At 55.9% G+C, this 56,553-nt stretch carries 56 protein-coding genes, 1 tRNA gene, 1 pseudogene and 1 other annotated feature (1 of these 59 only partly in view); of the genes and pseudogenes, 24 read left to right on the forward strand and 34 right to left on the reverse strand.

Annotated features, from left to right (window positions below; translation table 11 throughout):
• Positions 1–416 precede the first annotated feature (416 nt).
• Genes PG722_RS00005 through PG722_RS00020 form a run of 4 tightly spaced genes read right to left on the reverse strand, consistent with a single transcriptional unit; the run spans position 417 to position 3,492 of the window.
• Positions 417–1,769: an AI-2E family transporter gene (locus PG722_RS00005; RefSeq protein WP_270579274.1), complete on the reverse strand. Its 1,353-nt coding sequence runs from the start codon at positions 1,767–1,769 to the stop codon at positions 417–419.
• A 54-nt stretch (positions 1,770–1,823) separates the two neighbouring features.
• Positions 1,824–2,129, reverse strand: a complete 306-nt coding sequence (locus PG722_RS00010; RefSeq protein ID WP_116705103.1) for a hypothetical protein — start codon at positions 2,127–2,129, stop codon at positions 1,824–1,826.
• The gene (locus tag PG722_RS00015) at positions 2,126–2,794 is read right to left on the reverse strand and encodes a 3'-5' exonuclease (protein WP_270579276.1); all 669 of its coding nucleotides are present in this window, start codon (positions 2,792–2,794) and stop codon (positions 2,126–2,128) included. Before PG722_RS00015 ends, PG722_RS00010 begins: the two co-directional genes overlap by 4 nt.
• On the reverse strand, positions 2,791–3,492 hold the full coding sequence (locus PG722_RS00020; RefSeq protein WP_116705105.1) for a DUF2461 domain-containing protein: 702 nt from the start codon (positions 3,490–3,492) through the stop codon (positions 2,791–2,793). The genes PG722_RS00015 and PG722_RS00020 overlap by 4 nt, the downstream gene beginning before the upstream one ends.
• A gap of 251 nt (positions 3,493–3,743) precedes the next feature.
• Here PG722_RS00020 and pyrE point away from each other — a divergent pair, with 251 nt between their 5' ends.
• Positions 3,744–4,406: an orotate phosphoribosyltransferase gene (pyrE, locus tag PG722_RS00025; RefSeq protein ID WP_116705106.1), complete on the forward strand. Its 663-nt coding sequence runs from the start codon at positions 3,744–3,746 to the stop codon at positions 4,404–4,406.
• A 197-nt stretch (positions 4,407–4,603) separates the two neighbouring features.
• Here the strand turns inward: pyrE and PG722_RS00030 are convergent, their stop codons facing one another.
• The 6 genes from PG722_RS00030 to ilvB form a co-directional block, all read right to left on the reverse strand.
• Positions 4,604–5,785, reverse strand: coding sequence for a pyridoxal phosphate-dependent aminotransferase (locus PG722_RS00030; protein ID WP_116705107.1), 1,182 nt, complete (start codon positions 5,783–5,785; stop codon positions 4,604–4,606).
• Entirely contained in the window at positions 5,779–6,267 is a 489-nt protein-coding gene (locus PG722_RS00035; RefSeq protein WP_118361494.1) for an Lrp/AsnC family transcriptional regulator, read from the reverse strand. The genes PG722_RS00030 and PG722_RS00035 overlap by 7 nt, the downstream gene beginning before the upstream one ends.
• A 155-nt stretch (positions 6,268–6,422) precedes the next feature.
• Positions 6,423–8,084 carry a dihydroxy-acid dehydratase gene (gene ilvD, locus PG722_RS00040; protein WP_270579278.1) on the reverse strand — a complete coding sequence of 554 codons (1,662 nt, stop codon included), beginning with the start codon at positions 8,082–8,084 and terminating at the stop codon, positions 6,423–6,425.
• 328 nt (positions 8,085–8,412) lie between these two features.
• A complete protein-coding gene (gene ilvC / locus PG722_RS00045) occupies positions 8,413–9,408 on the reverse strand; it encodes a ketol-acid reductoisomerase (RefSeq protein ID WP_118361496.1) in 996 nt (331 codons plus the stop codon).
• A 152-nt stretch (positions 9,409–9,560) separates the two neighbouring features.
• Positions 9,561–10,037, reverse strand: coding sequence for an acetolactate synthase small subunit (gene ilvN, locus PG722_RS00050; protein WP_270579279.1), 477 nt, complete (start codon positions 10,035–10,037; stop codon positions 9,561–9,563).
• A 13-nt stretch (positions 10,038–10,050) separates the two neighbouring features.
• Complete coding sequence (ilvB, locus tag PG722_RS00055) at positions 10,051–11,715, reverse strand: biosynthetic-type acetolactate synthase large subunit (RefSeq protein ID WP_270579280.1); 1,665 nt, start codon at positions 11,713–11,715, stop codon at positions 10,051–10,053.
• Positions 11,716–11,822: 107 nt separating this feature from the next.
• Positions 11,823–12,072 (reverse strand) — a binding site (T-box leader).
• A gap of 185 nt (positions 12,073–12,257) precedes the next feature.
• On the opposite strand from ilvB, the gene PG722_RS00060 reads away from it, so the two are divergent.
• Entirely contained in the window at positions 12,258–12,935 is a 678-nt protein-coding gene (locus PG722_RS00060; protein ID WP_270579281.1) for a DUF421 domain-containing protein, read from the forward strand.
• On the forward strand, positions 12,932–13,270 hold the full coding sequence (locus tag PG722_RS00065) for a DUF4363 family protein (RefSeq protein WP_270579282.1): 339 nt from the start codon (positions 12,932–12,934) through the stop codon (positions 13,268–13,270). Before PG722_RS00060 ends, PG722_RS00065 begins: the two co-directional genes overlap by 4 nt.
• On the opposite strand, the gene PG722_RS00070 is transcribed toward PG722_RS00065, so the two are convergent.
• Entirely contained in the window at positions 13,267–13,626 is a 360-nt protein-coding gene (locus PG722_RS00070) for a VOC family protein (protein ID WP_110437077.1), read from the reverse strand. The genes PG722_RS00065 and PG722_RS00070 overlap by 4 nt on opposite strands.
• Positions 13,627–14,634: 1,008 nt before the next feature.
• On the opposite strand from PG722_RS00070, the gene PG722_RS00075 reads away from it, so the two are divergent.
• Together PG722_RS00075 and PG722_RS00080 are read left to right on the forward strand one after the other, a co-directional pair.
• Positions 14,635–15,060, forward strand: coding sequence for a MarR family winged helix-turn-helix transcriptional regulator (locus PG722_RS00075; RefSeq protein ID WP_270579283.1), 426 nt, complete (start codon positions 14,635–14,637; stop codon positions 15,058–15,060).
• A 132-nt stretch (positions 15,061–15,192) separates the two neighbouring features.
• Entirely contained in the window at positions 15,193–16,476 is a 1,284-nt protein-coding gene (locus tag PG722_RS00080; RefSeq protein ID WP_270579284.1) for an MATE family efflux transporter, read from the forward strand.
• Between the two features lie 263 nt (positions 16,477–16,739).
• Here PG722_RS00080 and PG722_RS00085 read toward each other — a convergent pair whose 3' ends face one another.
• The gene (locus tag PG722_RS00085; protein ID WP_270579285.1) at positions 16,740–17,579 is read right to left on the reverse strand and encodes an undecaprenyl-diphosphate phosphatase; all 840 of its coding nucleotides are present in this window, start codon (positions 17,577–17,579) and stop codon (positions 16,740–16,742) included.
• Between the two features lie 195 nt (positions 17,580–17,774).
• Here PG722_RS00085 and tsaE point away from each other — a divergent pair, with 195 nt between their 5' ends.
• From tsaE to PG722_RS00110, 5 genes are all read left to right on the forward strand, one after another.
• Positions 17,775–18,200 carry a tRNA (adenosine(37)-N6)-threonylcarbamoyltransferase complex ATPase subunit type 1 TsaE gene (gene tsaE / locus PG722_RS00090; protein ID WP_270579287.1) on the forward strand — a complete coding sequence of 142 codons (426 nt, stop codon included), beginning with the start codon at positions 17,775–17,777 and terminating at the stop codon, positions 18,198–18,200.
• On the forward strand, positions 18,197–18,898 hold the full coding sequence (tsaB, locus tag PG722_RS00095) for a tRNA (adenosine(37)-N6)-threonylcarbamoyltransferase complex dimerization subunit type 1 TsaB (protein WP_270579288.1): 702 nt from the start codon (positions 18,197–18,199) through the stop codon (positions 18,896–18,898). Before tsaE ends, tsaB begins: the two co-directional genes overlap by 4 nt.
• Positions 18,899–19,132: 234 nt before the next feature.
• A complete protein-coding gene (upp, locus tag PG722_RS00100; protein WP_118479444.1) occupies positions 19,133–19,762 on the forward strand; it encodes a uracil phosphoribosyltransferase in 630 nt (209 codons plus the stop codon).
• A 75-nt stretch (positions 19,763–19,837) separates the two neighbouring features.
• Positions 19,838–20,203: a hypothetical protein gene (locus tag PG722_RS00105; protein WP_270579289.1), complete on the forward strand. Its 366-nt coding sequence runs from the start codon at positions 19,838–19,840 to the stop codon at positions 20,201–20,203.
• Positions 20,204–20,433: 230 nt separating this feature from the next.
• Positions 20,434–21,018: a GNAT family N-acetyltransferase gene (locus tag PG722_RS00110; protein ID WP_158581335.1), complete on the forward strand. Its 585-nt coding sequence runs from the start codon at positions 20,434–20,436 to the stop codon at positions 21,016–21,018.
• A gap of 275 nt (positions 21,019–21,293) precedes the next feature.
• Here PG722_RS00110 and nrdG read toward each other — a convergent pair whose 3' ends face one another.
• The 4 genes and pseudogenes from nrdG to fba all read right to left on the reverse strand — a co-directional run bounded on the left by nrdG (position 21,294) and on the right by fba (position 25,736).
• The gene (gene nrdG / locus PG722_RS00115) at positions 21,294–21,803 is read right to left on the reverse strand and encodes an anaerobic ribonucleoside-triphosphate reductase activating protein (RefSeq protein ID WP_118647091.1); all 510 of its coding nucleotides are present in this window, start codon (positions 21,801–21,803) and stop codon (positions 21,294–21,296) included.
• A pseudogene (gene nrdD, locus PG722_RS00120) lies at positions 21,803–21,943 on the reverse strand (anaerobic ribonucleoside-triphosphate reductase); the annotation flags it as partial. The pseudogene nrdD and the gene nrdG, both read right to left, overlap by 1 nt.
• 75 nt (positions 21,944–22,018) lie before the next feature.
• Positions 22,019–24,352 (reverse strand): anaerobic ribonucleoside triphosphate reductase, encoded by a 2,334-nt coding sequence (locus tag PG722_RS00125; protein WP_270579502.1) that lies wholly within the window; start codon positions 24,350–24,352, stop codon positions 22,019–22,021.
• Positions 24,353–24,767: 415 nt separating this feature from the next.
• Positions 24,768–25,736, reverse strand: a complete 969-nt coding sequence (gene fba / locus PG722_RS00130) for a class II fructose-1,6-bisphosphate aldolase (RefSeq protein ID WP_270579291.1) — start codon at positions 25,734–25,736, stop codon at positions 24,768–24,770.
• Between the two features lie 260 nt (positions 25,737–25,996).
• Here fba and PG722_RS00135 point away from each other — a divergent pair, with 260 nt between their 5' ends.
• The 3 genes from PG722_RS00135 to PG722_RS00145 all read left to right on the forward strand — a co-directional run bounded on the left by PG722_RS00135 (position 25,997) and on the right by PG722_RS00145 (position 28,696).
• Positions 25,997–27,238, forward strand: coding sequence for a 6-phosphofructokinase (locus tag PG722_RS00135; RefSeq protein WP_110437089.1), 1,242 nt, complete (start codon positions 25,997–25,999; stop codon positions 27,236–27,238).
• 100 nt (positions 27,239–27,338) lie between these two features.
• Positions 27,339–28,019 (forward strand): hypothetical protein, encoded by a 681-nt coding sequence (locus PG722_RS00140; protein ID WP_270579292.1) that lies wholly within the window; start codon positions 27,339–27,341, stop codon positions 28,017–28,019.
• 17 nt (positions 28,020–28,036) lie between these two features.
• The gene (locus PG722_RS00145) at positions 28,037–28,696 is read left to right on the forward strand and encodes a hypothetical protein (protein ID WP_270579293.1); all 660 of its coding nucleotides are present in this window, start codon (positions 28,037–28,039) and stop codon (positions 28,694–28,696) included.
• A 110-nt stretch (positions 28,697–28,806) separates the two neighbouring features.
• Here PG722_RS00145 and PG722_RS00150 read toward each other — a convergent pair whose 3' ends face one another.
• From PG722_RS00150 to PG722_RS00185, 8 genes are all read right to left on the reverse strand, one after another.
• On the reverse strand, positions 28,807–30,465 hold the full coding sequence (locus PG722_RS00150) for a glutamine--tRNA ligase/YqeY domain fusion protein (RefSeq protein ID WP_270579504.1): 1,659 nt from the start codon (positions 30,463–30,465) through the stop codon (positions 28,807–28,809).
• A 139-nt stretch (positions 30,466–30,604) separates the two neighbouring features.
• Complete coding sequence (gltX, locus tag PG722_RS00155) at positions 30,605–32,257, reverse strand: glutamate--tRNA ligase (RefSeq protein ID WP_270579294.1); 1,653 nt, start codon at positions 32,255–32,257, stop codon at positions 30,605–30,607.
• A 959-nt stretch (positions 32,258–33,216) separates the two neighbouring features.
• A complete protein-coding gene (locus tag PG722_RS00160) occupies positions 33,217–33,561 on the reverse strand; it encodes a hypothetical protein (protein ID WP_270579295.1) in 345 nt (114 codons plus the stop codon).
• A gap of 50 nt (positions 33,562–33,611) precedes the next feature.
• Entirely contained in the window at positions 33,612–34,127 is a 516-nt protein-coding gene (locus PG722_RS00165; protein ID WP_118479424.1) for a Gx transporter family protein, read from the reverse strand.
• A 12-nt stretch (positions 34,128–34,139) separates the two neighbouring features.
• Complete coding sequence (locus PG722_RS00170; protein WP_119191136.1) at positions 34,140–34,511, reverse strand: NusG domain II-containing protein; 372 nt, start codon at positions 34,509–34,511, stop codon at positions 34,140–34,142.
• Positions 34,501–35,550 carry an FAD:protein FMN transferase gene (locus PG722_RS00175; RefSeq protein ID WP_270579296.1) on the reverse strand — a complete coding sequence of 350 codons (1,050 nt, stop codon included), beginning with the start codon at positions 35,548–35,550 and terminating at the stop codon, positions 34,501–34,503. The genes PG722_RS00170 and PG722_RS00175 overlap by 11 nt, the downstream gene beginning before the upstream one ends.
• Positions 35,551–35,924: 374 nt before the next feature.
• Positions 35,925–36,365 (reverse strand): HIT family protein, encoded by a 441-nt coding sequence (locus tag PG722_RS00180; RefSeq protein ID WP_227108968.1) that lies wholly within the window; start codon positions 36,363–36,365, stop codon positions 35,925–35,927.
• Between the two features lie 80 nt (positions 36,366–36,445).
• Positions 36,446–37,510: an FkbM family methyltransferase gene (locus PG722_RS00185; protein ID WP_270579297.1), complete on the reverse strand. Its 1,065-nt coding sequence runs from the start codon at positions 37,508–37,510 to the stop codon at positions 36,446–36,448.
• Positions 37,511–37,825: 315 nt separating this feature from the next.
• On the opposite strand from PG722_RS00185, the gene PG722_RS00190 reads away from it, so the two are divergent.
• Entirely contained in the window at positions 37,826–38,299 is a 474-nt protein-coding gene (locus PG722_RS00190) for a hypothetical protein (RefSeq protein ID WP_118730382.1), read from the forward strand.
• The gene (locus tag PG722_RS00195) at positions 38,299–39,156 is read left to right on the forward strand and encodes a hypothetical protein (protein ID WP_118730383.1); all 858 of its coding nucleotides are present in this window, start codon (positions 38,299–38,301) and stop codon (positions 39,154–39,156) included. Before PG722_RS00190 ends, PG722_RS00195 begins: the two co-directional genes overlap by 1 nt.
• Before the next feature lie 82 nt (positions 39,157–39,238).
• On the opposite strand, the gene PG722_RS00200 is transcribed toward PG722_RS00195, so the two are convergent.
• The 3 genes from PG722_RS00200 to PG722_RS00210 form a co-directional block, all read right to left on the reverse strand.
• Positions 39,239–40,216: a TPM domain-containing protein gene (locus tag PG722_RS00200; protein ID WP_118730384.1), complete on the reverse strand. Its 978-nt coding sequence runs from the start codon at positions 40,214–40,216 to the stop codon at positions 39,239–39,241.
• Positions 40,217–40,229: 13 nt separating this feature from the next.
• Positions 40,230–41,336 (reverse strand): hypothetical protein, encoded by a 1,107-nt coding sequence (locus PG722_RS00205; RefSeq protein ID WP_270579299.1) that lies wholly within the window; start codon positions 41,334–41,336, stop codon positions 40,230–40,232.
• Between the two features lie 87 nt (positions 41,337–41,423).
• The gene (locus tag PG722_RS00210) at positions 41,424–42,689 is read right to left on the reverse strand and encodes an SPFH domain-containing protein (RefSeq protein WP_270579300.1); all 1,266 of its coding nucleotides are present in this window, start codon (positions 42,687–42,689) and stop codon (positions 41,424–41,426) included.
• Positions 42,690–42,944: 255 nt separating this feature from the next.
• Here PG722_RS00210 and PG722_RS00215 point away from each other — a divergent pair, with 255 nt between their 5' ends.
• The 7 genes from PG722_RS00215 (at position 42,945) to PG722_RS00245 (ending at position 48,381) form a co-directional block, all read left to right on the forward strand.
• Positions 42,945–43,658: a tetratricopeptide repeat protein gene (locus PG722_RS00215; protein WP_270417458.1), complete on the forward strand. Its 714-nt coding sequence runs from the start codon at positions 42,945–42,947 to the stop codon at positions 43,656–43,658.
• Positions 43,659–43,761: 103 nt separating this feature from the next.
• Positions 43,762–43,971 (forward strand): hypothetical protein, encoded by a 210-nt coding sequence (locus PG722_RS00220; RefSeq protein ID WP_270579301.1) that lies wholly within the window; start codon positions 43,762–43,764, stop codon positions 43,969–43,971.
• A 253-nt stretch (positions 43,972–44,224) separates the two neighbouring features.
• Positions 44,225–45,274, forward strand: a complete 1,050-nt coding sequence (locus tag PG722_RS00225) for an FUSC family protein (RefSeq protein WP_270579302.1) — start codon at positions 44,225–44,227, stop codon at positions 45,272–45,274.
• A 140-nt stretch (positions 45,275–45,414) separates the two neighbouring features.
• A complete protein-coding gene (locus tag PG722_RS00230; RefSeq protein ID WP_270579303.1) occupies positions 45,415–45,984 on the forward strand; it encodes a biotin transporter BioY in 570 nt (189 codons plus the stop codon).
• Positions 45,981–46,370 (forward strand): DUF1284 domain-containing protein, encoded by a 390-nt coding sequence (locus PG722_RS00235; RefSeq protein ID WP_270579304.1) that lies wholly within the window; start codon positions 45,981–45,983, stop codon positions 46,368–46,370. The genes PG722_RS00230 and PG722_RS00235 overlap by 4 nt, the downstream gene beginning before the upstream one ends.
• Positions 46,371–46,808: 438 nt before the next feature.
• Entirely contained in the window at positions 46,809–47,231 is a 423-nt protein-coding gene (locus PG722_RS00240; RefSeq protein WP_270579305.1) for a BlaI/MecI/CopY family transcriptional regulator, read from the forward strand.
• Between the two features lie 52 nt (positions 47,232–47,283).
• Complete coding sequence (locus PG722_RS00245) at positions 47,284–48,381, forward strand: M56 family metallopeptidase (RefSeq protein WP_270579307.1); 1,098 nt, start codon at positions 47,284–47,286, stop codon at positions 48,379–48,381.
• A 137-nt stretch (positions 48,382–48,518) separates the two neighbouring features.
• Here PG722_RS00245 and PG722_RS00250 read toward each other — a convergent pair.
• The 5 genes from PG722_RS00250 to mtaB form a co-directional block, all read right to left on the reverse strand.
• A tRNA-Val gene (locus tag PG722_RS00250) sits at positions 48,519–48,594 on the reverse strand.
• A gap of 42 nt (positions 48,595–48,636) precedes the next feature.
• Positions 48,637–49,203 (reverse strand): elongation factor P, encoded by a 567-nt coding sequence (efp, locus tag PG722_RS00255; protein WP_110437112.1) that lies wholly within the window; start codon positions 49,201–49,203, stop codon positions 48,637–48,639.
• 259 nt (positions 49,204–49,462) lie between these two features.
• A complete protein-coding gene (locus PG722_RS00260; protein WP_270579308.1) occupies positions 49,463–49,699 on the reverse strand; it encodes a hypothetical protein in 237 nt (78 codons plus the stop codon).
• Between the two features lie 872 nt (positions 49,700–50,571).
• Entirely contained in the window at positions 50,572–50,751 is a 180-nt protein-coding gene (locus tag PG722_RS00265) for a hypothetical protein (RefSeq protein ID WP_270579309.1), read from the reverse strand.
• Between the two features lie 83 nt (positions 50,752–50,834).
• Entirely contained in the window at positions 50,835–52,112 is a 1,278-nt protein-coding gene (gene mtaB / locus PG722_RS00270; RefSeq protein WP_270579310.1) for a tRNA (N(6)-L-threonylcarbamoyladenosine(37)-C(2))-methylthiotransferase MtaB, read from the reverse strand.
• Positions 52,113–52,598: 486 nt separating this feature from the next.
• Here mtaB and PG722_RS00275 point away from each other — a divergent pair, with 486 nt between their 5' ends.
• Positions 52,599–52,895, forward strand: coding sequence for a hypothetical protein (locus PG722_RS00275; protein ID WP_118564296.1), 297 nt, complete (start codon positions 52,599–52,601; stop codon positions 52,893–52,895).
• Between the two features lie 71 nt (positions 52,896–52,966).
• Entirely contained in the window at positions 52,967–54,325 is a 1,359-nt protein-coding gene (locus tag PG722_RS00280) for a C40 family peptidase (protein WP_270579311.1), read from the forward strand.
• A 63-nt stretch (positions 54,326–54,388) separates the two neighbouring features.
• On the opposite strand, the gene PG722_RS00285 is transcribed toward PG722_RS00280, so the two are convergent.
• Positions 54,389–54,940, reverse strand: a complete 552-nt coding sequence (locus PG722_RS00285; protein WP_270579312.1) for a hypothetical protein — start codon at positions 54,938–54,940, stop codon at positions 54,389–54,391.
• A 527-nt stretch (positions 54,941–55,467) separates the two neighbouring features.
• Positions 55,468–56,553, reverse strand: the 3' portion of a protein-coding gene (locus tag PG722_RS00290) for a sodium-dependent transporter (RefSeq protein ID WP_270579313.1). It continues 282 nt past the right edge of the window; 1,086 of the gene's 1,368 nt are visible here — the last part of the coding sequence; its start codon lies beyond the right edge, outside the window; its stop codon occupies positions 55,468–55,470.

Raw genomic sequence — 56,553 nt, forward strand, 5'->3', positions numbered from 1 at the left:
AATTGCACCGAACACCTAATCCGTAGGTGCTGTCCACAAACTCCAGACTTACGAGTTGCGCGGCACTGTCATGCCGCGCCTGCTGGAAGTAGCCGACCTGTGTAGCAGAACGGTATCTGACACTGCGAACAGGTTGCTCAAGAGGACGGACTCCGAAGGTAGTTCGTCCGCAGCAGAGAAAAAATCCTCTGCCGTTCCCCTATTTCGCAGCGGTCACATGTCGGCAATCTGCGCCAGACTATCCAAGGGAAAGGGGTGATTCACAAGAGGGTGGAAACCGCAGGTGTCTACCCTCTTGTGCGCCCGCGCGGCGTCAGCGCAGTTCCGTTCGCTTCGCAAGCGACACTCTGCCGTTCTGCATCAGAACACAAAAAAAGAGGAACACTTCTAACTCGCAGTGTCCCTCTTTGCGCATATTACTGGTTTTTGTTTTCCTGATTTTTCTGCTGTGCAGCATTTGCCGCACGGCGGCGCTCTTTTGCGCTCACCGGAGGCATTGTCTCCTGCGCTTCAACGAACGCGTGTGTCTCCGGGTCGATGCGCTTATGTCCGCGATAGTCGTTCGTATCCACGGACAGACCGCGCTTTTTCAGCAGATGATTGATCTTCTCGGTCAACATGCTGTACAGCACGGCAAACAGCGGCACGCCGATCACCATGCCCGCGAAGCCCATCACGCCGCCGAACAGCAGAATGGCGAACATGACCCAGAAGCTCGACAGTCCGGTGGCGTTGCCGAGGATTTTCGGTCCGAGGATATTGCCGTCAAACTGCTGCAGCAGCAGCACAAAAATGACGAAATACAGCGCCTGCACCGGACTGATGACCATGATCAGAATGGTGCTCGGAATCGCACCGATGAACGGCCCGAAAAACGGGATGATATTGGTCACGCCGATGATAACCGCAATCAGGAGCGCGTACGACGTCGGCATGGTCATCCAGCCGAACGAGATCATAAGACGCATACCGATAAAGCACAGCACACCGATGATCGACGAGTCCATCAGCTTACCGGTGATGAAGCCGCCGAACACGCGGTGAATATGCGCCACACGCGCCATGATGGCATTCGCCTTTTCAACCGCGAAAAGGCTGTACGTCATCTTTTTCGCCTGTGCACAGAAGGTGTCCTTGCTGTTGAGAATGTACAGCGCGATAATGACACCGATCAGCAGATTCATCAGCACGTTTACGGTCGTAACAACGCCGCTCATCATGTTGCCAAGCTGCGGCAGCAGGTCATTCTGCGCCCAGTTCATTATCTGTGCGGAGAACTGATCGTACAGGCGCATGAAGCTGTGCTCAATTTCCGGGTTGTTGTGCAGCAGCGACGCCACCCAGCCGGATATCTCGTTCATATACAGGTCCATCGAGTCCACCAGCGAGGTGATACTCGTGACCAGCTGCGGCAGCACCATCCACAGCAGCACGCCTACAACCGCCAGACCGAAGGTCAGCGTCAGCGCGCTGCACAAGCCTTTGGCAAGCCGTGTGCCGTTTTTGAATTTACGCGACATCGGCGGCTGCAGATTACGGTACAGCATGTTGAACACCGGCATGAGCAGGTACGCCATCACAAAGCCGTAGATAAACGGGCTGAGAATGCTGAAAAACTTCTTGATTATGCCCCAGATCATTGTCATGCGGAACAGCACGAACACGACCAGCACGCAGGCTACAATGACACCTAACGCAGTCAGTCCCCACTCGATATAGTGCGGCTGCAGGTCAAACCGGGACTTTTTTTCCTGATTGGGATCTTCCAACAATAAACTCCTTCCTGTCAGCTGTCAGAGGATGAAAACGAAGATTGAATACGCTTAGTCCTCATCCTCATCAAAGAACACGCGCCACAGCAGGTACAGCCACGTTGCGGCAAACGCTGCGAAGATGATCGCGCGGAACTTCTTGAAAAATTTAGAGAAGCAGGTGCCCAGCCACAGACCGAACGACAGCAGGCAGGTCTCGTAGATGAAGAACTCGATGAGCGAGAAGCCGCGGATCTTTTCGGTCGTGGTGTTCATGAAGCGTCCTGCCTGATCGCAAGCGTTTCCTGCGGTGTGCAGCATCTGCTCGGCACGGCTGCGCAGTGCATCGCGGTCAATACTATCCAGATAGTTTTTCATAGCTTGTTCTCTCCTTTTCGTTTTACCGTATTACGCGGACGCGCTGTCCGCCTGTGCTCCCTGGGTTTGGGGTCCCCGGCGATGCTGCACGGCGTTTTCCCCATCGAGGAAATACGGCCGAGCCGCATGCCGATTTTTTCTGCCAGTGCGTCGGCGTCCGCGCTGCCCGTCCTGCGCAGAGCCGCCTGCAGGATCAGTCCCGCAGCCCGCGCATCCGATCCGGCCTCGTGGTGGTTCAGGTCGATGTGCAGCGCGGCGGATACCGTATCCAGTTTATGATTTTCCAGCTCAGGCCATACCCGCTTGGACACCTTTACCGTGCATAAGTACCGGCATTCGGGCATTTTCAGTCCGTAATGCGCCAGACAGCTGCAAAGCACATTCGTATCGAACATAGCGTTGTGGCACACGATGACGCAGCCCTCCGCGATGTCGGCGAGCGGCTCCCACACCTCGGCGAACGACGGTGCGTCCGCGACCATCTTCTCTTTAATGTGGTTGACGCGGACATTGCCCCAGTGGAACCTGCCCACGCATTCCGGCGGACGGATGAGCGAGATTTTCTCATCCACCAGCTGATTATCCTCAAACACGCTTGCGCCGAGTGCGCACGCGCTCAGCGGCGAGGCGTTTCCGGTCTCGAAATCCAGTGCAAGATATCTCATTGCAGCGCCTCCCGTCCGGCCGCGTCTGCGCGTTCCTTCGCCGCGAGCAGCAGTCTGTACAGCGGCGCAAGCTGCCGCATGGTCTTCAGCATGAACGGAACAAACGTGCCGTCCAGCACCGGAGCAAAGTCCTCACTGTTTGTGTAATCCACGCCGATCTCCTTGCGGTTCAGCCAGTCCTGATATTCCGGCTTTGCGTCCGGGAATTTCGGGCGCTTGTACATCTCGCCCGCAAGGTGCACCTGCGGACAGCTGTTCACCGCACGAAAGGCGTCAAGGAACAGCCTGTCTTCTGCGAGGATCATTTCGCGCAGCGCTTCCATTTCGCCTCTGCCCCACGCGCCCCAACAGCCGAAGGCCCAGTATTCGGGATGCAGTTCAAAATAGTATGCGGGAACGGATTCGCGTTCCCGTCGTGCTCTGCGGAAGAACAGCCACATGTTCGCCCGGTAGAGCGTTTTATCCTTGGTATATCGGGTATCACGCCGCACGCGGGATACCATGCGGGACGGCACGGTGACGAACTGCGGGTCAATCTTGACCATCTCCGGCGTCATTTCCGCGATCAGTTCGTGAAAGGGCCGGATGGATAACCGCTTGATCTCGTCCTTGTGTGCATCGTAAAATTCTTTGCTGTTTTGCAGGCGATTCAGTTGCAGAAGATCCACGCCTTCTGCGGAAAAACCGTGAAATGCCATTTGTGTTGTTAGCCACCTTTTTGTTTTTGACGATTGTAAATCGTCGTTCAGGCATAGAAATACCTAAGTATATTTTACCGCGTTTTTTCATTTTCTGCAACAGGAGTTTGACAGTTTTCCGTTCATAACACGTTAATCTCCCTGTGTATTTGTGCAATTTGTTGACCGCCGCTTGACAGAAAGGGTTGTTCCCTGCCGAAAATTCTGGTATACTGAAGATAAGTATATTGATAGAAAAAGGTGGAACGATCATGCTTACTGCTGCCAAAAAGGAATTTATCGAATTTATGATGAGTGCCGACGTACTGCGCTTCGGCGATTTTACAACCAAATCCGGCCGAAAGACCCCGTATTTCGTCAACACCGGCAACTACAAGACCGGTCTGCAGAACTCCCGTCTGGGTGAGTTTTACGCAGCTCTGGTCAAGGAAACCGTCGGTGATCAGTTCGACGCAATGTTCGGTCCGGCGTACAAGGGCATCCCGCTTGCTACCTCGGTTTCCGGTGCGCTGGCCCGCAATTACGGCATCGACAAGCCGTTCTTCTTCAACCGCAAGGAGGCCAAGGACCATGGCGAAGGCGGCAATATCGTCGGCTACAAGCCGCAGGACGGTGACCGCGTGATCATCATCGAGGATGTAATCACCGCAGGCACCGCTATCCGCGAGACCATGCCGGTGCTGCAGGCCTGCGCAGATGTGAAGGTTACCGATATGTTCATTTCGGTAAACCGCTGTGAGGTCGGCCAGAACCCGGGCAAGACCGCTGTTATGGAGGTCGGCGAGGAGTTCGGCATCAAGGTGCACGCACTTGTCACCGTGCAGGATATCCGCGAGTATCTTGCGGATAAGGAGGAGTATGCGCATCTGCTGCCGCTGATGGATGCTTATATGAAGCAGTATTGTGTATTTTAACTGTCGCGGCATAATCGCATAAGAAAGCAAAAAGAACGCTCGAGAGCGTTCTTTTTGTTTGCCTTTTTCCCACTGCTGTGATATATTAGAACCACAATGGAATACGCCCGTCTGCATAACATTTCTATCCGTGAAGCGCATGAAATCCTGCATAACGATTAAGCACCGCCCATTTCGGGCGGTGCTTTCATTTTATCTCACTTTTCCGCCTGCAAAGTCTGCAAAAACTTACGCATCCTGCGGCAAGCCTCGCGCAGATGGTTCATCGAGTACGAATACGAAATACGCACATGACCCTCACCGCTCTCACCAAAGGCGCTGCCCGGAATGACCGCGACCTCCTGCTCGTGCAGCAGTCTCTCGCAGAATTCGTCACTCGACAGGCCGGTAGACTCGATCGACGGGAACATATAGAACGCGCCCTGCGGCTCAAAGCACTCGAGGCCCATGCTCCGCAGTTCGCCGAGCAGGTAGCGGCGGCGCAGGTCATACTGCTCGCGCATGCGCTCGATATCGTCCTCACCGGTGCGGATAGCCTCAATGCCCGCGAACTGCGCGGTCGTCGGCGCGGACATAATACCGAACTGATGAATCTTGCAGATGTGGCGCATCAGCTCCTTCGGACCCATTGCCCAGCCGAGACGCCAGCCGGTCATCGCATAGGACTTGGAGAAACCGTCCACAACAATGGTGCGCTCCTTCATGCCGTCCAGCTCCGCAAAGCAGACGTGGCGATCCGGGCCGTAGGTCAGGCTGTTGTAAATCTCATCCGACAGCACGATGATGTTCGTGTCCTTGATGACCGTCGCAATCGCCTGCAGCTCATCGCGCGTCATGATCGCACCGGTCGGGTTGTTCGGGTACGGCAGGATGAGCAGCTTGGTGCGCGGCGTAATAGCAGCGCGCAGACTGTCCGCCGTCAGCTTGAACTGGTCCTCCGCGCGGGTCGGCAGCGGCACCGGAACGCCGCCTGCCATCTGCGTCAGCGGCTTGTAGCATACAAAACTCGGCTCCGGAATGAGCACCTCGTCACCCACGTTGACAATCGCACGGATGGTGTTGTCGATCGCCTCAGAGCCGCCGACCGTCACAAGGATCTCCTTGTCCGCATCGTAACACAGGCGGTACTTACGGCGCACGAGCGCAGCAATCTGATTGCGCAGCTCGGCAAGGCCCCAGTTGGAGGTATAGAAGGTTTGTCCTTTTTCCAGGGACTGAATGCCGGCGCGGCGAATCTGCCACGGCGTTTCAAAATCCGGCTCGCCCACACCGAGCGAGATCGCGTGCGGCATTTTAGCCGCCAGTTCAAAAAAGCGGCGAATGCCGGAAGGCTGTACCTCTTTTACACGCGCAGAGAGAATCTGCTCGTAGTTCACCATGCCATGACCTCTCTCTTATCGCTGTCTGCCGGATCGAATTCCACACTGTTGTCCTTGTATTTTTTGAGGATAAAATGCGTACCGGTGGACAGCACGTTCTCCATCGGCGCCAGCTGCTCGGAGACAAAGCGGGCAACCTCGCGCATGGTGCGTCCCTTGATGATAACGGTCAGATCGAAGCCGCCGCTCATCAGATACACGCTCTCCACCTGATGGTGCGAATAGATCTGACGGGCGATCTCATCAAAGCCCATACCCTTCTGCGGGGTGATCTTGACCTCGATGAGTGCGGTTACGCTCTCCTTGGATGTTTTATCCCAATCGACCACGGTCTTGTAGCCGAGGATCGTCGAATTCTTCTCATACGCGTTGATCGCAGCAGCCACGTCCTCCTCGGTCTCACCGAGCATCGCGGCCAGCTGTGCCGGAGTCAGACGCGCGTCCTGCGCCAGCAGATCAAGCAGCTTTTCAGGGTTTTTCATAATAAATGACCTCCCTTTTTCGTTTTTCAAGAATTACTTTATTATAGCACTGCGGTGCAGTTCTGTCTACGCTTGGAGCAGAAATTTTGCGATTGCGGAATGAAGAATTAAAAGAAGTCCGAAAAATTTTCGGACTTCTTTTCATTACGCAAAAATCAACGAACCACAGCGCCCTGATCTGCAGAGGTGACCAAACGCGAATAGCGGTATAGCCAGCCGGACTTGACATTCGGCTCACGCGGAACGTACTTGGCACGGCGTGCCTCAAGCTCCTCGTCGGAAACATTGACGTTTACCTTGCTGTTCGGGATATCGATGGAGATGATATCGCCTTCCTGCACCAGACCGATCTCGCCGCCGGAAGCAGCCTCTGGCGAAACATGGCCGATGGATGCGCCGCGGGACGCACCGGAGAAACGGCCGTCGGTGATGAGCGCAACCGTGGTATCCAGCTTCATGCCGGCCAGCGCAGAGGTCGGGTTGAGCATCTCGCGCATGCCCGGACCGCCCTTCGGGCCTTCGTAGCGGATGACAACAACGTCACCCGGCACGATCTTGCCGTTGTAGATAGCGGAAATTGCGTCCTCCTCGCAGTCGAACACGCGTGCCGGACCTTCGTGCACCATCATTTCCGGCGCAACTGCCGAACGCTTGACAACGCAGCCGTTCTTTGCGATGTTGCCCCACAGAACAGCGATGCCGCCGGTCTGCGAATACGGATTCTCGAGCGGGCGAACGACCTCCGGATTCTTGTTGACAACGCCCTCAAGGTTCTCGCTGACCGTCTTGCCGGTGCAGGTGATGAGCGACAGGTCGAGGAAATCACGCTTGGTCAGCTCCTTCATGATGGCCGGAACACCGCCCGCCATGTAAAGCTGCTCAATGTGGTGCGGGCCTGCCGGAGCCAGATGGCAGATGTTCGGCACCTTGCCGGACAGTTCGTTCAGGGTCTCAAGCTGCAGCGGAACGCCTGCTTCGTTTGCGATTGCCAGCAGGTGCAGAACCGAGTTGGTCGAGCAGCCGATCGCCATCTCACAGGTCAGCGCGTTGCGGAATGCTGCCGGCGTGAGGATGTCGCGCGGCTTGATGTCCTTCTCGATCAGCTCCATGATCTTCATGCCGGCGTGCTTTGCCAGATGAATACGGGCCGCCGAAACCGCCGGGGTCGTGCCGTTGCCCGGCAGCGCCATGCCGATGGCTTCAGACAGGCAGTTCATCGAGTTTGCTGTGTACATGCCTGCGCATGAGCCGCAGCCCGGACAGGAATTGCACTCGGCTTCGTAGAAGGTCTCCTCGTCCATCATGCCGGCCTTGTAGGCGCCAACCGCCTCGAAGGTCTTGGACAGGGATACCTCCTCACCGCCGAAATGGCCTGCAAGCATCGGGCCGCCGGAAACCAGGATGGATGGAATGTTCAGACGAGCGGCAGCCATCAGCATGCCGGGCACGATCTTGTCGCAGTTCGGGATGAGCACCAGACCGTCCAGCTGGTGCGCCTGCGCCAGCGTCTCTACGCTGTCCGCGATCAGCTCACGGCTTGCCAGCGAGTACTTCATGCCGATGTGACCCATGGCAATGCCGTCGCATACGCCGATGGCCGGAACGAGCACCGGCGTACCGCCAGCCATGCGAACGCCCGCCTTAACCGCATCCGCGATCTTATCGAGGTTGATGTGGCCCGGAATGATCTCGGAATACGCCGAAACCACGCCGATGATCGGCTGCCTGATCTCCTCATCGGTCATACCGCAGGCACGCAGCAGCGAACGGTTCGGCATGCGCTCGGGTCCTGCAGTGATGTTATCACTTCTTCTCACAGGGAATTCCTCCTTTGAAAGCAGTCCAGCAGACTGCCTGATAGAAAAAACGGGCGGACGGGATAGTCCGTCCGCCCGTTCGGGGTAGCAAGTTCACACTTCTGCACCAGTTTTCCCTTCTGGGAACCGCAGCGGACGCTGCGGCATAAAATCGGTACACGAAGTGTGCCGTAAAAAGTCAGGGCGTGTACCTGACTTTTTACACCCCGACCCAGCCGCCGTGGGCGGCGTCATTCGGGTATCAAATCATGGTTTCTACGGAACCATGATTTGTATATAGGGGGCTTTTGAAGCCCCCTATAAAAAGTAAGCACAAGCGCAGCTTTACTTACTTTTTGAGCCAGCTCATCATGCCGCGCAGCTTCTTGCCGGTCTCCTCAAGCTCGGTGTCTGCTTCCAGAGCACGGGTAGCGAGGAACTTGGCACGGCCGCCTGCACGGTTCTCCTGAATCCACTCGGATGCAAAGGTACCGTCCTGGATCTCGCGCAGGATCTTCTTCATCTCCTTGCGGGTCTCCTCGGTGATGATGCGCTTGCCGGTGCGGTAATCACCGTACTCAGCGGTGTCGGAGATGGAGTAACGCATCTTAGCGAAGCCGCCCTCGTTGATCAGGTCAACGATCAGCTTCATCTCGTGAACGCACTCGAAGTAAGCGTTCTCCGGAGCGTAGCCAGCCTCAACCAGGGTCTCAAAGCCAGCCTTCATCAGCTCGCAAACGCCGCCGCAGAGGACAGCCTGCTCACCGAACAGGTCGGTCTCGGTCTCGGTCTTGAAGGTGGACTCGAGGATGCCGGCACGGCCGCCGCCGATACCGCAGGCGTATGCCAGAGCGATATCCATAGCCTTGCCGGAAGCGTCCTGATATACGCAAGCCAGATCCGGAACACCCTGACCCTCCTCGTATGCACGACGAACGATGTGACCCGGGCCCTTCGGAGCAACCATGATAACGTCAACATCAGCCGGCGGAACGATCTGCTTGAAGTGGATGTTGAAGCCGTGCGCGAAAGCCAGTACGTTGCCCGGCTTCAGGTTCGGAGCGATAACGTCCTTATAGATGTCAGCCTGCTTCTCATCCGGGGTCAGCATCATGATGATGTCGCCTGCTGCTGCTGCCTCAGCCGGAGTCATAACCTCCAGACCGTAGTCCTTCGCCTTCTTCTCGTGCTTGGAGCCCGGGCGCAGACCAACTACAACATGTACACCGGAATCCTTCAGGTTCATTGCGTGAGCATGACCCTGGGAACCAAAGCCGATGATTGCAACGGTCTTGCCGTCGAGCAGAGACAGGTTGCAGTCTGCGTCATAAAACATCTTTACCATTTTTATTTCCTCCTAAAAATTTATAAAGAGTCAATTATATGAATCAGCAGTCAGTAATCAGTGATTGCAAGGGGCTTCCTCCCCGGTTATGAAACATTCTCCGGCGCGGCAGCGCTTTTCATCCCCAATTTCTAACTCCTAATTAACCAAGATTATTTTTCGATTGCCGTAACGCCCGAACGGCTCATCTCGAGAATCTTAAAGTTCGAGATGACGTCGAGGAAGGCATCGATGCGGCTCGGCACTTCGGACAGCTCGATGATGATCTCGCTCTCCTGTGTTTCTACGACCCGTGCGCCGTACAGGTCGCACAACTGGCGAATATCGCTGCGGACACTTACGTCCGGCGTATGCAGCTTAACGAACACCAGCTCACTGCAGCAGGAGCTGTCTTCTTCGAGGTGTACAACATGCATGACCTCTTCCAGCTTTGCCAGCTGCTTCATGATCTGCTCAAGCACCATATGGTCGCCCTGCACAATGATAGACATGCAGGAAACCTTCGGATTAGTCGTGGCCGAAACAGTCAGCGAGTCGATGTTGTAGCCGCGGCGGCCAAACAGGCTGGATACGCGTGCCAGAACACCGGCGTTGTTCTGTACGGTGACAGAAAGGATATACTTTTCCATGATTTCTCCTTCCTTATTCCGTTACAAGATCGTCAACCGTGCCGCCTGCCGGAATCATCGGCAGGACGCGCTCGTCCTTGTCGATCTGTGCGTCGATCAGCACAGGACCGGTTCGCTTCACCGCTTCCCGCAGCGCGTCGCGCAGCTCGGCGATATTGGTAACACGGACGCCGCGTGCGCCGAAGGCGTCGGCCAGTTTGACGTAATCTGTCTTGCGGTGCGGGTCGGTCTGCGAGTAACGGCTGCCATAGAACATGGTCTGCCACTGACGCACGTTGCCGAGCACGCGGTTATTCATAATGATCGTGATCACCGGCAGGTTATAGGAAACCGCGGTGCAGATCTCGTTAAGATTCATGTGGAACGAGCCGTCGCCCGTGATGTGGACAACCGTTCTGTCCGGGAAAGCCACCTGCGCGCCGATTGCCGCGCCGTAGCCGAAGCCCATCGTACCCAGACCGCCGGACGTCAAGAACTGACGAACGTGCTTGCGGCCGTTGTACTGTGCACTCCAAAGCTGGTGCTGACCAACGTCGGTTGCGATAATGGTGTCCTCCGGGGTCTCCTCCGCAACCGTGCGGAGCAGCTGGTGCGGATGGATAACGCTCTCGTCGTCCTTCGGCACATAGTCGAGCTTTGTCTGCCACTCGGCAATCTGCGCGCGCCATGCGTCGTGCTTTGCCTCCTTGATATACGGCATAACCTTTTCGAGGAAGGTCTCCGCATCGGAAACAATGGCATAGTCAACGCCAATGTTCTTATTGATCTCCGCGTTGTCAATGTCAACATGGATAACCTTCGCCGACGGTGCAAAACGCTTGGTGTTGGTCGCAACGCGGTCGGAGAAGCGGGCACCGATGCAGACCAGCAGGTCGCAGCGCTCAACCGCCCATGCGGCGGAAACCGTGCCGTGCATACCGATCATGCCGAGACTGAGCGGCTCGGTATCCGGGATGCAGCCGATGGCCATCATGGTGTGCGCCGACGGAATATCCGCCTTGCGCTGCAGCTGCAGCAGCATGTCGCCTGCGTCAGCGGTTTCAACACCGCCGCCGTAGTAGATCACCGGACGCTCGGAGGCGGCGATCATATCCGCTACGGTCTGCAGCTCCTCGTCCGAAATCTCGTAGGTCTCGTTGATCTCGACCTTGCCCTTCGGGATAAACTCGCACTGTGCCGAGGTGATATCCTTCGGGATGTCGATCAGCACCGGACCCGGACGTCCGGAAGCGGCAATGCGGAACGCATCGCGCACGGTGTCAGCGAGTTCGTCAACATCACGGACAACGAAATTGTGCTTGGTGATTGGCATGGTGATACCGGCAATGTAAACCTCCTGAAAGGAGTCGCGGCCGATGAGGCTGGTGCCGACGTTGCCGGTGATGGCAACCATCGGGATGGAATCCATATACGCGGTAGCAATACCGGTTACGAGGTTGGTCGCACCCGGTCCGCTCGTTGCCAGGCAGACGCCTACCTTGCCGGTCACACGGGCGTAGCCGTCCGCTGCGTGTGCCGCGCCCTGTTCGTGCGCGGTCAGGATATGTCGAATGCGGTCGCTGTTTTTGTAAAGTGCGTCATAGATGTTCAAAACCGCACCGCCGGGATAACCGAAAATGGTATCAACTCCCTGCTCTACAAGTGCGTCGATCAGAATCTCTGCGCCGTTCTTTACCATTGCGAATCCGCCTCCTTTCTCTCATTTCAACATAACATACATACTTATGCAGCAGCCGGATAACGATTGCCGCAAGATACCGTATAAACAAAAAAGCCCTTGTCTCACAAAGAGACAAAGACCAAAAACTCTGCGGTACCACTCTTTTTGCCACACTGCCCTATTCGGCGGCATGACCACTCACCCGATCATTTAACGCAGATCATGCGGGATAGCTTACACTGAACCCTGTTTCATTTCATTTCAGCAATCCGGCTCCCGGAGGACTTTCGCACTTTCCGTTTCCCACTGTCTTACACCAGCCGACAGCTCTCTATCATGGGTCCGGGACGCTACTTTTCCGTTCGCAGCCTGTATCTTTTTGAATGTTGTTTATATTATAAAGGCGTTTCCTCAGAATGTCAACGTCTTTCCGACTGCAAATATGCGAAAACTGTCGTGCATATTTCTTTGTTTTTTCGCCATACTACACAATGCCAAACATATACAGTTTTTACTCCGGTAAACTGTGCGATTTTCATAAGCGAAGGAGGTGCGGGCGTATGGCAGTGCCGCTGCTGCGCACGCTGATTTTATACTGCGCGGTCATCTGCGCCGTGCGGCTGATGGGTAAACGGCAGATCGGCGAGCTGGACCCGTCCGAGCTGGTCGTTACCATTCTGGTATCCGATCTGGCGGCTGTGCCCATGCAGGATTTAGGGATTCCGCTGCTCTCCGGTCTGGTGCCGATCGCCACGCTCGTGGTGCTCGAGATTTTTCTCAGCTTCGCCGCACTCAAAAGCCGCAGATTCCGGCGGCTGCTGAACGGTCAGCCGGCCATCATCATCCGCAAGGGACAGCTCGATATTGACAAGCTGCGGCAAATGCGGCTGACGACCGACGAGGTGATAGAGACACTCCGCAAGCAGAATGTTGCAGCCGTGTCCGATGTGAAATACGGCGTCATCGAGCCGGACGGCACGCTGACGGTTATCCTCAAGCAGCAGCAGCAGCCGGTCACGGCGGAAATGCTCGGCATTACGCCCAAGGATACCGGTCTGCCGCTTGTAGTCGTGTCGGACGGCAAGATGGTTCCGCGCTCGCTCGAGCTGCTGCACCTCTCCCCTGCGGATATCGAGCGGCGGCTGAAAAACCAGAGTATCGCGGTCGAGGATGTGTTCCTGATGACGCTCGACGACTGCGGCAACACGTTCCTGCAGAAAAAGGAGGGCCGCGCATGAAGCGATTGCTGACGGCTGCCGTGCTGTGTGCCGTACTCATCCTCGGCAGTGTGTGGAGCATAAGAGCCGTGGACAACACGGCACAGGCGGTCGCCCTCGACGTAGAGAACGACCGCCTGAACGAAGCGCGGGAGACATGGGACGCAGCACAGACTCTGCTCGGCGCTCTGCTGCTGCACAGCGAGATTGATCAGGCTGACCGGCTGTTTGACCGCATGCTTGCCGCGCAGCAAAACGGCTTGACGGACGAATTGGCGCTCGACCGTGCGGAGCTGCTCGCTCAACTGAGACATTTGCCGGAGGTGCAGCGTCCGACGCTTAAAAATCTGTTTTAACGGTATTCACGCACCTGCACGGACAGTCCGTCCGGATCGTAAACGTAGAAATAGCGCGCGTCCGGCTCCGGCTGACGGATATCGGACGGATTCATGCCGTGCAGGACAGCACGCTCATGTGCACTGGCGATATCCTCCGTACCGAAGCAGAGGAACATACCGGACGCCTTGACGGTCTCGCCCTCCGGCATGCCGATCAGCTCCAGCTGGGTTTCGCCGGAGGCGTTCTGCAGGTAGGCAATGCTGCCGCCGTTCGCGGAGAACTGCGTGTGGATCTTGAGCTCGGTGAGCGTCTGGTAAAAATGCAGCGATTTCTCGAAATCGCGCACGCGGAGCGCTAAATGGTGGATGTGCATAGCAGGCACCTCGTTTCGTTGTTTTGTTTTATTGTATAAAACTCTGCGACAGGCTGTCAATAGGAAAGTTTCTGCTGAAATGGTGATTTGTTGCTTACGAAGCAAGCGGAATCCTGCCTGCCCGGCAGGGGCACAAGAAGGAGAGAACCAAGGTTCCCTCCTTCTTGTGAATCATCCTTCTTCCTTAGAGGGTCTGACGCAGATTACCGACATGTGACCGCTGCGAAATAGAGGAACGGCAGAGGATTTTTTCTTCCGCAGAGACGCACTGCGTGCGCTCATGTATCCGCGTATTCGCAGCGTCAGATACCATTATTCTGCTACACAGGCGGGCAACTCTACGCTGGGTGCGGCATAACAGTGCCGCACGATTCGTAAGCGCGTTATGATAGACAGGGCCTGCGAGGATAGATTGTACCGAACGCCTAAATTCGCAGGTGTCATCCGTTATAACATGTTAAAGAGTTGCGCGACACGGGTATGTTGCGCCTGCAAAGATGAAACCGCAGGTGTAGCAGTAATGTATCTGACACTGCGAATAAGTCGAGAAAGACACGGAAGAAAAAATCCTCTGCCGTTCCCTTTTTCGAAGCGGTCACATGTAGGCAATCTGCGCCAGACTATCCAAGGGAAAGGTAGGAGTTCAAAGAGGAAGGAAAACCGCAGGTTGTCCTTCCTTTTTGCCCCCGCCGCGGGCGCGGCAACGCTCCCGCCGTCCGCAGACGGCGAATCCCCCGCTGAGGTTCAGCGGAAAACTCTCCGCCCGTTAGGGGCGAACACGCTCACGCAGTTCGCGCGCCCCGGTCAGCCGATGCAGGAAAAAGAGCCGCCCCGTCAGGGCGAACCCGCCTGCGGCAGTTCGTGTTCCCCAGTCATCCGGTGCAGGAAAAAGGAGCCGTCCGGACGGCTCCCATCTCCCCGGGCAAGCAGTAAAATTCCCTCTTGACATTCCGCAATCACCGACTACAATATTACTTAGGAAACGAAGTAATTAAACGAGGTGATTTCATGGATACCGGGCGGCTTATCAACAAGCTATCTAACTGCCTGCGCCGCCGATCAGCGGAAACGCAAAAACGCATTCATATCAGCGGCACCAAAGGTCAGATTCTCAACTACATTTTGATAGAAAGTCAAAAACACCCGCTCGTACAGCGCGACGTCGAGCAGGAATTCGGCCTGCGGCCTTCCACCGCAACCGAAATACTGCAGGCCCTGCAGGCTGCCGATCTCATCCGCCGCGAACCCGATCCCGCGGACGCACGGCGCAAATGCATTGTCTGCACTGAAAAAGCCGAAGCCTTCCGTCCTGCCTGCCTGCAGGAGATTACGGAGACCGAAGCCATGCTGCTCCGCGGCATCTCGCCCGAGGAGCGGGACACATTTATGCGGATCGGGCTGAAAATGCTTTCAAATTTTGAAAAAAACGATTAACCATTACCGCAGGGTCGGCTGCCCTGCCGCTTCGATGAAAGCAATCGTTAAATTTCCAAAGGAAGGAACGTGAACAATTTGGATAATGATACTCTCCTCGGCAAAGCGCCGATACCTCGTGCAGTAGCCGCAATGGCGATTCCGAGCGTCATCAGCAGCCTTGTCACCGTGGTGTACAACATGGCGGACACCTTTTTCGTCGGACAGACCGGCGACGCCCTGCAGGTAGCCGCCGTCAGCCTGACCAACCCGATCTTCATCCTGCTGATGGCGTTCGCCAACATGTTCGGCATGGGCGGCAGTGCGATGATCTCGGTCGCGCTCGGCGAGAACAATCACCAAAGCGTGAAGAAAATCTCCTCGTTCATTTCATGGGCGAGCTTGGTCGTCGGCGCAGCGTTTGCCGCCGTGCTGCTGTGCTGCACCGCGCCCATCCTGCACCTGTTCGGCGCGGACGCAAGCACATTTGAGTTTGCCCGCGGCTACACGGTTTACATCGCGTTCGGCGCACCGTTCGTCATCTGGTCGGCTGCAGCCAGCTTCGTTGTGCGCGCGGAAGGCGCGAGCAAGGAGGCCATGATCGGCAGCATGATCGGCACGATTGCAAACATCGTACTCGACCCGGTTTTCGTCTCCGGTCTGGGACAGGGCGCGGCAGGCGCAGCCATTGCAACCACCATCGGCAATATGCTTGCAGCGCTGTACTACCTGTGGTATTTTCTCAAAAAGTCGCGGCGGTTTTCGCTTGCGCCGAAGGACGCGCTCTGCGGCACGCATATTGCCGTGCGCGTGTGCTCTGCCGGCTTCCCGACCGCCATTTTCTCCGCGCTGATGTGTGTTTCAACCATTGTGCTCAACCTGATTCTGGTCGCCTACGGCAACGCGCCCGTTGCGGCGATCGGCATCGTGTTCAAAGCGAATATGTTCATCACCTTCCTGCAAATGGGCCTTGCAAACGGTGTACAGCCGATTTTCGGTTACAGTTACGGTGCGGGTGATATCAAGCGTTTTGCCGATACCGAGCGTTTTACCAAGCTGTGCTGCTTTGTTGTCGGATTGGCGGCAACCGCGCTCTATTTCTTCCTGCGCGAGCCGATCATCGGCCTGTTCGTGGGCGACAGCGACGTTATTGCTTATGGCGTGCAGATGCTGATCGCCTACATGCTGTCCGGCCCGTTCATCGGCTTTCTGTTCGTCAATATGAATTGTATGCAGTCGGTCGGACGCGCCCTTCCTGCTACCGTGCTGTCCGTGCTCCGACAGGGTCTGCTGCTCATTCCCCTGCTGTATCTGCTGAATGTCATTGCAGGTCTGAATGGCGTTATTTACGGACAATCCATCACGGATTATATTACCATCATCCTGTCGTGCGTGGTTTGGCGAAGGATTCGGCGTGGATTGGAACAGCGTACCTAATAGAAAACCATACAACAAAAGAGGTCTGCAATGCAGACCTCTTTTCAGTCTATCAAAAAAGTATTATTTTAATTTTTACGCTTCGTGCGGCAGCACGCGTAAAATAGAATTTGCGAAGCAAATTCATAAAAAGTCGGGGCGTGTACCTGACTTTTTCTTCAGTATTCGCTCGAAAGCGTGGTTTCGAGCGAGAGGCTGCTCGGAAAACGATAGTTTTTCGACAGCCTCAAAAAGAGGTCTGCCCCGCAGACCTCTTTTCCTATTTACTTCGCCAGCATAAAGTGTGCCAGCACGGCGATACCGAGGATAATCCGATACCAGCCGAACACCTTGAAATCGTGCTTCTTGACGAAGCCCATCAGGAAACGGATGATGAGCAGCGAGGACACGAACGCGGTGATTGTACCGATGCCGAGGATCATCAGCTCGGTGGATGTAAACGCAAAGCCGAACTTGAGAATCTTGAGCAGGCTTGCGCCGAACATGACCGGAATGGCCAGAAAGAACGTAAACTCCGCAGCCACGGTACGCGACACGCCGAGCAGCAGTGCGCCGACGATGGTCGCGCCGGAGCGCGAGGTGCCTGGGAACACAGCCGCGATCAGCTGAAACATGCCGATCATAAACACGGCCGGATAAGTAAGCTCCGTGAGTGCGTTGATGCGCGCCGGCTTGCCCTTGTGCGCGTTCTCCACCAGAATGAACGCTACGCCGAACACAATCAGCGCGATGGAAACCGTTTGGTAATTATAGAACAGTTCTTCAAACAGGTCATTCCACTTGAGGCCGACGATCGCCGCCGGAACGCAAGCTACCAGAATCTTGATCCACAGCTTGACGGTATCCGTATTCAGCACGATGGATGCGCCGCCGTGACGGCCCTTTCGCCGTTCAAACGGGAAAATCTGTCCCCAGAACAGGACAACAACCGCGAGTATCGCACCGAGCTGAATAACCACCTCGAACATGCTGTAAAACGCTTCCGACACGTCCAGCTTTACAAACTCATTGAGCAGAATCATGTGTCCGGTACTGCTGATCGGCAGCCACTCGGTGATACCCTCTACAATGCCAAACAGAAATGCTTTGAGCAATTCTATCACAGGGTTTTCCTCCTTAAAATTTTTGTTCAGTTTTTCTTATGTTATTTTATACCTTACCACAACTTATGCCATCCCGCAAGCAAACAAGCGGAAATGTCATAAAAAAGTTATACTTTGCAGCAGGCTGACTTGCCATTCCGCGTGTACCGTGGTATATTATAAATGTATAGTTATGATTGACAGAAAGGTGTTTTCATGGAATATATCACCCACTCACCCGAGGAGACCGAAGCACTCGGCGCAGAATACGCCAAAAGCCTCAAGGCAGGCGACGTTGTTGCGTTCTCCGGCGACCTCGGTGCCGGCAAGACCGCATTCACGCGCGGCGTGCTGCACGGACTCGGCTACGGAGGCCGCGTCACCAGCCCGACCTTTGCCATTGCAAACGAATACGAAACGCCGACGGTCAAGGTCGCGCACTTCGACCTGTACCGCATTCTCGACAGTGAAGCGCTGTTCGAGATCGGCTTTGACGAATATCTCGACGGCAGCCGCATTGTGCTCATCGAATGGAGCGAAAACGCCGCAGACGTTCTGCCGGAAGCCTACAAAACCGTCCATATTGCCTACGGCGATGCGGACAACGACCGCCGCATTACGATTGGAGAAGTGACTGTATGAAAATTCTTGCACTGGAATCCTCGGCGGTCAGCGCGTCTGTCGCGCTCACCGAGGACGAAAAACTGGTGGCGCAGTCCTTCCAGAACTGCGGCCTGACACACTCGCGCACGCTGCTGCCGATGGTGGAAAACCTGCTGGCAAACTGCGGTGTATCGCTCGCTGACGTGGACGCGATCGCTGTCGCGCACGGCCCCGGCTCGTTTACCGGTGTGCGCATCGGTGTCGCCACAGTCAAGGGTCTGGCGCTCGGCGCAGACAAGCCGTGCCTCGGCGTCTCCACGCTCGAGGCAATGGCATGGGGCGCCCGCGCACTCGGCGGCGACCTGTGCTGCGTGATGGATGCGCGTGCGGGTCAGGTTTACAACGCGCTTTTCACCATGGAGGACGGCAGGGTACGCCGTCTGTGCGATGACCGTGCGATCAAGCTGACCGAGCTTGCCGAAGAAATCGGAGAAGCGCCGTATTTTCTGGTTGGAGATGGCGCGAATCTGTGTTATAATACTATCAAAGAGAACTGCACCGGTCTGCGGCTCGCACCCGCTGAGCTGCGGTTTGCGACCGGATTTGGTGTTGCCGCCGCCGCACTCCCCCTGTTCCGCGAGGGCAAAGCCTGCTCCCCCCAGGAGCTGGACGCCTTCTATCTGCGTCGTCCGCAGGCAGAGCGCGAGCGCATGGCGCGTCTGGCACAGACCAAATAGCAGACAACACCGCACAATGAAAGCTGCGGCTTCTTGCGCAGGCTCCGGTCGCGCTGCCGCGGCGCTTTGCGGAAATTCTGTGCCCTGACTTCGTTCCGATTTCACTGTAATACACAAAGTATTACCGCAAAACCGCGCCTTGTCAGTGCGCAAAACCCACTCGCAAATCGCTCTTGTTCAATTATGCGATATTGCCTGAAGCAAAAAAGTTTTAGGATAAAGGAGATTTTTATTATGGCAACCGTACATGAAATGGACCACCCGCTTATCAAGCACAAGCTGGCGCTGATGCGCGACAAGACCACCGGCGTTAAGGAGTTCCGCGAGGCTGCTGCTGAGATTGCAATGCTGATGTGCTACGAGGCTACCCGCGATCTGCCGCTCAAGGAGATCACCATCGAGACTCCGGTCTCTGATGCGCGCGTACAGGTTATTTCCGGCAAGAAGATTGCGCTCGTGCCGATCCTGCGTGCAGGTCTGGGCATGGTTGAGGGCATTCTGGAGATGATTCCGGCAGCTAAGGTCGGCCACATCGGTCTGTACCGCAACCCGGAAACCCTGCAGCCGATCGAGTATTACTGCAAGCTGCCGAATGACATCGAGGAGCGCGACGTACTGCTGCTCGACCCGATGCTGGCTACCGGCGGTTCCGCTATCGCTGCGATCGACGGCCTCAAGCGCCGCGGCGTAAAGCACATTAAGCTGATGAACCTCATCGCTGCTCCGGAAGGCGTTGCCGCTGTTCAGAAGGCACATCCGGACGTTGAGATCTTCGTTGCCGGTATCGACGAGAAGCTGAACGACCACGGCTATATCGTTCCGGGTCTGGGTGACGCCGGCGACCGTATCTTCGGCACCAAGTAAGCAATATACCGCTGAATTTTCGGTATCTGCAGTACAATTTCACACCGACCGTTCCTGCAGAGGAGGGTGAACCGTATGACATTTGATGGCATCAAACGCTTTTCTCCATACTGGAATTTTTTCCTTTGCTATGGTCTTGTGACGGCGGTCGGGCTGATCCCCGGTCTGCTGTACGGCAACGAAATGGGGTACTGGCTGCTCGGCTTCTGGCTGATCCTGCCGTTTTCGGCGTTGCTGTGCACGTTTCGGGCGGCATACCGCGCTCTGCCGTGGTACGGTCTGATGCCCGTGTTCGTCGGCCTGTGGACGATTGTTCTGCCGTTTGCCACGTTCCGCTCGACCGAGATGCAAAGCCTGTTTTACGGGCTTGTTCCCTCGCTGGTCGGCTTAACGCTGGGCGTACTGGTGCGTAAATTTGTATTCTGGTATCGAAACAGATAGAGACACTTTTAAGGACACTTTTGCGGTGCGGCTTATAGCAATCCGAATAGATAATGCGACAAAAGTAGCGCATACAGCGCGTGAATAGCAAGGAGATTTTACGCAGCTATGCTGACGCATAGCAAGTGAAAGCGACGCTGCTATGCGCGTGCTGTATGCGCGCACTTGTTGCAGTATTTGTTTGGATTGCTATAAAAGCCGCACCGTTTTGTTGGGAGAAAATTGAACCTATGCAATTTTACGAACTAAACTCCAGCCGCATGGACTACCGCGAGCTGAGTGCGGACGACCTCGACCTGCTGACGCCGCTCCTGCGCAGCGAGGAGACCATGCAGACGCTCGGCGGCGCACTCTCCTACGAGCAGACATTGGACTGGCTGGTGGATACGCTGCGCCGCTATCAGACCGAAGGCTGCGGCTGGCTGCTCGCACTTGATAAGCCGACCGGCGTTCCCGCGGCTCTGTGCGGCCTGACTTACGAGCAGGTCGGCGCGGAACGCGTGCTGACCGCGAACTGCATCGTCCGGCATGAGCTGCGCGGCATCGGCGTCGGCCGCGAGTGCATCGCCGCATGCCTGCTGTATGCGTTTGAGTCCATGCACGCCGACGAGGTCAGCGCCTTCGTGCAGAAGGATGATCTCGCGGGACTGCATACTGCCGTTGCCTGCCGTATGCAGCCGACCGAAAAGGTCAGCCATATCGCTTTCGGCAAGACCGCACCGTGTGTACGGTGTGTGGTCCGGAATCCGCACCTCGCGGAGAAGGCAAAATCAGAAAATGAACTGTCGGAAGATGAAAAGAGCACCGAAACGTAAGTTTCGGTGCTTTTTGTTGTCATTTTCGTGTCAATCGCGTTGTTTATAAATCAGTGCAGACGGTTTATACGGTAAAATCCGTCAATAAGTGAAATTCGCAGGTGCTGTCCGTAGCAACGTGCAAACGCCTTATTTCGAAGCGGTCGCCGGTCTCCGGTCTGCGCCAGATTAGGAATAACGGAAACGAGATTCACAAGGTTGAAAACCTTGGTGTCTATCCTTGTGCGCCCGCGCGGCGTCAGCGCAGATTCCGCTCGCTTCGCAAGCGACCAGTCTCACCGATACTGCTCCGCCCAGACAGCCTCATTCGCCTCCAGCGACTTCGGTACATCCAACACCCGCTGGTTCGCGCTGCCGCGAAACCGCAGCTCGATGTTCTTCTCCTCCATGAGAAACGGCCCGTCTACCAGTAAATCCAGTTGCCCGAGCAGCTTTTTCACAAACGGATCGCTCAGCTCCAACAGCTGCTCAAACGTGTAGCCCGAGTACGCCATCAGGTGCTTGCCCTTGCGCTTCAGCTCTACCGCAAGATAATACAGCGGCTCCGCCTTACAAAAAGGCTCGCCACCCGAGAACGTCACACCCTTGATGAACGGATTGCGGCACATATCCTTCAGCAGCGTGTCCAGCTCAATATCCTGCCCGCCCTCAAAGTCGTGCGTCTGCGGATTGTGGCAGCCCGGACAGCCATGCGGACAGCCCTGCACAAACAGCGTATAGCGGAAGCCGGGGCCGTCCACAATGGACTCCCCGACTGTACCTGCAATGCGAATTTTACCTTCCATCAGGCGGTATGCTCCTGACGCATGGAGCAGCAGCTCGGAACGCTGTGCTTTACGCGGTCATGCTCCTCCGCGCGCTTGCCGTTGTTGAAACGGTCGAGCGTGCCTACCAGATAACCCGTAATGCGGCGGATACGTTCAAAGCCTACACCTTCACCAATCATCGGCTCCTGTGCAGCGATATTCTTAGTTTCCATGATAGAATTCTTCCTTTCCTGTCACTTTTTGACGATTTTCAATGTATTCGGCTGACGGTCGGCTTCTTCGGCAGGGTCGCCGTGATAGCCGATCGTAGTGCTGTTGTAATTTTTATACAGTCCCAGCTTCTGCAGCTTGGACAGCGGAACGCCTTCGCCCTCTCGGCGGCCGCAGCGCGGACATACTTCGCCGATAATGCCGGTATAGCCGCAGACCGGATCGCGGTCGATCGGGTGGTTGATCGCGCCGTAGCCGATGCCGGCTTCCTTCATCGCGCGAACGACAGCCTCAAACGCTTCGAGGTTCTGCGTCGGGTCGCCGTCCAGCTCAATGTAGCTGATGTGGCCGCCGTTGGTCAGCTCGTGATACGGCGCCTCGCGGGCGATCTTCTCAAATGCCGAAATCGGATAGTAAACCGGCACATGGAAGGAGTTGGTGTAGTAATCGCGGTCGGTAACGCCGGGAATCATTCCGTATTTCTCACGGTCGATCTTGACAAACCGGCCGGACAGACCCTCTGCCGGGGTAGCGATCAGCGAGAAGTTGAGGTGGTATTTCTCGGTTGCCTCATCCATGCGCTGACGCATGTGACCAATGATCTCAAGACCAAGGTTCTGCGCCTCGTCGCTCTCGCCGTGGTGTACGCCGATGAGTGCCTTGAGGCACTCTGCCAGACCGATGAAGCCGAGCGTCAGCGTTCCGTGCTTAAGCACCTCGCCAACCTCGTCATCCGGACCCAGCTTTTCGGAATCCAGCCATACGCCCTCGCCCATCAGGAACGGGTAGTTGCGCACGCGCTTGCCGCACTGGATGCGGAAACGATCGAGTAGCTGGTCGATTACGAGGTCGATCTTGCGGTCGAGGTCCTCGAAGAACCAGTCCAGATCGCCGTGGCTGCGGATTGCGATGCGCGGCAAGTTGACCGACGTGAACGACAGGTTGCCGCGGCCGTAGGTGATCTCACGGGTCGGATCGCACACATTGGACATAACACGCGTGCGGCAGCCCATATAGCCGACCTCGGTCTCCGGATGACCCGGCTTGTAATACTGCAGGTTAAACGGCGCATCGATGAACGAGAAATTCGGGAACATACGCTTCGCGGAAACGCGGCACGCCAGCTTGAACAGGTCGTAGTTCGGGTCGCCCTCGTTGTAGTTGACGCCCTCCTTGACCTTGAAAATATGGATCGGGAAAATCGGGGTCTCACCGTTGCCCAGACCGGCCTCGGTCGCGAGCAGCAGCTGCTCCATGACCAGGCGGCCCTCCGGAGAGGTATCCGTGCCGTAGTTGAGCGACGAGAACGGAATCTGTGCACCTGCACGCGAGTGCATAGTGTTCAGATTGTGAACCAGCGCTTCCATCGCCTGATAGGTGCCCTTGCGGGTCTCCTTATCCGCGTACTTGCGGGCAAACTTCATGCACTTTGCAACCGTCTTTTCGTCAAGCGTCTCGGAAAGTGCCTTAGCCATCGCTTCGTCGTAGCCGTTGCCGCCTGCCAGACAAGCCCACTTGCCGGTCTCCTGCTCAACACGCTCGGTCAGCGCACGCGCATCGACCTCGTTGTTGTCGTCCTCACCGAACACCTCGAGGGCCTTGGCGAGATTGTCGCGGAACAGCTTGCGGAAGGTCTTGCGCACACCCGGCGCCATCGAGTAATCGAAGTTCGGCACGCTCTGACCGCCGTGCTGGTCATTCTGGTTGGACTGGATGGCGATGCACGCCAGCGCTGAGTACGAACGGATGTCGTTCGGCTCGCGCAGGAAGCCGTGACCGGTGGAAAAACCGTCGCGGAACAGCTTCAGCAGGTCAATCTGACAGCAGGTGGTGGTCAGCGTCAGAAAATCCAGATCGTGGATGTGGATATCACCCTCGCGGTGTGCCTTGGCGTGCGCCGGATCGAGGATGAACATCTCGTAGAACTGCTTGGCGCCCTCAGAGCCGTACTTGAGCATGGTGCCCATCGCGGTATCACCGTCGATATTGGCGTTCTCTCGCTTGACGTCGTTCTCGAGCGAGGACTTGAACGTCAGATCCTCGTACACCTTCATCAGACGGGTGTTCATCTCACGCACGCGGGTGCGCTCGTTGCGGTACAGGATGTACTTCTTGGCCGTGCGGGCATGTCCGCTTTCGATCAGAACCTTCTCAACAGTGTCCTGCACCTGTTCAACGGTGGGAGTTTCGGTTCCAGCAGTCTCCTCCAGCGTTTTTTCGACCTGCTCTGCCAGCTCCTGCGCCATATCGTGATCCTGGCCGCCGGAGGCCTGTGCTGCGCCGAAAATTGCATTTGTGATCTTGTCGATCTCAAAGGGAGCCATGCGCCCGTCCCGCTTGACGATCTGCTGAATCATAAAGAAAAATCCCTCTCTCATACAAAAACCGCCTAACGGCGATTTCTTGGTTATTTACTAAATTATGTAGTGGTGCATTCAATATCGCACAACATCTTGTGTCTGCTTATCTCTTGCTTATATATTCTACCGCCGAAACACCGCCCTGTCAAGGCGCTAAATTCTTTTTGGCACATTTGCAAGAAAAGCACTATTTTTATTGGAGCATTCTCTAAACTTTTCCTCTTGACTCGAAAAAATTATCAGAAAAGCGCGACAAATTCCACAAAGTTTCTCCTTTATTTTCTCCGTGGTAATTTCTCCCGCAAAAAACAGATACACTATATATGGTATCCGTTCTATTCCCCATCGCAAGACGAAAAAAGAACCCCGGAACAGGATTCCGAGGTTCTTTGGTTTCGATCAGAAAATGATCTTATGCCTTGCCGTTGCAGCCCAGAACATTGATCAGCTTGTGGGTAACCATGTCCTTGACAGCCTGACGAGCCGGCTTCAGGTACTGGCGCGGGTCGAAGTGATCCGGATGCTCAGCGAAGTGCTCGCGGATAGAAGCGGTGATAGCCAGACGAATATCGGAGTCGATATTGATCTTGCAGACGGACAGCTGTGCAGCGTGACGCAGCTCTTCCTCCGGAATGCCGATTGCATCCGGCATCTTGCCGCCGAACTTGTTGATCTTGTCAACAAACTCACGCGGTACGGAAGAGGAACCGTGCAGTACGATCGGGAAGCCCGGCAGACGCTTGGAAACTTCCTCGAGTACGTCGAAACGCAGCGGAGGCGGAACCAGAATGCCCTGCTCGTTGCGGGTGCACTGCTCCGGGGTGAACTTGTAAGCGCCGTGGGAGGTGCCGATTGCGATAGCCAGGGAGTCACAGCCGGTGCGGGTTACGAACTCCTCAACCTCTTCCGGATGGGTGTAGGAGGAATCCTCAGCGGAAACCTTTACGTCGTCCTCTACGCCAGCCAGGGTGCCGAGCTCAGCCTCAACAACAACGCCGTGAGCGTGAGCGTACTCTACAACCTTCTTGGTCTCCTCAACGTTCTCGTCGAACGGACGGGAGGAGCAGTCGATCATAACGGAGGTGAAGCCGCCGTCGATGCAGGCCTTGCAGGTCTCGAAGTCCGGGCCGTGGTCCAGGTGCAGAGCGATCGGAATGTCCGGGCACTCCAGAACAGCAGCCTCTACCATCTTAACGAGGTAGGTGTGGTTTGCGTAAGCGCGTGCGCCCTTGGATACCTGCAGGACTACCGGAGCGTGCTGCTCCTGGCAAGCCTCGGTGATACCCTGAACGATCTCCATGTTGTTCACGTTGAAAGCGCCAACAGCGTAGCCGCCGTCGTAAGCCTTCTTGAACATCTCAGTAGTAGTAACTAAAGGCATGGGAATACTTCCTTTCTGATAAAAACTGAATCTTAAAAATTCTGCTTTTATTTTATCAGTTAAGCATACTAAAATCAAGTCCATATCAAAAAAATCCTGTCATTTTTTCGTCGAATTCCTGCGGCATGTTTGCCAAAATTGCCAAACCTGCCGAAAACGCAGGATTTTCATTGATTTTTTTCATATTATATGGTACTCTTTATGAGTAAGAAAATGCACGGCACTGCTCTGCGTTTTAATTTGCTTAGGAGGTTTTATCAATGAGTGAACTGAAAGGCGCTTGCGTCATCGGTCAGTCGGGCGGCCCGACTTCCGTAATCAACTCTTCTGTTCTGGGTGCGCTGGAGGCAGCACTGGACAATCCGTCCATCACCCGCGTATTCGGCATGGCACACGGCATCAAGGGCCTGCTGAACGACGACCTGTATGATATCGACAAGGAAGACCGCGACGAGCTGGCTCTTCTGCGCTACACCCCGTCCTCTGCACTGGGCTCCTGCCGCTACAAGCTGGCTGATCCGGATGTTGATGACACCGATTACAAGCGCATCCTCGAGATCTTCAAGAAGTACGACATCCGTTACTTCTTCTACAACGGCGGCAACGACTCCATGGATACCTGCAACAAGGTTTCCAAGTATATGATGAAGTCCGGCTACGAGTGCCGCGTAATGGGCATTCCGAAGACCATCGACAATGACCTGTTCGGCACCGACCACTGCCCGGGCTTTGCTTCCGCTGCTAAGTATATCGCTACTTCCTGCATGGAGATCTATCAGGACGCTCGCGTATACGACACCGGCATGGTCTGCATCGTAGAGATCATGGGCCGTCACGCTGGCTGGCTGGCCGGTGCTGCCGGTCTGGCTACCGCTATGGGCGCAGGTCCGGATCTGGTTTACCTGCCGGAGACCGACTTCGACATGAAGAAGTTCCTGGCTGACGTAAAGCGCATCTACGACGAGAAGGGCAACTGCCTGGTAGCTGTTTCCGAGGGTATCCACTACGCTGACGGCTCCTTCGTATCCGAGGCTAAGACCTCTGCTACCGACGGCTTCGGCCATGCACAGCTCGGCGGTCTGGCTTCCATGCTGGCTGACACCGTTAAGAACGAGCTGGGCTGCAAGGTTCGCGGCATCGAGCTGAGCCTGCTGCAGCGCTGCGCTGCTCACTGCGCTTCCAAGACCGACGTTGACGAGTCCTATATGTCCGGCAAGGCTGCTGTTGAGAACGCAGTTGCAGGCAAGACCGACTACATGCCGGGCTTCAAGTGCACCCGTGACGAGAACGGCTACAAGTGCGAGATCGAGCTGCTGCCGCTCTCCGAGGTTGCTAACACCGAGAAGAAGGTTCCGCGTGAGTGGATCAACGAGGAAGGCAACGGCGTAACCCAGGAGTTCGTTGACTACGCTCTGCCGCTCATCAACGGCGAGAACGTTGGCCCGAAGGTATCCGGTCTGCCGCGCTTCGCTAACCTGAAGAAGATCAAGGCTGAGGCTTAATCTTTTCGGTTTAACTGAACAGAGCGTGCCTTGCGGTGCGTAATCAAAACGGGTAGAGCCGCAAGGCTCTGCCCGTTTGCTTTTAAGAGGAATTTCCTGTATGAATCTTTTTCAATCCAAGAAAAATCTGCTGCTGCTCGTATCTTCGGTCATCGTCTGGGTGGGCGTGTGCCTGCTCGCCATGCATTGGAACACCGTGTATGACGGTGCCGTCGGCGGCTTCCCCACCTATCTGTGGGTGTTCGCGCCGGTTGCGCTCATCTTCAACATTTTTATGAACAGCAGACCCAGTAATCCCGACGGCAGGGACCACAGCCGCTGGGCACAGGCGCTGCTCATCTTTCTCGTGGCGCTAATGCTGTTTATTGCCCTGCTGTCCGGCATGAACCCGCTGTATGAGATCAGCTTCTGGTGGATTGCGGCGCTGATCGTGCTGTCCTTCATCGGCCTGCTGATCGGCAAGTGCACGAACCACCCTCTGCAGGAGGCTTCGCTGCGGCAGTCCGCCTATACCATCTTCCTGCTGTACCTGTCCTACGCCATCGCGCAGTTCGGCATGATCGCCGTGCTGCATCCGGTATCCGTTGACGAAATCATCCGCACCGGACAAGCGGCTGGCGGTGCAAGCGGCGAATATGTCGGTCGGCTGACCAGCGATACCGCAGAGCACCCCCTCGGCGTGTATTTCTTCACCAGCGCGGATAAATCGCAGTGGTACTACTACGATGTGCTGACCGGCGAAGCCGCTGCCGATTATCACAGTTCCTACGAACCCGCTTAATAAATCGAGGTGTTCCTATGTTTGAAATCATCAAGGATCCGACCTTTTCCGCGCGCAATATCCCGCTGGGCATCCTCGAAGTCACCTACCCTGACCGTTCCCAGTGGAACGCAAAGGAATTTTACGACCTCGTTCATGCCGAGCTCGACCAGCTGCACGAAAAGTACACGGATTACGACCGCAAGGCCGTTTTCGGTGAAAACCCGTACTTCCGGTTCTTTAAGAAGTTCAAAAAAACCTATCCTGTCATGCAGCAGTTTGAATCCGTGCTGTTCAAGGGCCGTCCGTTCCCCGAGGATGACCCGGTGATGGGTGTTCCCTTTCTGCTGGAGCTGACAACGTTCGTGCTGTCCGGCACGCATGACATCGACCGTATGGACGGCCCGCTCACCATCTTCACGCCAAGTGAGAAGCTGCCGTTTCCGGGTATGCGCGCTGCAAGCACACACACCTATCCCAACGACATCTGCGGCCGTGACGGCACGGACGTCATTTTCAGCATGATCGCGGGCGCGGACAACCGCACCTGCATCCATCCGGACAGCCGCCATGTGTTCCATCCTGTGTTCGGCACGCCGGATACCGATAAGGCGGTTATCGAGAACGCACTCCGGCGGCTAGAGTTCTTCGTGAAGATTCTGGCGCCGGATGCGGTCGCAGAAAGCACAATTCTGTAACGAATTTACACTCAGGTTTTCTGTTTTCGTAGGGCAGAGCAGTTTAACCCTTAACTGCAAAACAAAAAAGCTCTCTGAACTTTGTTCAGAGAGCTTTTTCTTATACAGCCTTACTTTTTCAGCGTTTTTGCAAAGCCGTCCTTGAGGGTTACGATGCGGTTGAAGCGGCCGCTCTCGCGGTCCTTGCAGTAGTAGCCCATGCGGACGAACTGGAAGCGCTCGCCTTCCTTGGCATCCGCCAGCGACGGCTCGAGCTTGCAGCCGGTCAGCTTTTTGAGCGAATCCGGATTGAGGTAATCCAGATAATCCGTGCCCTCCGGTACGTCGTTAACGTTCTCGAGGGTGAACAGGTTGTCATACAGGTACAAATCCGCATCAATGGCGTGCTCAGCGGATACCCAGTGGATCGTGCCCTTGACCTTGCGGCCGTCCGCCGGCATACCGTTGCCGGTTTCGAGGTCAGCCGTGCAGCGGAGCTCCACGATCTCGCCGTTCTCGTCCTTGATGATCTCGTTGCACTTGACGATATACGCGCCCATCAGACGAACCTCGCCGTCCGGCTTGAGGCGCTGGAACTTCGGAGGCGGAACCTCCGCGAAATCGCTCTTTTCAATATACAGCTCACGGGTGAACGGAACCTTGCGCGTGCCAGCTTCCTCATTGCGCGGGTTGTTCGGCACTTCGAACTCCTCGCACTTGTCCTCCGGGTAGTTGGTGATGGTGAGCTTGATCGGCTCGGTGACTGCCATGCGGCGCAGTGCGGTCTCGTTCAGCTCCTCGCGGATGCAGTGCTCGAGCAGCTTGATGTCAACCAGCGAATTGGCCTTTGCAATGCCGGCGCGCTGCACAAAATCGAGGATGGCGCTCGGCGTGTAGCCGCGGCGGCGCAGCGCACACAGCGTAGGCATACGCGGGTCGTCCCAGCCCTCAACGTGCTTTTCAAATACCAGCTGGCGCAGGTAACGCTTGGACATAACGGTGTGCGTTACGTTCAGGCGGGCAAACTCGCGCTGCTTGGGATGATGCGGCAGCGGGCAGTTATCAACCACCCACTCGTACAGCGGACGGTGGTTCTCGAACTCAATGGAGCACATGGAGTGCGTGATGCCCTCGAGTGCGTCCTGAATCGGGTGTGCAAAGTCGTACAGCGGATAGATGCACCACTTATCGCCCTGACGGTGATGGTGTGCACGCACGATACGATAAATCGCCGGGTCGCGCAGGTTCATGTTCGGGCTGGCCATGTCGATCTTTGCACGCAGCGTCTTGGAGCCGTCGGCAAACTTGCCGTCGCGCATGTCCTGAAACAGCTGCAGGTTTTCCTCAACCGAACGGTCGCGGTACGGGCTCGGCTTGCCCGGCTCGGTCAGAGAGCCGCGGTACTGGCGCATTTCCTCCTGCGTCAGATCGTCAACATACGCCTTGCCGTCCTTGATCAGCTGTACCGCGCAGTTAAAGCAGGTCTCGAAGTAGTCCGAGCCGTAATACACACCGCCGCTCGGCTCCTCGCCGGTCAGCCACTTGATATCCTCCCAGATGGAGTCTACATACTCGGTATCCTCCTTGACCGGGTTGGTGTCGTCATAGCGCAGATTGAACAGGCCGTTGTATTTTTTCGCGATAGACCAGTTGATGAAGATGGCCTTTGCCGAGCCGATGTGCAGATAACCGTTCGGCTCCGGCGGAAAGCGGGTGTGGATGCGCTCGGAAAGACCGTTCGCAATGTCCTCATCAATAATTTCGGTCAGAAAGTTATTTACGTTTTCCATCATAGTGATATTCCCCTTTTATCGAATTAGTAATTAGTAGTTAGCAATCAGTAATTATAGGGGTGCTGCTGCACCATCGCCTTTGCTTCCGGCGCGGCAACGCCGTAATTACTCATTTCTCATTCCTAATTCCTAATTATCAGAGCATTTTCGCGCACTTATCAAGTCTCTCAAGCACCTTATCCTTACCCAGAATACCCATTACGGTCTGGAGGTCCGGTGCGTTCTGACGGCCCGCCACTGCTACGCGGACAACCATGGACACATCACCGACGGCGCCCTTATAGGCGGACGGGTCAGCCTTATAGGCCTTGGTGTCGGCAGCGTAGCCGTGTGCAGAAGCGATCTGCTTCATCTTGTCGAAGAACGCATCCGGCGTATCGTTCTCATCGAACATACCGGCAAAATCGGACAGGATCGCCTTTGCATCCTCGGCGGAAACGCGCTCCGGCATGGTGTAATCCGGCTGGAACAGCTCGTCGAACATGAAGTCCATATAGCCCTTGGCATCCGACCACAGTGCGAGATCCTTGCGCGGTTTCTTGCCGCCGCGGCCGATAGCAAGGTACGCCTTGGAGAATGCCGGGTCACGGGTCAGCAGTGCGTTAAATTCCTTGTCGTTAACAGCGGACCACTCGGCAACAAAGTCATAAACCTGCTCTGCCGTCATGCGCGAGATAACATTCTTGGAAACGTCACGCAGCTTTTCGATATCAAACAGCGCACCCGAGCCGCTCATCTTCTTGGTGGTGAACTGGAAATCGTTCATCGGCAGGTCCGGATTTGCGCGGCGCCACTCCTCGAAGTTGGAGTTGAGGAGCGTCATCAGGTACTCGAGAACCGCCGGTACCGGATAGCCCTCCTGCGCGTAGAACGTCAGCGCCAGTTCCGGGTCCTTGCGCTTGGACAGCTTGCGCTTGCCGCCGGTCTCCGGGTCGATCTTCATCAGCTGGGCGGTGTGTGCGTACTTCGGCGCCTTCCAGCCCATCGCGCGGAACAGCTGCAGGTGTACCGGCAGGGTTGCCAGCCACTCCTCGCCGCGGACAACGACGGTCGTGCCCATCAGATGGTCGTCCACAACGTGTGCAAAGTGGTAGGTCGGGATGCCGTCGGACTTGAGGATAACCACGTCCTGATCGTTCTCGGTGACTTCCATCTTGCCCTTTACGAGATCCTCGTGGCGGATCTTGTGCTCAATGCTGCCCTCCGAGCGGAAACGGACAACATACGGCGTGCCCTTGGCAAGCTCTGCCTCGATGTCCTCCATCGGACGGTCGCGCCATACGGCGTACTTGCCGTAGTAGCCGAAGTTCTCCTTGTTCTTCTCCTGCTGCTCGTGTGCGGCGGAGAGCTCCTCCTCGGTGCAGAAGCACGGGTACGCCATGCCGCGCTGCACAAGAGACTTGACGAAGGTCTGGTAGATCTCGGCACGCTGGCTCTGGCGGTACGGACCGTAGATGCCGGTCTCACCATCAGTCGTTGCACCCTCGTCGAACGGCAGGCCGAACGACTTGAACGCGTCGATGATCATCTGCACGCCGCCCTCTACCTCACGCTTGCGGTCGGTGTCCTCAATACGCAGATAAAATACGCCCTTGGACTGGTGCGCCAGGCGCTCATCCACCAGTGCGCCGTACAGGTTGCCGAGGTGCATGAAGCCGGTCGGGCTTGGGCCCATACGGGTTACCTTTGCGCCCTCGGGCAGCTCGCGCTTGGGATAGCGAGCCTCCATCTCCTCCGGCGTGGTATTGATATGCGGAAACAGCAGTTCCGCCAAACGGTTGTAATCCATTTATTTCTCACTCCAACTCGTTAGACTGCGCGGAGACGCGGTTTGTGCGCTCCACGAGTGTTTTTCCCATAATAGTATTATTTTAGCACAATGCAGCCTTGTACGCAAGATATAAAGCCAGTTTTAATCGCTTGTTTTGCCGCTTGCGAAGCGAACGGAAATTGCGCTAACACCGCGCGGGCGCACAAGAGGACAGACACCTGCGGTTTCCGCCCTCTTGTGAATCTCCCCTTTCCCTTAGATAGCCTGGCGCAGATTGCCGACATGTGACCGCTGCGAAACACGGGGAACGGCAGAGGATTTTTTCTCTGCTGCGGACGAACTACCTTCGTAGTCCGTCCTCTTGAGCAGCCTATTCGCAGTGTCGGCGACCGTACTGCTACACAGGCGGTTTACTCTACGCAGGCGCGACATAACAGTGTCGCGCAAGTCGTCAGCACGTTATAATAGACAGGGCCTGCGAAGATAAATTGTACCAAACGCTTAATTCGTAGGTGCCGTGCGGTATAACGTGTTAAAGAGTTGCGCGGCACTGCTATGCCGCGCCCAGCGGAGGTTTTCTGGTCTGTGTAGCAGTACGCTGTCTGTGAACTGCGAATATTTTGCGAAACAAACGCAACGGTAACCCGACTGCCGTTCCCCTTTTCGCAGCGGTCACATGTTGGCAATCTGCGCCAGACTATCCAAGGGAAAGGGGTGATTCACAAGAGGGTGGAAACCGCAGGTGTCTACCCTCTTGTGCCCCCGCCGGGTAGGCGCACTCCCCGCTGAGGTTCAGCGAAAAAACTCCCGCCCGGACAGGGTGAACCGCCTGCGCGGTTCAAGTGCCCCGCTCAGCCGGTGCTGAAAAAACTGCCGCCCGGACAGAGCGTATTGCTGACGCAACTCGTGTGCCCCAGTGAGTCGGTGCAGAAGAAACAAAGAAAAACGGCACAGCTTACGCCATGCCGTTTCTGTTTTTACGGATTCTCCGCCGGAGCATTCGTACCGTTCGCCGTATTCGGCTGCTTCGCCGCGTTATTGTTATCTCCGGTCACGGCGTCTGCGCCGTCGCGGATGGCATTGCCTGCCTCATCCATCGCGTCTCCGACGGCGTTGCCTGCATCGTCCACGCTGTCACGAACATCATCACCGACGGTATTCGTGTTGGTGTCGTGCCGCTCATCAACAGTGTTGTTGGTGCCATTGTTGGTGCCATTGTTGGTGCCATTGCCGTTGTCTTTGCCGTTATCCTTGCTGTTGTTGCCGCAGCCGCAGACGAACAGCATCGTCAGCGCCGCCAGCAGGGCGATCAGCTTTTTCATAGCAGTCCCTCCTAATCTGTTTTCGTTAGTATGAGGCTGCTTTTTCAAATTTATGCACCGAAATCAATTTTTTTAAGGTGATGTAATACGACCGAGCAGGTCAGCCCCGTCACCAGTCCGAGCGGCACGCTCATCACGAGCAGGAACGGCAAATATGCGATCACAGCCCAGTTTTTCAGCCAGATCACAGCCGCTGCCATCTGCCCGATATTATGCGCCGCGGCGCCGCCCACGCTCACGCCGAACAGCGAGCAGAATCTGCCTTCGGCCTTGAGCAGGATTCCCATCACGATGAGCGACAGCAGACCGCCGAACAGTGAAAACAGGAACGCCGACACGCTGCCCATCAGCAGCGAGGAAATGGCAACACGCGTTACCACGATGGCGAATGCGTCTCTCGCGCTCAGCCGCGTGAGCGCAAACAGCGTCACCACGTTCGCCAGTCCTAATTTGACGCCGGGCACGGGCACGATGGCATCCAGCGGGAACATGCGCTCAACCAGTGAGAGCACGACAGCCACCGCCGCCAGCATGCCGCAGAGTGTCAATCGTTTTGCATTTTTCATGTGCTGCACCCCTTACGATACCACAGCGTCGATGCCGCTGTCATTCACGCCGACCAGCTTGAGCACCACGCGGTGCGGCAGACAGACCGCCGCCTGTCCGGCATGGGTAAGTGTACCGGTGCGCACGCACACCTGATCCCGACAGTCCGCGTCCGCTATTTTCGCCGTTTTGCCCGAGAGCACAATGGTGTTGCCGTCCAGCTTGATCGTGCGGTCGGTCGCATCGGTCAGCTGCACCCGCTCGATGAGCGTATCGTTCTGCCAGACCTCGGCGTACAGCTTGTCGCCGGAGCTGTGGAACGCCAGCGCTGCCGCCAGTGCGCCTGCCATCACCAGAACCACGCCGATGATGACGAAATCACCGAATTTCAGCTTATTCCGCATAAGCGTATCCTTTTTTCTCGCCGAGGAACTCAAACGCGTAGTCCCCTGTCTTGGATGTGGTGTACACCTGTTTGTCCGAGGTGATGAACACGGCCGCAATCTCGTTCTCCTCGCAGAATTTCATGCCCTTATCCAGACCCATGACGAACAGCGCCGTTGTCAGCGCATCCGCCTTGGTCGAGCAGGGATCAATGACGGTCACGCCGCGCAGGCCGCTGTCCGCCGGATACCCTGTTGCGGGGTCAAAAATGTGGTGGTAGCGTTTGCCGTCCTGCTCAAAAAAGCGCTCGTAATCGCCCGAGGTAACAACCGAGCCGTCACGCAGCGATACCACCGCAATCGAGTCCGTGTTGTCGTCCGGATCGGCAATGCCGATGTTCCAGTTGTCCGTGCCGCTGTCTGCGGTTTTGCCGCCGTACATCTCGACATTGCCGCTCAGCCGCGCCAGAACATGCCACTGATCCGAGGTGTCGCTCTCCACCATTTCGTGCACGATGTCGCCTGCGTAGCCCTTGCCGATGCCGCCCAGATCGACCTGTGCGCCGTTCAACAGCTGCACCTGATTGTTGCCGAGCAGCTTGACGTTCTGATAGCCGACATGCGTCAGCGCTTCATCAATCTCACTCTGCGCGGGCACACGCGCGTTGTCCGTGCCGATGCCCCAGAGGTCGGTCAGCGGCGCCATCGTCGGGTCAAACGCACCGTTTGTCATCTCGGCGTACTCGAGTGCTTTCTCAAGCGCGGTGTAGGTGTCATCGCTCACCTCGGTCGGCTGACCGTTCGCGCGGTTCAGCTTGTAGAGATCGCCCGCCTGCTGCGTGCGCGAGAGCGCCGCGTCCAGCTGATTGACGCGCTGCTCGATCTTAATCGCCATGTCCTCTGCCGCGCTTTCGCTCTTTTCGCTCGACACATCGACCGACATATAGGTGTCCATCGCAAAAAAGTCCTCGGTGGTAGTATAAAGCTGTGCACTGCTGCCGCTTGAGCCGCAGCCGGACAGCGCAAGCAGCAGCATCGCCGCTGCAAAATAGCGTTTCATAGCATTGCTCCTTTGTTTATACAATACGAAATCACTGTACATTATACCGCACGTTCCCGCAGCGCGCAAGTATCATATAAGACAAAAAACAGCATCGAACCGTCGGCTGTCGCGAAACTACAGTTTCGCCGACAAGCAGGAACGGACCGTGGGCCGTTCCAAAGTCGTCCGAAAGTTCCTATACAGAAACTTTCTCCCTCCAGAAGTTCAAAAAGGGTGATACATGCTCCCCCTTTTTGAGCATTTGCAGAGCAAATGCTATTTCATGCGCGCTGCCGCGCGATACCTGAAACAACAAATCTTAAACTCTAGGTATAAAAAACAGCACCGAACCGTAAAGTTCGATGCTGTTTGTGACTTATGTAGCCAAAGGATTAAAGGCCAAGCTCCTTCTGGAGAGCCTCGATCATTTCCTTGTACTCCTCGTCCTTCAGGATAACCGGCTCCGGATTGGTGATGGCAAAGCTGCCGCCGAACTCAAAGCCGCCCTCGTACTTCGGTACGATGTGGAAATGCAGGTGCGGATTGCTGTCGCCGAACGAACCGAGGTTGATCTTGGTGCAGCCCCACAGCTTCTTAATAGCGCCGGAAGCAGCAGCCAGATCTGCACAGTAATCGTTGCGCTCCTGCTCGTCGCACTCGCACAGCTCCTTCTTATGGCTCTTAAGCGCCAGTGCGCAGCGGCCCTTGTGTGCCTGATCCTTGAACAGGTACAGGGTACCTGCCTTCATGTCGCCAACCTTAAACATGATTGCTTCGCGGCCCTCATGGTGCTCATCACAGTAAAAACAGCCCATTGTTATGATCTCCTTCATGTATAAATTCTCCGGCAGGTCACACCCTGCCGTAATCTATCTTTATTATACAACGGCCCGACCGGGATTTCCACTGTTTTTTATATTGCGTACAAATTCGTATCCCAAGCCGGAACATAAGGATGGTGACGCAGATACAGCCGGTAGCTCGGCTGCAGCGTATGGATGAGCAGCGGCAGCTGAAAGAAATCCTCACTGCGGTGATAGGCAGCAATGTTCAGCTTGGGTGCGTACTGCCGAATAGTTTTCTCGGCGCCGGCGATGGCTTCGCGCTCTGCGCCCTCCACATCCATTTTGAGATAGGTGCACGGGCGGCCGGACAGCACGCTGTCGAGCGCCCGCATCTGCGTCTCTTTGCCCTGCCCCGCTACGCGGGACTGGCGGCCTGCCTGATCGGTGAAACATTTGACCGTGTCCTCGTTCCACGCGCCTGCCTGCACGAGCGTAACATTGCCCGTGATATTGGCACTCGCCCACTCATTCAGCTTGCGAAAGCTGCGGCGATCGGGTTCGAGGGCGGTAACGGACGCAAACTTGCCGTCCGTGTAGTGCAGCAGCTCGCGGATGGTGTCGCCGTTGTATGCGCCGAGGTCGGAGAAGTGCTCCTCTGCAGTCGGGCGCAGGAGATTATGAAACACCTCATCCTTGTCGGATTCGCTGTGACGCAGGTATTCCATTTTGCCGGACAGCTTGAAGCGAACCGTATCGAGGAAAACCTCACGCGACAAATCATCCGCCAGAAGATCATACGCGCGCTGCATTTCGTCCTGATGCGCGCGCACGAAATCCTCATCGAACAGCGGTCCCTCGACCACCGGCACGTCCGGCGCCACCACATCGTATTTGTCCTCGAGCGCATACATCAGCTGCAGCACCTCGGCTCTCTGGCTGGCGAACGCAATCACGATTACAATATCCTCGCCAAGCTCCGCCACCGTGTCCGACAGCTTGCGCACGCAGAACCCGTGGAACAGGTTGCCGCGGGCAAATTCATCACTCGCGAACACCGCAGACGCACGAATGCCCAGCCGCTCGAACTGCGCAAGTATTTTGTCCGCGCCGTCGCCCATGCCGTACAGCGCGATTGGGCGCGTTTCTTCCTGCAACCGGCGCCAAACCGACTGCTCTAACGATAAAAAATCCATAATTTCTCCCATTCTATATACAAATGACATTTATCTAACTTTTACCGTAGGGCGGGTGCCTTACGGTAGTTGTTTAATCCAATCCGCAGAATTGATATTGTGCTAACCGGATAAAACGGACGCGCAATGCGCGCCCCTACAATATTTTACATGGTACAGCATAATAAACCGACCGGAACACCGTATCTGTTTTCTCCCTACTATTATACGAAAACCGTCTGCGGATTGTAAAGCCAAAATTTTGCTTGTTTGCGGTTGCGGATTACGCTCCCTTCATATATAATTATAATTAGTGAATGAGAGGTGTGTGGTGTTATGTCCAAGCCGAACGGTATTGTGGCAATGAATCCGGAAAAATACCGCGAGATCGACGGCGTTGTGTTCGACGAAGCGAGCTATGCGCGGCATTGCCAGCCAAAAAACGAAGAAGCACCCTCTCACGAGACCGCACCCGAAGCAAGCGAGCCGGCACAGTCTGCCGCACCGGCACCTGTTTTCGCGGTGGACCCCTACCCGGAGGGCTGGTATCCGGCCGATGACGAACGCCCGCCGGTGCCCATCATGGGCGGCGCTGTCCCCTCGACAGCAGGTGAGGAAACCGCTGTCTCCGCATCCGGCGAAACTACCGTTATACAGACCGTTTGCGTGCCGTGCGGCTCAGGCTCCGGCTCGTATGTGACCTCGTACACCACCTCTTACCGCACCAGTTATTCCGGTTCCGGATCGGGTTCGTTCCGGTTCGGTTCCGGCTCGTGCCCGGTCGGCGGCTACGGATTGGAGCTGATCTGATGCAGGCGTTCCACTCCAACTGGACAAAGCCGTTTTTCGTCCGCAATCCCCATATGGAATACCGAATCGAGCCGTTTGAACTGCTCACGACCGCGCTTTCCGCGCTCGAGTGGCGCAGGGAAAACGGTTCGATCCGCATGATCTGCGACACACCTTCCAAGCGTTATTATGAATCGCTCGGGCTTTGTTTTTTGTGGGATGACGGCGTGTATCCCCTGTTGGACACCATGCCCGAGGACATAAACGCCACAGCCTTCTGGGCGGCCGGCAAGCTGTACGCGCTCTCCGCTGTGCCGTCGCCGTGCGTGATGCTTGATACAGATTTCATCTGCTGGAAATCCATCAGTAATCTGCTCGACGGACCGGACGCCGCAGCCATCCACCGCGAGGACATTATGCCGTCCATCTATCCGGATCAAACGGCATTCGCCAAAACCGAAGGCTTCCCGCTTGATTCATTTGACTGGACGGTGCAGCCGTTCAATACCGCGCTCGCCTATTTCGGCAATGACGAATTCCGACGGTACTACACGGACACCGCCATTCGGTTCATGCGCTGCTCACCGGATGCCGATGACGCACTCACTTACATGGTGTTCGCTGAACAGCGGCTGCTTGCCATGTGCGCCGAGAAAAAGCACGCACGCGCAGCTGCTCTCAGCGACCTGCCTGCGCTGTTCGGCGGTGCGCAGAACGGATATTTTACCCATATCTGGGGCTTTAAGCAGCAAATGCGGGAGAATCCCAAGTTGTATGAGGATTTCTGCAGACGGTGTGCCGCAAGGCTGCAGAAGGACTTCCCGGAGGAATCCAAAACGATTGCGAAAATTGCGGAATTATCTCCGTTTTTTGCATAAAAAAAGACAGCCTGTCGGCTGTCTTTTGCTTTTTGTTTACGGAAAATGCAGCTATGTTCATTCTCCATTTTCCATTCTTCATTCAGAATTTACCGCTTCTCCCATGTCCGCCGCTGCTGGTATGGCTGACGCTGCCGGAAAATCCGGCTCCGCCGTGACCGCCGCCGGTCGGGTTGTTATTATTGTCATTCCGCGGAATCTGCCGCCGCTTCTGCGAGGTATAACGGTAAATATCGCGGCTGAGCGTCAGATTGAGGCCGCCGTTTCCCACATACTGATTTGCCGTCGTCTGCGTACGCACGGATTTCATCTGCGAGCGGAACACCATGCACACGATCAGCGCCGCCACGCACGAAATGAGCAGCGACAGACCGAATGCACCGCCGAGCGAAAACGAATCGTCCGCTGTGTCTTCCTGCGTACTGTCCGAAATCTCGACCTCATTATGCACCGGCACACCGGCTTCGCCGCCTTCGGCTACATGCTGCAGATACCACTCACAGCCGGAAACGAAGTCCGATAAGCCGCCGTACCAGTCATCGTTTCCGAAATTATCCAGGAAATACGGCTCCAAATTCTGCAGGACCGCATCGCTGAAAATCTCCTCGGCTTTCGCGCCATGCACATAGGTCGCAAAATCGCGGTCATCCAGACTGATGAGCAGCGCCACGCCGTCGCCGTCCTCGCTCGCACCCAGATCAAGCTCGTTGTAGAGCTGCTCCGCCGCATCATAAGCGTCATCGCCGTACGGCGTGTAGTCGTCAATCGTGATGATGCCGACACCGATGCCATACTTCTCCGCGATCGCCCTGGTCTTTTCCTCGAGCGTGTCAATCTGGACCTGCGTCAGCACCTCTTCATAGTCGAACACGCGCGGCTTGTCTGCCGACGGGTCAATCGAATCCGTGCCGCCGAGCGGTGCGGTCTGGTCAGTTTCCTCCGTCTGGGTGGTCGAGGTGTCGCTCTCATCCGTTATATCGTCCTCAACCGCAAAGGCCGGAAACAGCAGCAAAAGCACGGCTAAGAGCGCAGCCAGGCGCAGTTTTCTCTTGTTTTTCATCTACGCCGCCTCCTTACAGAAAATACAGCAGCGCCGTCAGCACCGCAGTCATGGGCGCGGCAACGGCGGCAAACAGACCCCAGAACCGCTTTCTGTCCACCGGCAGGTCACCGACCATGCGTCCAGTCTGACCGTTCATCGCAAACATGTAATTCTTGCCGTTCCAGCGGGTATTCAGCATCCAGACCGGCAGCAGCGCGTAATGCACGCCGGTGCGTTTGAGGTGAATATCCTCGCCGGTCGGCATGACCGAGGTATACGGATGGCCGTTTCGCGCGGTTCCCTGCAGCGCATCCGACAGCGACTGACGACAGCGTTTGTCCGCGCGGCTACTGCTCTCCTCGATTGAAACATCGAACTTATCCGCGAAAAATCCGGGCAGATAGGCGGTCGAAAACGGCTTCAGGCCAGCATAATCAAACGGCTCGATGGAATCCATATAATCATCCGGCATCTTGCGCGATGCATCCACCGGAACACGGCTGAACGGCAGCGTACCCGCGCGCTGCACCTCGTAAAAGCTGGTCTCGGTGATTTCCGTGTCTCCGTGACGGAACACGCGCGTGGTCGTTGCCATGTAATTCGCGCTGCCTTCGGCTTCACCGTCGAACAGCCAGAACGGCACATAAATGCCGCGCAGCTCCTCGATATGGTTATTATCGCGGAACAGCTTGGGCAGCAGCAGCTTTCCCTTGTAATGCTGCTTGAGCGCGGAAACCGCATCCTCCTTGCTCAGCGTGAACGGCAGTATGTAGTCCGGCTTGAGAATGCCGCTGAACTGCTCGGGAATGACGGTCGGGTTGCCGCAGTACGGGCACGAGGTCGCCGCCGTGGTCTCCTCGCAGATCAACTGCGCACCGCAGGACGGACAGCTGTATACGCGCATCTTGTCCGCGTCTGTGCCCCAGTCCTCATCTGCGGAGGACTGCCATTCGCCGGTGTCGCTCCCCGTCTCCGGCTGAGAAGCGGCCTGCTGTTCCTTTTCGGCGTACAGCTTTTCGATCTCTGCCGGGTCAAATGACGAGCCGCAGTAGTCGCATTGCAGCCGTCCCGCGGCGCCGTCGTAGTGCAGCGGTCCCGTGCAGGACGGGCATTGGTAGTTTGTTGCTTTGTCTGACATTTCTTCACCATCACTTTTTATTTTTGAAGTGAATCCGTAGGGCGGGTTGCCCTCACCCTACGATATACATTGAATCGTCTATCATTTTTATATATTTGGTTTCGCCTTGCCGCACTCCGAGCAAAACTTTCCCTGATTCACTGCGCCGCATGAGCACGTCCAGGTCGTATTCTCCGGTCGGGGTTTTCCGCACTCGGAACAGAATTTGCCGGTATTGACCGTACCGCAAACGCATTTCCAGCTATTCTGCTCGGGCTTGGGCCTGCCGCAGCCCATGCAGAATTTTCCGGTGTTGCCGGTCTGTCCGCACGAGCACGTCCACTCGCCTGCCGCCTGCGCCTGCTGCTGACCCATTGCGTACAGATTCTGCACGCTGGCGCCGCCTGCCTGACCGGCCATATTCATGCCCATGAACGCCATCGCCGGACCGGCGTTCGCGTTCGCTGCCGCAGACTTCATTGCCTCGGCCTGTGCGTGCACGAGCGAGCCTGCCGCACGGGTCGGATCGCGGTAGGCAGCCTCGCGCTGCATTTCCTTGATGGTCTTTTCGTCCTCCTCGTCCGCCTTGACCGAGTTGACGCCGAACGACACGATCTCGATGCCGCGCAGCTCACGCCACTTGGACGAAAGCTGTTCGTTGAGCGCGTCCGCAATCTCCATCGTATGCGCGGGCAGCGCCGAGTAGCGCACACCGTTTGCACCAATGCGCGCAAAGGCGGGTTGCAGCGCGGTCAACAGCTCGCTTTTGAGCTGGCTGTCCAGATTTTCCCGCCGGTATTCCTCTGCCATGTTGCCGCACACGTTGGTATAGAACAGCATGGGATTGACAATCTTGTAGCTGTACTCGCCGAAGCACCGCAGACCAATGTCCATGTCGATGCCCGCCCGCTCATCGAGCACGCGGAACGGCACCGGAGACGCGGTTCCGTACTTGTTGCCGGTCAACTCCTTGGTGTTGAAATAGTAGACGCGCTGCGTGCGCGGCGCTTCTCCGCCGAACGTGAAGCGCTTGGCCATGTTGGCGAACATTTTGCACACGCTGTCACCGAACGAACCGGCGAAAATAGTCGGCTCGGCGGACGAATCGTAGACGAACTCGCCCGGCTCGAACGCGGCTTCCACGACCTTGCCCTGATCGACGATCATCATCGCCTGTCCGTCCGCCACCGCGATGACCGAGCCGCTCGTGATGATATCCTCGTCACCCTTGGTGTTGCTCGACCGCTTGGTGACCTTTTTGCGGCCCTTGACCGCGAGCACGTCCGCGTTTATCGCATCACAGTAAAAATATTCCTTCCACTGGTCAGCCAGCACACCGCCGCCCGCGCCTGCTGCTGCTTTGATAAGTCCCATTTGACATTCTCCTTTTATCTGATAGAGTGCCGTTGTTTTACAATCTATACCTTGGTTTAAGAAATCCTATTTCCAGTTTACGTTTTTTCAGCGCAAAGCGCAAGTCCATTCACACACATTTCACATTTTTGTCAAGATATGGTTGTGCCATGCTATTTCTTTCGCTTTTTCGTAGACTTTCGACGTGCGGTGTGATAAAATAAGATATCTGCATACCGCATATTTCGGAGGCGGTACTGTCTGGAGGAGTAAACAATGGAAGCGAACAAGGAAAATCAGCAGAGCATTGAACAGGCGTTCAATCAGGCTCTGGACGCATATAAGGCAGGCAATTTTGCCGAAGCGGCCGGTCAGTGGCTGGCTCTTGCGGAGGACGGCTGCGCACCGGCGCAGCGTGCGCTCGGCTCGCTGTATGAGCGCGGACAGGGCGTGGAAAAGAATGCTGAAAATGCCTTTGAATGGACAAAAAAGGCGGCTGAGCAAAACGATCCGGTTGCTATGTTCAATCTGGCGTGCTACCACGACAAGGGCTTCGGCGCGGAAAAGAACCAGCAGACCGCGCTCACCTGGTACCGCAAGGCCGCTGAATACGGCCATCCGGAGGCTGCGGCACTGATCGCCAGCCTGATCGAGACAGGCGACCGCGGCTTGGAAAAGGACATGGACGAGGCTGTCCGCTGGTACCAGATTGCCGCAAACCGCGGCAACGTACTGGCGATGGGTCGTCTGGCATGGCTGTACAGCACCGGTACCGGCGTTCCGCAGGATGCGACCTTCGCCTTCCAGTATTTTCTCAAGGCTGCTCAGGGCGGCAACGCAGCGTGCATGATGAACACCGCCATCCTGTACGCACGCGGCGAAGGCACACCGCATGACGCGCACGAAGCGCTCTACTGGGCCGAGCAAGCCAAGAAGCACGGCGCTCCGCAGGCTGAGCGGCTCATCAATGCCATCAAGAAGAACGGATAAGATCGAAAACCGGCGTTTTTACGTCGGTTTTTCTTTTTTTGCAGATCAGATCAAGCGGCACAGCTCATTTTCCTGTATCATGCAGGGACAAGGAGTGATTTTCATGCAAAACTGGCACGACAATGTTCTGCGGCTGATCGCCGAGATTGACCGCTATATCCGTGCGCGTGAAGACGAAACGCTGACACTCGCGTATTTAGCCCGGCTGCTTGACTGTTCGCAGTCGCAGGTTTCGCATACATTCGCAACTACGAGAGCATCGGTTACTGGGATTTTATGCAAAAGCAGGCTCGCATTCCCGGAGCGGATTTAGAAACGGTCAGCGCGCTTCTGCGGCAGCTTGCCCCGAAGCCGAGCAGCAGATGGCGTTCGTGAACGAGCCGAGCGGCCGCCGGCTGCTGTCTGGATACCGCACCCGGTCGTGTGTTCTATTTTGTGCACGATTGTGTACGTTTCTGGAAGTATATCCGGCCTGTTGTTCGATTTTGAAAAAAACAGTTGAAATTCCTTCTCGATGGTGATATAGTTATACAGTTACTCATTTTCACCGATTGGAAAGGAATTTCATGACATTTTATCAGGAATTACAGGTCAATCAGGCAGGCTCAAAGAAAATCATCCGCGAGAGTGCGTCACAGCGCGAAAAGCTGTACCATATTGCCGTGTATTTGACCAAAATTGCGATAACCGTCGCATTCTGCTTTGTTTTCGTTTCACTTTACAGTCTGGGCTTCGGCGCGGACAACAGCATTGTCGGCGTAGTCGTGCTGCTGTATCTGCTCGTATTCCGCAGCGCACATCTGTGCATTCGCACAGGACAGTCCACGCTGCTGCTCGCCGGATTTTTCGGCATTATGGCTGTCGGACCGCATGCGGCCAATCTGGCCGGCCCGGTCGGCGGATTGTTCATCAATGCTGCTGCGATTGCCCTGCTCATTCTGTTCGGCTGCCACGAGCCGAGAATGTTCAATCAGTCTACACTCGTGCTCGGCTATCTGCTGCTGTATGGTTACGATGTGAGCGGGCACGCCTATCAAATGCGCCTGTTTGGACTTGCTGCCGGTGCGCTTCTGGTCTGCGCGGTATTCTACGGCAACCATCGCGGCAATGCCTATGAGCTCTGTGCAGGAGACATCCTTCCTGCTTTCGATCTGCGCCATCCGCGCTCCAAATGGCAGCTTTGCCAGATCATCTGCGTTCCGCTCGTGCTTTTCCTCGCAGAACTGAGCGGCATGCCGCGTGCGATGTGGGCAGGCATTGCCGCCATGAGCGCAATCCTTCCCGCGATGGACGATATGCGCTACCGCGTTCGCTGGCGTATCATTGGAAATATCGCAGGTGTTTGCTGCTTTTTAGCGCTGTATTTCCTGCTTCCGTCCTCGATTTACGCCTATATCGGCGTGATTGGCGGCATCGGTGTCGGTTTTTCCGCGAAATACGGCTGGCAGGCTGTGTTCAACACATTCGGTGCGCTCGCTATTGCAACCAGCGCATACGGACTCAAAAGCGCAGTCGGTCTGCGTGTCGCGCAGAATGTGTTCGGCGTGGTCTTTGCGCTGCTGTTCTGCCTGATTCTCCACCGCATTTTTGCCCGCTGGGAGCGCTCTGCGAGCTGAGCAAACAGCTGTTCTGTGCAAATGCACGGAACAGCTGTTTCTTTTTTGCACATTCTGTAAACCATTTTTATAAAACCAGTTGACATTGCAGTAAATCTGTGGTTTAATGCAATAAGCAAAATAACGAGGAGGAACTCCCAATGAGTGACATTTCCAGCAAGTCCGCACAGCGCAGCGCGTTTTCCGTGCGCGAGATCTGCTATTCCGGACTGTTCGCGGCGGTCATCGCGATCATGGCACAGATTTCCATTCCGATGCCCGGCGGTGTACCCATGACCATGCAGACGTTCGCAATCACACTGGCGGCTGTCGTTCTCGGCGCCAAGCTGAGCACGGTTTCAAGCGTAATTTATCTGCTGCTCGGTGCCGTCGGCGTACCGGTGCTTGCGAACTTTTCCGGCGGTTTTGACAAGTTTATCGGTCCTACCGGCGGTTTTCTGATCTCCTTCCCGCTGATGGCGTTTATCATCGGCTGGGGCGCCGACCACCGTCATGCATTCCGCGGCGCATATGTACTCGCACTGATCGTCGGCACGATTGCCAACTACGTTGTCGGCACGGCGATGTTCTGCGTACTCATGAACAGCTCGATCGCCGCAGGCGTGACCGCATGCGTGCTGCCGTTCATCCCGACCGCTGTCATCAAGGCTGTTCTTGCAACCGTGATCGGCTTTCTCGTTCGCAAGCGCATCCCGGGGCTCAAGGCATGATCCGGCTGCGCCCGCATCATCTGCTTTGCACACAAGGCTACTCCGGCAAGGGCTATAGCACAGAATTTGTGCAAAATATGAGTGCGATTGTGCATTCTCTGCGAAATGTACCGGGAACCCGAATCCGGCTTGTCTTTGGCTCGGATTCTCTGTGTGCGCACTGCCCGCACCATACCGCTGACGACCTGTGCGAAGCACAGGAAAAGGTCTCCCGCTTTGACCGAAAGACGGTCGAATACTTTGATCTGCACGAGGGCGAGTATGTTTATCAGGACCTGATCCGTGCTATCGACACACAAATGACCCCGGCCATGCTGGAGGATATTTGTCGCGGATGTGCATGGTACCCCGTCAGCGCCTGCAAAAAGAATATCTGCGGAAAATGAAATGAGGCACACCGAAAGGTGTGTCTCAGCTTGTCGAAAAAGTCAGATTTCTATTTTGTGCTTCGTGCGACAGCACGTATAAAATAGAATTTGCGCAGCAAATTCATAAAAACCGGGGGCGTGTACCTCGGTTTTTATACAAGGGAAGAAAAAATGTGTCCGGAGGACGCGGTTTTTCTTCAGCATTCGATCGAAAGCGTGGTTTCGATCGAGAGGCTGCCCGAAAAACGATAGTTTTTCGACAGCCTCAGGCACACCGAAAGGTGTGCCTCTCCCCCTGTCACCAGAAAATATGTTGTCATATCTCACAATTTATCATGTTCTGTTTTAGATATTCCTACAAATTTCCATCAAGATATTGACAACCACCTTAAAGGTGGTTATTCTTATCTTATAACAAACACCTTGCAGGTGATTATCAAAACAGAGGTGAGGTCAATGAAGCGCTTCAAGCTGTCCAACTCCGAGGAAATTCTGATGGACACCTTATGGCGGGAAAACCGTCCGCTCACAACGCTGCAGCTTGCCGAAAAAGTTACGGAAGCCCACTGGAACACCAACTATATCGACAAACTGCTCGGTCAGCTTGTCAAAAAAGGCATGGTGCAGGTCAGCGGTCTGCTGCAGAACGGACGCTATCAGTCGCGGCAGTTCGTCCCCTGCTACACCAAGGACGAATTTCTGGCGAACATGCTCGAGGAGCAAGGCGTGAACCAGGCACTGTTTGCCCGAATCGCCGTGGCGCTGTTCAAAAAACCTGCAAAATCAAACGAATCCGAGCAGGAAGAAAAGCTGATTGCCGAGCTGGAAAAAATGGTCGATCAGTACGAAGCTGCGCTGCAGAACAAAGAAGAGAAATAATATGCAAATAACCCTGTTTTCCTTTATATCTGCACTTTCGTGGAGCAGTTTGTTGATTATTGTAATCTATCTTGTGCGGCGCACACGCTTCCGGCCGCATTTCGGCGTGCTGACCATGATGCTGCTGTACCTGTTCTGCGCCGCGCGCCTGCTGCTGCCGCTCGAGTTTCCGTACACAGTGATTGTGAGCGACAGCGTCGTGTATCCGCGCATCTACAGCTTTCTGACGCGCAAGCCCGAGCCGGTCACACACCTGCCGGTCGGACTGCTTTTGTGTGCAATCTGGCTGTTCGGCACAGTTTTTCTGCTGATTCATTACGCGCTGCAGTATCGCAAAGCCATCCGCGCTGCGCGGCAAGCCAGGCCATGGGACAGCCGCACGGCTTCCCTGCTGAGTGAGATCCGGCGTCAGACCGGCCGCACCATCAAAGTTCGCGGACGTACAGCCGCAAATATCGAATCTGCCTTTGGCGTAGGTGTGCTGCGCCGGTACATCATTCTGCCGGACAAGACGTACACAGACGCCGAACTGCATTACATTCTGCTGCATGAGTACACGCATTTTCTCAACCATGATACGGCTGTCAAGCTGCTCGTAACGCTGTACTGCATCATTTTCTGGTGGAATCCGATCGTATACCTGCTGCAAAAGGATTTGGAACAAACGCTCGAGCTTAAGTGTGACCGTGCGATTGCACAGACGCTGAATGCACAGGAACGCACAGCCTATCTGCGCGCCATCCTCGCCGCAATGAAGCAAGGCTGTACACAGCAGCCGGTGCCGCAGCCGTCCACGGCCCTGTTTCGCGCCGAGGCGAACAAGGCCATGCGGGAGCGGTTCACCGCCGTGCTCGCCTGCGCGGAGCAGCCGAACGACCGAACCGCAAGCGCCGTACTCATCGGCAGCTTTGCTGTCCTGCTGGCACTGTCATATGCGGTGCTGCCGCAGCCGGCATTCGAGCCGCCGGCCGAGCCCGACAGCAACTCGACCGTCTATTTTGACGACGAGAATGCCTATCTCAAGCAAAGTGCGGACGGACGATACTGGCTGTGCATTGACGGTCACAAGCCGTATGAGCTGACAGAAGGTGACGTGCAATTTTATCTGGAGCACTCAGTTTTCAAATATATCCGCGAGACCGAGCAATAAAAGGCAGCTGCCGAAGGATAGCGGCAGCACAGAGAGTAAAAGCAAAATGTGGGACGAAAATAGAAGCAGCTGAGATGTGGGGTCTCAGCTGCTTTTGTGCAGACAAAAGAAAAAGCCACTCACAATGAGTGGCTTGGTGGTGGACATTAACGGGTTCGAACCGCTGACCTTCCGCACGTCAAGCGGATGCTCTTCCAGCTGAGCTAAATGTCCGAATCAGGGACGGCGGCTGCCATCCCTGCTGGCTGCAAGTTTTTACTTGGTCTTGCTGCGGCCCAGATACTCACCGGTACGGGTGTCGATCTGGATGCGCTCACCCTGCTCGATAAAGATCGGAACCTTAACAACAGCACCGGTCTCAACGGTAGCGGGCTTGAGTACGTTAGTAGCAGTGTTGCCCTTAACGCCCGGCTCGGTCTCAGTGATCTCGAGCTCAACGAACAGCGGCGGCTCAACTGCGAAAACGCTACCCTTGTAGGAAAGAACCTTAACGTTCTCGTTCTCCTTCACGAAACGGAAATCATCGCCCAGAGTATCCTTGCTGATCGGAATCTGCTCGTAGGTCTCGTTATCCATGAAGTAGTACAGGTCACCTTCATTGTACAGATACTGCATCTCGCGGCGCTCTACGAAAGCCTCCTCGAACTTAGCAGTCGGGTTGAAGGAGGTCTCAGTAACCGCACCGGTTACGACGTTCTTCATCTTGACACGAACAAAAGCAGCGCCCTTGCCCGGCTTTACATGCTGGAACTCAATAACCTGCTGTACCTGACCGTCCATTTCAAAAGTTACGCCGTTACGAAATTCACCTGCGGTCATAATCGCTATGCCTCCAAATAATAGTATTTTTTACATCATTAAGCATCATTCGACTGTTCATACAAAACAGTGCTTGTATATAATACCCTATTTTCGCGTATTTTGCAAGAGGGTAACGCATATTTTCTTGAAAATTTTTATTGCGGTGGAACTCGGCGCTTTCCTGCACTGGTTGACCGGGGCATACGAACTGCCGCAGGCGGGTTCGGCCTGACGGGCGGCTCCTTTTCCTGCACCGGCTGAGCGGGGTGCTCGAACTGCGTCAGCGGGTTCGCCCTGACGGGGCGGCTCCTTTTCCTGCACCGGCGGACCGGGGCACACGAACTGCGCAAGCGTGTTCGCCCTGACTGGGCGGCTCCTTTTTCTGCACCGGCGGACCGGGGTGCTCGAACTGCGTCAGCGGGTTCGCCCTTTCCGGGCGGAGCGTTTTTCGCTGAACCTCAGCGTGGGATTCGCCGCCGCTGCGGCGGGAGCGTGCCGCGCCCCGCGGCGGGGGCAAAAAGGAAGGACAACCTGCGGTTTTCCTTCCTCTTTGAACTCCTACCTTTCCCTTACTTCCTAATCTGGCGCAGATTTCCTATATGTGACCGCTCCGAAAAGGGGTACGGCAGAGGATTTTTTCTACCGTATCTTTCTCAACCTGTTCGCAGTGTCAGATACCGTACTGCTACACATACGGGCTACTCTGCGCAGGCGCGGCACAAGGTGAATTGCCCGCAGGGCAAGAGAGGGTCCCCTGGGGGGATAGCAGTGCCGCGCAATTCGTCAGCGCGTTATGATAGACAGCACCTACGAGGATAAATTGTACCAAACGCTTAATTCGTAGGTGCCGTGCGGTATAACGTGTTAAAGAGATGCGCGGCACGGTTATGCCGCGCTCTGCGTAGATGAACCCACATGTGTAGCAGTAATTTATCTGATGCTGCGAATATGTCGGGACATGGGAGCACACTGTGCTCCCCTACGGTAGAAAAACTCCTCTGCCGTTCCCCCATTTCGCAGCGGTCACATGCAGGCAATCTGCGCCAGGCCCTCAAGGGAAAGGGGAGAAAATCAGAGGGTGGAAACCGCAGGTGTCTACCCTCTTGTGCCCCCGCCGGGTAGGAGCACTCCCCGCTGAGGTTCAGCGAAAAACTTCCCGCCCGTTAGGGGCGAACACGCCTGCGGCAGTTCGAGCACCCCGCTCAGCCGGTGCAGAAAAGAAGCCGCCCGTTAGGGGGCGAACACGCTTACGCAGTTCGCGTCCCCCGGTCAGCCGGTGCCGAAAAAACCGCCTGCGCGGTTCGCATTCCCTCGGTTGCCCTTATACCACGAAAACGAAAAAGGCACCGCTCACGCGGTGCCTCTCCCTTCTGCGGATATGTCAGCCGCTCAGCAGCAGCAGTTGCCGCAATTACCGCAGCCGCCGCAGGTATTATCACCACAGGTACCACAGGTACCGCAGGAACCGCAGCCGCCGCTGCCCTGACCGCAGCATACCCAGATCAGGATGATCAGGATGATAATCCACCACCAGGAATTTTCGCCCCAGAAGCCGTTAGAAGAACACATACTGTCATTTCCTCCTATCAAAGATTTCATTACATTCTATGGTAAGAGGCCGAAAGTGGTTACACATTCTCCATTCTCAATTTTCAATTCTCAATTTTCACCAATACGCCGTCCTTGTGCAGACCGATAACCTTTACGGTGACCGGATGATTTTTCTCCGCCTTATCCTCTATATATACAGGAAAGCCGTAGCGTCCGTGCGCCGCCCACAGGCTGCCGGTCGGGTGCTCGGGCAGCGCGTACAGCGTGCGGCCGACAAACTGCTTTCGATAGGCAGCGCTGAGTGTCTCCGCCACCTGCTTTGCCCGCTCGGCGCGGACGGTTTTGGTCTGCTGATCGAGCTGACTCGGCATGGCGGCCGCCTTTGTGCCCTCGCGCACAGAATACGGGAATACATGCACGGACGCGAACGCGCATCTCTCCAGAAAGGCCAGCGTCTGCGCAAACTCGTCCTCGGTCTCGCCCGGAAAGCCGACAATCAAATCGGTCGTAACCGAGCAGTCCGGAAACGCACGTCTCAGCCGCTCGACACACCGGTAAAATTCCTCGCTCGTGTAGTGGCGGTTCATGCGCCGGAGAACGGTATCGCAGCCGCTCTGCATAGACAAATGAAAATGCCGTGCGAGATTGGCAAAGCCGGCAAGCCGTTCACAAAACGCATCGTCCACCGCCCGCGGGTCGAGGGAGCCGAGCCGGAACTGCATGTTCGGCTGCGCGGTCAGCAGCTCCTCCAGCAGCTTGGTGAGCGGCACCTGCGGCTCGAAGTCCTTGCCGTAGGACGCGATCTCGATGCCGGTCAGCACGATCTCGTGCACGCCCGCGTCAGCCAGCCGCGCCGTCTGCTCGAGCGCCTGCTCGACCGGCAGAGAGCGCACCCGCCCTCTCGCATACGGAATAATGCAGTAGGTGCAGAAGTTGTTGCAGCCGTCCTCGATCTTGAGCAGCGCGCGCGTGCGGCCGTGCGGGATACCGGCAGGCAGAGTCTCAAAGCCGCTGTCCTCGCTCTCATGCACCTGCACCGCCTGTCCGCTGACGGCCTGCTCGCACAGGTCGATCACCTGCGCCCTATCCTTGGTACCGCAGATGAGGTCGATCTCACCGGTGGCGCGGACACGCTCCGGGTCGGTCTGTGCAAAGCAGCCGCACGCCGCGATAACTGCGTTCGGATTGTCTCTCCGCAGCTTGTGGAACGCGCGGATGTTCTTATGGTCGGACACCGATGTTACCGTACAGGTGTTGACGATCACGGCGTCCGCGTCCTTATCCACGATCTCGTGTCCGCGCGCCTGCGCCAGCTGACTGAGCGCCTGCGTCTCAAATAAATTAACCTTGCAGCCCAAGGTGAAAAAAGCAAATTTCACAAATGTACATTCCTTTGCTCTCAGCGGCCCGACACGCGCTCTGTGAACGCCTATATATAATAGGTAACACCGCATAATTGAACAAGAGCGATTTGCGAGGAATTTTGCGTACTAACGAGGCGTAGTTTTGCGGTAATACTTGATGTATTACCGTGAAATTACAACGAAGTTAGGACACAAAATTACCGCAAAGCGCCGCGGCAGTGCGACCGGAGCCTGCACAAGAAGCCGCAGCTTTAATTGTGGGGTGTTGCCTATGGTGTTTGATTGGGTTACAGCGTCTGTAACCTTACTCTCGTGCGCGTGCGGCCGCTGTGGATTTTCGCTGTCGATTCCTGCGTTTTTTTCGCGTTTGACAGGCTCTATTTTATCACAAAAATACGAAATTTCAAAACAATGTTTGACAAACCTGTTCGAGCATGCTATACTGTAACCGTAATGTAACTTTGGAATGTAACCATTTTGTAACTATAAGGAGTGCAGATAATGCCTACCACCAAGAAGAATAACCTTCTGGAATACAAGGGTCACCCGCTGATGCGTAAGGAAAACATCATCTATTACGGCTCGATGAGTGACTCTCACATCATTATGATGCAGATCCTCGAATCTAGTGATTACAAGGGTCTGCCGGTTGCAAAGCGTGTATCCGTACAGCTTCAGCAGACCGATCCCAACGTACGTATGAAAGAGCGTATCGTCAAGAAAACCGAGAAGAACAGCATGTGGGCTGCGATGGATATTGCATCCGTCTGGCTCGGCAGAGCACTGCACACGAAGTAAGACTTCCCCGCAGCTTGCTGCGGCAGTGTAAAGGCTGTTTTCTCCCATTTTGAAACGGAGGCTTCAATTTCATGTCTTTTTCTAAAAAACTCGCTCGCTTCGCACTTTCCGGTGCACTTGCGATGTCGATGGTCCTTCCGAACTCGCTGGCAGTATTTCAGGCCAAGGTAAACGCAGATTCGCTTTACCTGCGTCAGTCCCCCGGCGGTGCAGTGATCACGACCCTCTCCAAGGGTACCACGGTTGCGGTACTGAATAACAGCTCCAGCTGGTACAAGGTATCCGTAAACGGCAAGGAAGGCTACGTCAGCGGCGAGTACCTGACCGGCACCACCGCGACCGACGTTGCACTCGGCACCGGCACTGTAAAGTGCTCGAGCAGTGTAAATTTCCGTTCGGCGCCGAACACCTCGTCCACCTCTTACGGTGAGCTGAAGAACGGCACCAAGGTAAATGTAGTCGGCGTAAGCAGCGGCTGGTACAAGGTTACATACAATGGCAAGACCGGCTATATCCATCCGGATTATATCACGCTCGCAAGCAGTTCCGCCGGCACCGCCATCGCTCCGTCGAACACCGTTACCTCTACGACCGGCACCGCCGGTACGGTGAAGTGTTCCTCGAGTGTAAACCTGCGTTCCGAGGCCAATACTTCCTCTTCCATTCTGGCAGAGCTGAAGAACGGCACCGCAGTTACCGTTGTCAGCACCGCGAACGGCTGGTGCAAGGTAACCTGCTCCGGCAAGACCGGCTACATCAAGCAGGATTATGTATCGACCACCGGTTCGGCATCCAATAACACGTCCGCGTCCACCGGTACGGCAGCAGTAGTTAAGTGCTCCTCTACCGTAAACTTCCGCTCTTCGGCAAGCACCTCTTCCACCATTCTCGGTGAGCTGAAGAACGGCACCGCTGTTACCGTGCTGAGCACCTCGAACGGCTGGAGCAAGGTATCCTACGCAGGCACGACCGGTTACATCAGTGCGGACTACCTCGTAACTGCTTCATCCGGTACGGCGATCAACCCGTCGAACACCGCAGCTTCTGTCTCGATCAGCGCAAAGCGCCAGAGCGTGCTGAACTATGCTGCACAGTTCCTCGGTGTTCCGTATGTATACGGCGGCAGCACGCCGAGCGGCTTTGACTGCTCCGGCTTTACCTCTTATGTGTTCAAGAACACGGTCGGCTCCATCCCGCGTGTCGCTCAGGCTCAGTATGATGCAACCACCCGTGTTTCCCGCGACGATCTTCTGCCGGGTGATCTGGTATTCTTCGGCAGCAGCACCTCGTCCATCAGCCATGTAGGCATTTATGTCGGCAGTAACCAGTTTATTCACGCACCCAGCACGGGCGATGTGGTTAAGTACTCGTCGCTGACCGGCAGCTATGCGACCCGCTATCAGGGCGCAGGCCGCGTAATTTTTGAGTAAGGTTACATACCAGAAATCCCTTCGGTTTTCCGAAGGGATTTTTCTTTTGCCTATTGAGAGCGGTTATCCCAGCAGCACCGCTTCCCCGTCCTGCCACTGTATGGTCTGCGGCGTGAAGTCCCGCTGTTCCATGCGGGTATTCCACTGTGCGGCGAACGCATCGGAGAGTGCCTGAGCGGTCTGCTCGGGCAAGGTGAAGCCTTCCAGCTTGATGGTCCGGCAGGTAAGGCTGAGTTTGCCGTTTGAAACATCTGCGCTCCACGCGCCGTACAGCTTGCAGCGCTCCGGCAGGAACAGCAGCGCCGTGCGCAGCTTGCCGGGTACCAGATTGCTTTTCGTCAGTGCTTGACGGGTTACGGCTGCCGTTACGGCAATCGTGCCGTCACGGCTGATTTTGACCGCCGTGCCCTCGACCGGAAACGGCAGCGCTTCGGTCAGCACAGACGCGATATCGTCCTCCGTGATGTGAAATTCCATTGCATCGCCCTCCTCGGGTGCGGCAGGCGCCGTTCCGGTATCCGCCCTGCCCATCAGCATATTTCCCAGCATCAGCAGGCACAGGAACAGGCATACGCCTAAGATTACGGTATAGACTGCGCTTTTTTCCTCCTGCATGGCGGGCGCCTCCCTTTTTGCTTCTTGCAACAGCTTATGCGGGATTGGGGTTTATATGCGTGCTATCGGATACGGAATTGGAGCCAACCTTTGCTATGAGGTTCGCCGCACCCGCGGCACAAGGTGAATTGCCCTAAGGGCAAGAGAAGCCGCACTGGGGTGCCCCGCCGTGCACCCCATCTGCACATTGCTTCGCCGCAGGGTCAATCTCCATTTTCAATTCTCAATCACTGCTCCGGATACGAAAAAAGCACCGCTTTCGCGGTGCTTTCAGCTTGTCGAAAAAGCAATATTCGATTTTTATGCTTCGTGCGGCAGCACGCATTCAATCGAATTTGCTTTGCAAATTCATAAATTCCGGGAGCATGTATCTCGGAATTTATACAAGGGAAGAAAAAATGTGTCCACAGGACGCGGTTTTTCTTCAGCATTCGATCGAAAGCGTGGTTTCGAGCGAGAGGCTGTTCGGAAAACAAAGTTTTTCGACAGCCTCAAAGCACCGCTTTCGCGGTGCTTTTCGCATTTCTTTAGAAGAACTTATCCTTAATGCCGAGTGCAAAGATGATGAGCACGATAATCGGCAGGATATAGCTTACATAGAAGCGGATATTATCCTTGACCTTGAGTCCGCCGCCTTCGTTGGCCTCTTCCTTGAAGTTCTTCCAGCCCCAACCGTAGCGGGAGGTGCAGAACAGCAGGTAAACCAGCGAACCGAGCGGCAGCCAGATGTTGGACACGAGGAAGTCCTCGAGGTCGAGCACGTTCGAGCCTGCGCCGAACGGCTGGAAGCCGGACCAGACATTGAAGCCGAGCACGCACGGCAGCGACAGCAGGATCATCAGCACGATGTTGATGGCTGCGGTCTTTTTGCGGCTCCAGCCGGTCAGGTCCATGCAGCAGGACATGATGTTCTCGAACACAGCGAGGACGGTCGAGAAGGCCGCAAACGCCATGAATACGAAGAACAGGCTGCCCCACAGGCGGCCGAGCGCCATGTGGTTAAAGATATTCGGCAGCGTGACGAAGATCAGGTTCGGACCGCTGTCCGGTGCCACGCCGAAGGCAAAGCACGCCGGGAAGATGATCAGACCGGCAGTAAATGCTACGAACGTATCCAGAATCGCAACATTGACGGCCTCGCCGAGCAGCGCACGGCCCTTGCCGATATAGCTGCCGAAGATAGCCATCGCGCCGATGCCGAGCGACAGCGTGAAGAACGCCTGATTCATCGCGGCAACGATAACATTGGCGATGCCGCACTCCTGCATACGGCCGAGATCCGGAATCAGATAGAAGCGCAGTCCCTCGCCCGAGCCTTCGGTCATGATGCTGTTGATCGCCAGAACGACCATGATGGCCAGCAGAATGATCATCATCACCTTGGTAACGCGCTCCAGACCGCCCTGCAGACCGAACGAGTTGATCATAAAGCCGATGACAACAACCGCAACCATGCAGACCGTCATAACCACCGGCTTGCCGAGCATTTCCGGGAAGGCTGCCTGCACCTGCTCACCGGTCGCGCCGACAAATCGGCCGCTGACCGTCAGGTAGAAGTAGTACAGCATCCAACCGCACACGGTGGTGTAGAACATCATCAGCAGATAGTTGCC

Origin of the sequence: Butyricicoccus sp. OF27-2pH9A (genome assembly GCF_027693185.1) — a bacterium.
In the GTDB taxonomy this organism is placed as follows: domain Bacteria; phylum Bacillota; class Clostridia; order Oscillospirales; family Butyricicoccaceae; genus Agathobaculum; species Agathobaculum butyriciproducens.

Coding starts and splice junctions, on each gene's coding strand:
- PG722_RS00175 (WP_270579296.1), bottom strand. CDS start 35,550: ATGAAACGCTATTTTGCAGCGGCGATGCTGCTGCTTGCGCTGTCCGGC.
- PG722_RS00080 (WP_270579284.1), top strand. CDS start 15,193: ATGGCGATTCCGAGCGTCATCAGCAGCCTTGTCACCGTGGTGTACAAC.
- PG722_RS00010 (WP_116705103.1), bottom strand. CDS start 2,129: ATGAAAAACTATCTGGATAGTATTGACCGCGATGCACTGCGCAGCCGT.
- PG722_RS00035 (WP_118361494.1), bottom strand. CDS start 6,267: ATGAAAAACCCTGAAAAGCTGCTTGATCTGCTGGCGCAGGACGCGCGT.
- PG722_RS00180 (WP_227108968.1), bottom strand. CDS start 36,365: ATGAAGGAGATCATAACAATGGGCTGTTTTTACTGTGATGAGCACCAT.
- nrdG (WP_118647091.1), bottom strand. CDS start 21,803: ATGGAAGGTAAAATTCGCATTGCAGGTACAGTCGGGGAGTCCATTGTG.
- tsaE (WP_270579287.1), top strand. CDS start 17,775: ATGGAATATATCACCCACTCACCCGAGGAGACCGAAGCACTCGGCGCA.
- PG722_RS00185 (WP_270579297.1), bottom strand. CDS start 37,510: ATGGATTTTTTATCGTTAGAGCAGTCGGTTTGGCGCCGGTTGCAGGAA.
- PG722_RS00215 (WP_270417458.1), top strand. CDS start 42,945: ATGGAAGCGAACAAGGAAAATCAGCAGAGCATTGAACAGGCGTTCAAT.
- PG722_RS00140 (WP_270579292.1), top strand. CDS start 27,339: ATGAATCTTTTTCAATCCAAGAAAAATCTGCTGCTGCTCGTATCTTCG.
- PG722_RS00265 (WP_270579309.1), bottom strand. CDS start 50,751: ATGTGTTCTTCTAACGGCTTCTGGGGCGAAAATTCCTGGTGGTGGATT.
- ilvB (WP_270579280.1), bottom strand. CDS start 11,715: ATGGTAAAGAACGGCGCAGAGATTCTGATCGACGCACTTGTAGAGCAG.
- PG722_RS00125 (WP_270579502.1), bottom strand. CDS start 24,352: ATGATTCAGCAGATCGTCAAGCGGGACGGGCGCATGGCTCCCTTTGAG.
- PG722_RS00190 (WP_118730382.1), top strand. CDS start 37,826: ATGTCCAAGCCGAACGGTATTGTGGCAATGAATCCGGAAAAATACCGC.
- PG722_RS00145 (WP_270579293.1), top strand. CDS start 28,037: ATGTTTGAAATCATCAAGGATCCGACCTTTTCCGCGCGCAATATCCCG.
- ilvN (WP_270579279.1), bottom strand. CDS start 10,037: ATGGAAAAGTATATCCTTTCTGTCACCGTACAGAACAACGCCGGTGTT.
- PG722_RS00210 (WP_270579300.1), bottom strand. CDS start 42,689: ATGGGACTTATCAAAGCAGCAGCAGGCGCGGGCGGCGGTGTGCTGGCT.
- PG722_RS00060 (WP_270579281.1), top strand. CDS start 12,258: ATGGCAGTGCCGCTGCTGCGCACGCTGATTTTATACTGCGCGGTCATC.
- fba (WP_270579291.1), bottom strand. CDS start 25,736: ATGCCTTTAGTTACTACTACTGAGATGTTCAAGAAGGCTTACGACGGC.
- PG722_RS00070 (WP_110437077.1), bottom strand. CDS start 13,626: ATGCACATCCACCATTTAGCGCTCCGCGTGCGCGATTTCGAGAAATCG.
- gltX (WP_270579294.1), bottom strand. CDS start 32,257: ATGGATTACAACCGTTTGGCGGAACTGCTGTTTCCGCATATCAATACC.
- PG722_RS00275 (WP_118564296.1), top strand. CDS start 52,599: ATGCCTACCACCAAGAAGAATAACCTTCTGGAATACAAGGGTCACCCG.
- PG722_RS00200 (WP_118730384.1), bottom strand. CDS start 40,216: ATGAAAAACAAGAGAAAACTGCGCCTGGCTGCGCTCTTAGCCGTGCTT.
- PG722_RS00135 (WP_110437089.1), top strand. CDS start 25,997: ATGAGTGAACTGAAAGGCGCTTGCGTCATCGGTCAGTCGGGCGGCCCG.
- PG722_RS00030 (WP_116705107.1), bottom strand. CDS start 5,785: ATGGTGAACTACGAGCAGATTCTCTCTGCGCGTGTAAAAGAGGTACAG.
- PG722_RS00220 (WP_270579301.1), top strand. CDS start 43,762: ATGCAAAACTGGCACGACAATGTTCTGCGGCTGATCGCCGAGATTGAC.
- PG722_RS00015 (WP_270579276.1), bottom strand. CDS start 2,794: ATGAGATATCTTGCACTGGATTTCGAGACCGGAAACGCCTCGCCGCTG.
- PG722_RS00160 (WP_270579295.1), bottom strand. CDS start 33,561: ATGAAAAAGCTGATCGCCCTGCTGGCGGCGCTGACGATGCTGTTCGTC.
- upp (WP_118479444.1), top strand. CDS start 19,133: ATGGCAACCGTACATGAAATGGACCACCCGCTTATCAAGCACAAGCTG.
- PG722_RS00020 (WP_116705105.1), bottom strand. CDS start 3,492: ATGGCATTTCACGGTTTTTCCGCAGAAGGCGTGGATCTTCTGCAACTG.
- PG722_RS00280 (WP_270579311.1), top strand. CDS start 52,967: ATGTCTTTTTCTAAAAAACTCGCTCGCTTCGCACTTTCCGGTGCACTT.
- PG722_RS00205 (WP_270579299.1), bottom strand. CDS start 41,336: ATGTCAGACAAAGCAACAAACTACCAATGCCCGTCCTGCACGGGACCG.
- tsaB (WP_270579288.1), top strand. CDS start 18,197: ATGAAAATTCTTGCACTGGAATCCTCGGCGGTCAGCGCGTCTGTCGCG.
- PG722_RS00075 (WP_270579283.1), top strand. CDS start 14,635: ATGGATACCGGGCGGCTTATCAACAAGCTATCTAACTGCCTGCGCCGC.
- PG722_RS00065 (WP_270579282.1), top strand. CDS start 12,932: ATGAAGCGATTGCTGACGGCTGCCGTGCTGTGTGCCGTACTCATCCTC.
- PG722_RS00170 (WP_119191136.1), bottom strand. CDS start 34,511: ATGCGGAATAAGCTGAAATTCGGTGATTTCGTCATCATCGGCGTGGTT.
- PG722_RS00285 (WP_270579312.1), bottom strand. CDS start 54,940: ATGCAGGAGGAAAAAAGCGCAGTCTATACCGTAATCTTAGGCGTATGC.
- PG722_RS00240 (WP_270579305.1), top strand. CDS start 46,809: ATGAAGCGCTTCAAGCTGTCCAACTCCGAGGAAATTCTGATGGACACC.
- pyrE (WP_116705106.1), top strand. CDS start 3,744: ATGCTTACTGCTGCCAAAAAGGAATTTATCGAATTTATGATGAGTGCC.
- PG722_RS00105 (WP_270579289.1), top strand. CDS start 19,838: ATGACATTTGATGGCATCAAACGCTTTTCTCCATACTGGAATTTTTTC.
- PG722_RS00230 (WP_270579303.1), top strand. CDS start 45,415: ATGAGTGACATTTCCAGCAAGTCCGCACAGCGCAGCGCGTTTTCCGTG.
- PG722_RS00165 (WP_118479424.1), bottom strand. CDS start 34,127: ATGAAAAATGCAAAACGATTGACACTCTGCGGCATGCTGGCGGCGGTG.
- PG722_RS00225 (WP_270579302.1), top strand. CDS start 44,225: ATGACATTTTATCAGGAATTACAGGTCAATCAGGCAGGCTCAAAGAAA.
- PG722_RS00195 (WP_118730383.1), top strand. CDS start 38,299: ATGCAGGCGTTCCACTCCAACTGGACAAAGCCGTTTTTCGTCCGCAAT.
- ilvC (WP_118361496.1), bottom strand. CDS start 9,408: ATGGTAAAGATGTTTTATGACGCAGACTGCAACCTGTCTCTGCTCGAC.
- PG722_RS00110 (WP_158581335.1), top strand. CDS start 20,434: ATGCAATTTTACGAACTAAACTCCAGCCGCATGGACTACCGCGAGCTG.
- PG722_RS00150 (WP_270579504.1), bottom strand. CDS start 30,465: ATGGAAAACGTAAATAACTTTCTGACCGAAATTATTGATGAGGACATT.
- PG722_RS00235 (WP_270579304.1), top strand. CDS start 45,981: ATGATCCGGCTGCGCCCGCATCATCTGCTTTGCACACAAGGCTACTCC.